Origin of the sequence: Chryseobacterium rhizosphaerae, from assembly GCF_003385455.1 — a bacterium.
GTDB lineage: Bacteria > Bacteroidota > Bacteroidia > Flavobacteriales > Weeksellaceae > Chryseobacterium > Chryseobacterium rhizosphaerae.
Genome location: NZ_QNUF01000009.1, coordinates 1 through 57,671, shown reverse-complemented (window position 1 = coordinate 57,671; position 57,671 = coordinate 1). Strand labels below are relative to the sequence as shown.

At 36.3% G+C, this 57,671-nt stretch carries 49 protein-coding genes; 15 read left to right on the top strand and 34 right to left on the bottom strand.

Annotation, left to right across the window (positions count from 1 at the left end):
- Nucleotides 1–28: 28 nt before the first annotated feature.
- The 3 genes from DRF57_RS09885 to DRF57_RS09875 all read right to left on the bottom strand — a co-directional run bounded on the left by DRF57_RS09885 (nucleotide 29) and on the right by DRF57_RS09875 (nucleotide 3,646).
- Complete coding sequence (locus DRF57_RS09885) at nucleotides 29–760, bottom strand: hypothetical protein (protein ID WP_115918256.1); 732 nt, start codon at nucleotides 758–760, stop codon at nucleotides 29–31.
- Nucleotides 761–856: 96 nt separating this feature from the next.
- Nucleotides 857–2,203 carry an MFS transporter gene (locus tag DRF57_RS09880; RefSeq protein WP_115918254.1) on the bottom strand — a complete coding sequence of 449 codons (1,347 nt, stop codon included), beginning with the start codon at nucleotides 2,201–2,203 and terminating at the stop codon, nucleotides 857–859.
- 6 nt (nucleotides 2,204–2,209) lie between these two features.
- The gene (locus DRF57_RS09875; RefSeq protein ID WP_115918252.1) at nucleotides 2,210–3,646 is read right to left on the bottom strand and encodes a mannitol dehydrogenase family protein; all 1,437 of its coding nucleotides are present in this window, start codon (nucleotides 3,644–3,646) and stop codon (nucleotides 2,210–2,212) included.
- Between the two features lie 163 nt (nucleotides 3,647–3,809).
- On the opposite strand from DRF57_RS09875, the gene DRF57_RS09870 reads away from it, so the two are divergent.
- Entirely contained in the window at nucleotides 3,810–4,814 is a 1,005-nt protein-coding gene (locus DRF57_RS09870; protein WP_115918250.1) for a LacI family DNA-binding transcriptional regulator, read from the top strand.
- 180 nt (nucleotides 4,815–4,994) lie between these two features.
- Here the strand turns inward: DRF57_RS09870 and DRF57_RS09865 are convergent, their stop codons facing one another.
- Nucleotides 4,995–5,750 (bottom strand): SDR family oxidoreductase, encoded by a 756-nt coding sequence (locus DRF57_RS09865; protein WP_047487648.1) that lies wholly within the window; start codon nucleotides 5,748–5,750, stop codon nucleotides 4,995–4,997.
- A 711-nt stretch (nucleotides 5,751–6,461) separates the two neighbouring features.
- On the opposite strand from DRF57_RS09865, the gene DRF57_RS09860 reads away from it, so the two are divergent.
- Entirely contained in the window at nucleotides 6,462–6,890 is a 429-nt protein-coding gene (locus DRF57_RS09860) for a cold shock domain-containing protein (protein ID WP_047487645.1), read from the top strand.
- Nucleotides 6,891–7,091: 201 nt separating this feature from the next.
- Here DRF57_RS09860 and DRF57_RS09855 read toward each other — a convergent pair whose 3' ends face one another.
- From DRF57_RS09855 to queG, 8 genes are all read right to left on the bottom strand, one after another.
- Complete coding sequence (locus DRF57_RS09855) at nucleotides 7,092–8,543, bottom strand: TolC family protein (RefSeq protein ID WP_115918248.1); 1,452 nt, start codon at nucleotides 8,541–8,543, stop codon at nucleotides 7,092–7,094.
- Nucleotides 8,524–11,646: an efflux RND transporter permease subunit gene (locus tag DRF57_RS09850; RefSeq protein ID WP_084086194.1), complete on the bottom strand. Its 3,123-nt coding sequence runs from the start codon at nucleotides 11,644–11,646 to the stop codon at nucleotides 8,524–8,526. Before DRF57_RS09850 ends, DRF57_RS09855 begins: the two co-directional genes overlap by 20 nt.
- A gap of 28 nt (nucleotides 11,647–11,674) precedes the next feature.
- Nucleotides 11,675–12,715, bottom strand: a complete 1,041-nt coding sequence (locus DRF57_RS09845; RefSeq protein WP_228450404.1) for an efflux RND transporter periplasmic adaptor subunit — start codon at nucleotides 12,713–12,715, stop codon at nucleotides 11,675–11,677.
- 105 nt (nucleotides 12,716–12,820) lie between these two features.
- Nucleotides 12,821–13,153, bottom strand: coding sequence for a hypothetical protein (locus DRF57_RS09840; RefSeq protein ID WP_047487635.1), 333 nt, complete (start codon nucleotides 13,151–13,153; stop codon nucleotides 12,821–12,823).
- A gap of 237 nt (nucleotides 13,154–13,390) precedes the next feature.
- Nucleotides 13,391–13,843 carry an SRPBCC family protein gene (locus DRF57_RS09835; RefSeq protein ID WP_047487632.1) on the bottom strand — a complete coding sequence of 151 codons (453 nt, stop codon included), beginning with the start codon at nucleotides 13,841–13,843 and terminating at the stop codon, nucleotides 13,391–13,393.
- A gap of 10 nt (nucleotides 13,844–13,853) precedes the next feature.
- A complete protein-coding gene (locus DRF57_RS09830) occupies nucleotides 13,854–14,501 on the bottom strand; it encodes a murein L,D-transpeptidase catalytic domain-containing protein (RefSeq protein WP_115918244.1) in 648 nt (215 codons plus the stop codon).
- Between the two features lies 1 nt (nucleotide 14,502).
- Nucleotides 14,503–15,186 (bottom strand): TIGR02117 family protein, encoded by a 684-nt coding sequence (locus tag DRF57_RS09825; RefSeq protein ID WP_115918242.1) that lies wholly within the window; start codon nucleotides 15,184–15,186, stop codon nucleotides 14,503–14,505.
- Nucleotides 15,187–15,536: 350 nt separating this feature from the next.
- Nucleotides 15,537–16,481 (bottom strand): tRNA epoxyqueuosine(34) reductase QueG, encoded by a 945-nt coding sequence (queG, locus tag DRF57_RS09820; RefSeq protein ID WP_084086199.1) that lies wholly within the window; start codon nucleotides 16,479–16,481, stop codon nucleotides 15,537–15,539.
- 172 nt (nucleotides 16,482–16,653) lie between these two features.
- Here queG and DRF57_RS09815 point away from each other — a divergent pair, with 172 nt between their 5' ends.
- Both DRF57_RS09815 and DRF57_RS09810 read left to right on the top strand, forming a co-directional pair.
- Nucleotides 16,654–16,953: a rhodanese-like domain-containing protein gene (locus tag DRF57_RS09815; RefSeq protein ID WP_047487614.1), complete on the top strand. Its 300-nt coding sequence runs from the start codon at nucleotides 16,654–16,656 to the stop codon at nucleotides 16,951–16,953.
- Between the two features lie 30 nt (nucleotides 16,954–16,983).
- Complete coding sequence (locus DRF57_RS09810; RefSeq protein WP_115918240.1) at nucleotides 16,984–17,601, top strand: HD domain-containing protein; 618 nt, start codon at nucleotides 16,984–16,986, stop codon at nucleotides 17,599–17,601.
- Nucleotides 17,602–17,612: 11 nt separating this feature from the next.
- Here the strand turns inward: DRF57_RS09810 and DRF57_RS09805 are convergent, their stop codons facing one another.
- Nucleotides 17,613–18,386, bottom strand: a complete 774-nt coding sequence (locus DRF57_RS09805) for an alpha/beta fold hydrolase (RefSeq protein WP_115918238.1) — start codon at nucleotides 18,384–18,386, stop codon at nucleotides 17,613–17,615.
- A gap of 379 nt (nucleotides 18,387–18,765) precedes the next feature.
- On the opposite strand from DRF57_RS09805, the gene DRF57_RS09800 reads away from it, so the two are divergent.
- A complete protein-coding gene (locus DRF57_RS09800; protein ID WP_084086202.1) occupies nucleotides 18,766–19,383 on the top strand; it encodes a hypothetical protein in 618 nt (205 codons plus the stop codon).
- A gap of 85 nt (nucleotides 19,384–19,468) precedes the next feature.
- Here the strand turns inward: DRF57_RS09800 and DRF57_RS09795 are convergent, their stop codons facing one another.
- From DRF57_RS09795 to DRF57_RS09755, 9 genes are all read right to left on the bottom strand, one after another.
- On the bottom strand, nucleotides 19,469–20,458 hold the full coding sequence (locus DRF57_RS09795; RefSeq protein WP_228450405.1) for an NAD(P)H-dependent flavin oxidoreductase: 990 nt from the start codon (nucleotides 20,456–20,458) through the stop codon (nucleotides 19,469–19,471).
- A 73-nt stretch (nucleotides 20,459–20,531) separates the two neighbouring features.
- Nucleotides 20,532–21,029 (bottom strand): hypothetical protein, encoded by a 498-nt coding sequence (locus DRF57_RS09790; protein WP_115918236.1) that lies wholly within the window; start codon nucleotides 21,027–21,029, stop codon nucleotides 20,532–20,534.
- A 141-nt stretch (nucleotides 21,030–21,170) separates the two neighbouring features.
- The gene (locus tag DRF57_RS09785) at nucleotides 21,171–22,538 is read right to left on the bottom strand and encodes a peptidylprolyl isomerase (protein ID WP_047487601.1); all 1,368 of its coding nucleotides are present in this window, start codon (nucleotides 22,536–22,538) and stop codon (nucleotides 21,171–21,173) included.
- A gap of 87 nt (nucleotides 22,539–22,625) precedes the next feature.
- Complete coding sequence (locus DRF57_RS09780; RefSeq protein ID WP_115918234.1) at nucleotides 22,626–23,549, bottom strand: PfkB family carbohydrate kinase; 924 nt, start codon at nucleotides 23,547–23,549, stop codon at nucleotides 22,626–22,628.
- 27 nt (nucleotides 23,550–23,576) lie between these two features.
- Nucleotides 23,577–24,134 carry a gliding motility lipoprotein GldD gene (gene gldD / locus DRF57_RS09775; RefSeq protein WP_047487595.1) on the bottom strand — a complete coding sequence of 186 codons (558 nt, stop codon included), beginning with the start codon at nucleotides 24,132–24,134 and terminating at the stop codon, nucleotides 23,577–23,579.
- 44 nt (nucleotides 24,135–24,178) lie between these two features.
- Nucleotides 24,179–25,213, bottom strand: coding sequence for an A/G-specific adenine glycosylase (mutY, locus tag DRF57_RS09770; RefSeq protein WP_115918232.1), 1,035 nt, complete (start codon nucleotides 25,211–25,213; stop codon nucleotides 24,179–24,181).
- Nucleotides 25,214–25,295: 82 nt separating this feature from the next.
- Nucleotides 25,296–25,757: a hypothetical protein gene (locus DRF57_RS09765; RefSeq protein ID WP_052188573.1), complete on the bottom strand. Its 462-nt coding sequence runs from the start codon at nucleotides 25,755–25,757 to the stop codon at nucleotides 25,296–25,298.
- Between the two features lie 79 nt (nucleotides 25,758–25,836).
- A complete protein-coding gene (locus tag DRF57_RS09760; RefSeq protein WP_047487587.1) occupies nucleotides 25,837–27,198 on the bottom strand; it encodes a DUF5458 family protein in 1,362 nt (453 codons plus the stop codon).
- A gap of 21 nt (nucleotides 27,199–27,219) precedes the next feature.
- Nucleotides 27,220–27,666 (bottom strand): type VI secretion system contractile sheath small subunit, encoded by a 447-nt coding sequence (locus DRF57_RS09755; protein ID WP_047487911.1) that lies wholly within the window; start codon nucleotides 27,664–27,666, stop codon nucleotides 27,220–27,222.
- 340 nt (nucleotides 27,667–28,006) lie between these two features.
- On the opposite strand from DRF57_RS09755, the gene DRF57_RS09750 reads away from it, so the two are divergent.
- Entirely contained in the window at nucleotides 28,007–29,053 is a 1,047-nt protein-coding gene (locus DRF57_RS09750) for a hypothetical protein (protein WP_115918230.1), read from the top strand.
- Between the two features lie 64 nt (nucleotides 29,054–29,117).
- Here the strand turns inward: DRF57_RS09750 and DRF57_RS09745 are convergent, their stop codons facing one another.
- From DRF57_RS09745 to DRF57_RS09725, 5 genes are all read right to left on the bottom strand, one after another.
- Nucleotides 29,118–31,214 carry a M13 family metallopeptidase gene (locus DRF57_RS09745; RefSeq protein WP_084086208.1) on the bottom strand — a complete coding sequence of 699 codons (2,097 nt, stop codon included), beginning with the start codon at nucleotides 31,212–31,214 and terminating at the stop codon, nucleotides 29,118–29,120.
- A 477-nt stretch (nucleotides 31,215–31,691) separates the two neighbouring features.
- Nucleotides 31,692–33,257 (bottom strand): hypothetical protein, encoded by a 1,566-nt coding sequence (locus DRF57_RS09740; RefSeq protein ID WP_115918228.1) that lies wholly within the window; start codon nucleotides 33,255–33,257, stop codon nucleotides 31,692–31,694.
- Between the two features lie 160 nt (nucleotides 33,258–33,417).
- Nucleotides 33,418–35,475 carry a M13 family metallopeptidase gene (locus DRF57_RS09735; RefSeq protein WP_047487574.1) on the bottom strand — a complete coding sequence of 686 codons (2,058 nt, stop codon included), beginning with the start codon at nucleotides 35,473–35,475 and terminating at the stop codon, nucleotides 33,418–33,420.
- 77 nt (nucleotides 35,476–35,552) lie between these two features.
- Nucleotides 35,553–38,951, bottom strand: a complete 3,399-nt coding sequence (locus tag DRF57_RS09730) for a polysaccharide deacetylase family protein (protein ID WP_115918226.1) — start codon at nucleotides 38,949–38,951, stop codon at nucleotides 35,553–35,555.
- Nucleotides 38,952–39,038: 87 nt separating this feature from the next.
- Nucleotides 39,039–40,289: a CinA family nicotinamide mononucleotide deamidase-related protein gene (locus tag DRF57_RS09725; RefSeq protein ID WP_115918224.1), complete on the bottom strand. Its 1,251-nt coding sequence runs from the start codon at nucleotides 40,287–40,289 to the stop codon at nucleotides 39,039–39,041.
- 116 nt (nucleotides 40,290–40,405) lie between these two features.
- On the opposite strand from DRF57_RS09725, the gene DRF57_RS09720 reads away from it, so the two are divergent.
- On the top strand, nucleotides 40,406–40,879 hold the full coding sequence (locus DRF57_RS09720; RefSeq protein ID WP_047487568.1) for a DUF7832 domain-containing protein: 474 nt from the start codon (nucleotides 40,406–40,408) through the stop codon (nucleotides 40,877–40,879).
- Nucleotides 40,880–40,917: 38 nt separating this feature from the next.
- On the opposite strand, the gene DRF57_RS09715 is transcribed toward DRF57_RS09720, so the two are convergent.
- From DRF57_RS09715 to DRF57_RS09705, 3 genes are all read right to left on the bottom strand, one after another.
- Nucleotides 40,918–41,460: a lipocalin family protein gene (locus DRF57_RS09715; RefSeq protein WP_047487565.1), complete on the bottom strand. Its 543-nt coding sequence runs from the start codon at nucleotides 41,458–41,460 to the stop codon at nucleotides 40,918–40,920.
- Between the two features lie 72 nt (nucleotides 41,461–41,532).
- Entirely contained in the window at nucleotides 41,533–42,267 is a 735-nt protein-coding gene (locus DRF57_RS09710) for a LytR/AlgR family response regulator transcription factor (RefSeq protein WP_047487561.1), read from the bottom strand.
- Nucleotides 42,268–42,331: 64 nt separating this feature from the next.
- Entirely contained in the window at nucleotides 42,332–44,116 is a 1,785-nt protein-coding gene (locus DRF57_RS09705; RefSeq protein WP_115918222.1) for a histidine kinase, read from the bottom strand.
- Between the two features lie 267 nt (nucleotides 44,117–44,383).
- Here DRF57_RS09705 and DRF57_RS09700 point away from each other — a divergent pair, with 267 nt between their 5' ends.
- The 3 genes from DRF57_RS09700 to DRF57_RS09690 all read left to right on the top strand — a co-directional run bounded on the left by DRF57_RS09700 (nucleotide 44,384) and on the right by DRF57_RS09690 (nucleotide 48,766).
- Nucleotides 44,384–46,135, top strand: coding sequence for an amidohydrolase family protein (locus tag DRF57_RS09700; RefSeq protein ID WP_115918220.1), 1,752 nt, complete (start codon nucleotides 44,384–44,386; stop codon nucleotides 46,133–46,135).
- Nucleotides 46,136–46,336: 201 nt separating this feature from the next.
- Complete coding sequence (locus DRF57_RS09695) at nucleotides 46,337–47,011, top strand: SIMPL domain-containing protein (RefSeq protein WP_047487552.1); 675 nt, start codon at nucleotides 46,337–46,339, stop codon at nucleotides 47,009–47,011.
- 153 nt (nucleotides 47,012–47,164) lie between these two features.
- A complete protein-coding gene (locus DRF57_RS09690) occupies nucleotides 47,165–48,766 on the top strand; it encodes a DUF4139 domain-containing protein (protein ID WP_115918218.1) in 1,602 nt (533 codons plus the stop codon).
- Nucleotides 48,767–49,068: 302 nt separating this feature from the next.
- On the opposite strand, the gene DRF57_RS09685 is transcribed toward DRF57_RS09690, so the two are convergent.
- Entirely contained in the window at nucleotides 49,069–50,274 is a 1,206-nt protein-coding gene (locus tag DRF57_RS09685) for an NAD(P)/FAD-dependent oxidoreductase (protein WP_115918216.1), read from the bottom strand.
- 117 nt (nucleotides 50,275–50,391) lie between these two features.
- Here DRF57_RS09685 and DRF57_RS09680 point away from each other — a divergent pair, with 117 nt between their 5' ends.
- Nucleotides 50,392–50,772 carry a SpoIIAA family protein gene (locus tag DRF57_RS09680; RefSeq protein ID WP_115918214.1) on the top strand — a complete coding sequence of 127 codons (381 nt, stop codon included), beginning with the start codon at nucleotides 50,392–50,394 and terminating at the stop codon, nucleotides 50,770–50,772.
- A gap of 73 nt (nucleotides 50,773–50,845) precedes the next feature.
- Here DRF57_RS09680 and DRF57_RS09675 read toward each other — a convergent pair whose 3' ends face one another.
- Nucleotides 50,846–52,045: an MFS transporter gene (locus DRF57_RS09675; protein ID WP_052188571.1), complete on the bottom strand. Its 1,200-nt coding sequence runs from the start codon at nucleotides 52,043–52,045 to the stop codon at nucleotides 50,846–50,848.
- Nucleotides 52,046–52,225: 180 nt separating this feature from the next.
- Here DRF57_RS09675 and DRF57_RS09670 point away from each other — a divergent pair, with 180 nt between their 5' ends.
- Complete coding sequence (locus tag DRF57_RS09670) at nucleotides 52,226–53,125, top strand: AraC family transcriptional regulator (RefSeq protein ID WP_115918212.1); 900 nt, start codon at nucleotides 52,226–52,228, stop codon at nucleotides 53,123–53,125.
- A gap of 262 nt (nucleotides 53,126–53,387) precedes the next feature.
- On the opposite strand, the gene lipA is transcribed toward DRF57_RS09670, so the two are convergent.
- Nucleotides 53,388–54,254, bottom strand: coding sequence for a lipoyl synthase (gene lipA, locus DRF57_RS09665; RefSeq protein WP_047487538.1), 867 nt, complete (start codon nucleotides 54,252–54,254; stop codon nucleotides 53,388–53,390).
- A 219-nt stretch (nucleotides 54,255–54,473) separates the two neighbouring features.
- On the opposite strand from lipA, the gene DRF57_RS09660 reads away from it, so the two are divergent.
- Genes DRF57_RS09660 through DRF57_RS09650 form a run of 3 tightly spaced genes read left to right on the top strand, consistent with a single transcriptional unit; the run spans nucleotide 54,474 to nucleotide 56,214 of the window.
- Entirely contained in the window at nucleotides 54,474–54,911 is a 438-nt protein-coding gene (locus DRF57_RS09660) for a DUF6526 family protein (protein WP_084086218.1), read from the top strand.
- Between the two features lie 19 nt (nucleotides 54,912–54,930).
- On the top strand, nucleotides 54,931–55,098 hold the full coding sequence (locus DRF57_RS09655) for a phosphatidate cytidylyltransferase (RefSeq protein ID WP_081988964.1): 168 nt from the start codon (nucleotides 54,931–54,933) through the stop codon (nucleotides 55,096–55,098).
- 9 nt (nucleotides 55,099–55,107) lie between these two features.
- Nucleotides 55,108–56,214, top strand: a complete 1,107-nt coding sequence (locus tag DRF57_RS09650; protein WP_047487533.1) for a DNA topoisomerase IB — start codon at nucleotides 55,108–55,110, stop codon at nucleotides 56,212–56,214.
- Between the two features lie 174 nt (nucleotides 56,215–56,388).
- On the opposite strand, the gene DRF57_RS09645 is transcribed toward DRF57_RS09650, so the two are convergent.
- Entirely contained in the window at nucleotides 56,389–57,276 is an 888-nt protein-coding gene (locus tag DRF57_RS09645) for a helix-turn-helix domain-containing protein (RefSeq protein WP_047487530.1), read from the bottom strand.
- Nucleotides 57,277–57,671: the final 395 nt, after the last annotated feature.

Genomic DNA, 57,671 nt, shown 5'->3' with positions numbered 1-57,671 from the left:
ATAGACTTCTTAAATTCATCTCTGTTTTTCAGAATGAATAGACCTGTACAGAAAACTGCAGAAATGCATTATTGTTTACCGGATTCCACATCCCCCATATTCCAATGGGTATTTTATATCCTTCAATGGTAAAGTTTTTTGAAATAATAAGGCTCACTTCATTGAATCCTTCTTCTTTAGCAAAAAAATTATTCTTTTCGCCGTTGCTGTTGTTTAATGCAAAGCCATATCCCACTCTTCCTCTCACTTCCAGGTTTTCTTTCTTATACACAGGATATTCTCCCGAGACAAATGATGAATATTTGTTCTCTGTATTGTCACTGTTCCTGTCTCTCCCGAAAACAACAGTGTTCCAACTAAGAACTAACGGAAACTTTTCACTTATGAAATAGCAAGATCTCAGATCCCAAAAGCGCCCGGTTTCCCTTGCCGAATAATTAAAAAATTCTTTGTTATTATACGAAGCATCGGGTGAAAAATTATAAATATCCCATAACTCTAAAGTAAGGTGTTTATTTCTGTATCCTATATAATTATTAAATTCTTTATAAGAACCATTCACATTACCACCAGCCCAGAACCCTCCATAAAAGTTCTTATAATCCAAATGGACATCTCCTGTATAAACCAACCCTGCAGAAACTTCAATACCACGCCATAAATGACTGTTTCGAAGCTGTAAAGCAGAATGTATCTCCTGTGCATTCAAAAATACACTTCCTATAATCGTGGGAAAAAGCAATACAATAAATTTTAGCATGACCTAAGTATTTTTTAATATAAACACCAAGCATTCTCTATCCGGTAATTACATACAGGATAATAAAATGATTCTAAGAAAATAGATGATTGTGAACTAGTGAATAAGGTCTTTTTCTCTTATCCTTGATCCAAACAAAGCATAAGTCAGCATCACCAATTCGCAGATTACAGTAAGCACCCACGTCCATCTCCATGAACCTAAAATATCTGCCAGGCCACCCTGGATAAGGGTAAACACAGCCCCGCCAAATACTGCAGAAATAAAAATACCTGATGCTTTTGATGTATACTTATTCAGTCCTTTTATGGAAAGGGTATAGATACAGCTCCACATAGAAGAATGCAGAAGACCGATTGCTACAAGAAACCAAAGGTTTTGTGTCATCATAGATGTTAGGGCAAGAATCGTCGCAAGAATTGTTGTGGTTATTAATTGTGTCCTTGCTGAAATTTTAGTGAGGAAACTTGATATCGCCCTTCCTACAAGAAAGCCTCCCCAGTATAATGTAGACAGTAATGCATGAATTCCTAAATCTACCCCACCCACAATAATATCTGTTTTTCCGAAAAATGTAATGGGATGCCCAGAATCCATCAGCTCAAAGGCATATAGGTTAATATTGGCTCCAATAGCCACCTCAGTTCCAACATAAAAAAAGATCGCCAGAACCCCCAATACAAAATGTCTGAATGACCAGATACTTCTTTCCAGTTTTTCTTCTCCTACTACTCTTGTATGGGCAATATCAGGAAGGTGAAGCTTTTTGGTAATCACAATTACAATTAATATGCATACAATAAGTGCTGATAGAGGAAGTAGCAGCTGTCTGATTTCTATATTTTCAATGGAAATTCCACTGAACATGATCACCGTAACAAAAAATGGTGCAGAAGTGGTCCCGATAGAATTAATGGCTGTCAGAATATTCAGACGCTGTACCGGCTGGGTTCCCTTCAGTTCATATGATGCGGCATAAGGATTTACAACTACCTGAATAATGGCGGCAGAAGTCCCCATTAAATAGGATCCTATAACGAAAATGATAAATCCAAACGGAATAACAGCGTCCTTAATACTGAATTTTAAATCCGGATACTGCCCCCCAAACCAGGATGAGCATAAATACATAAAAAGACCTGAAATCATAAAAAAAAGACCGCGCAGGATCGTATTTTTATATCCAAATGCATTGACCCATTTACTTCCCAATGTTCCATTCAAAAGATAGCCCAGAAAGAAGAAAAAGGAAATTAGAGTGGTAAATGTATTTTTCAGACTACCCGCATGACTTAGAAAAGTGAACTTCAGAGGTGCCTGCAATTGTTCATTCACAGTGGTCAGAAAGCCTACAATGAAATAAATAAAGGTGATGATTGCAAAGGGCAATATGGCATTGTTTGTCTTATTTTCTGAAGAACTTATATTAGTATTTACTTGCATGGCCTTTTATTTTATGATTGATTGTAAAACCCAATCGATTCCTGAGTTTCTGATATCCTGTACAAACCGGATATACAGATCTGTGAATTGTTCAGTAGTCTTCAGATGAACTCCTTTAAAAGCTGATAATTCTAAAAAATCCAGGGGATTTTCATTAGCAATAAGTAACTCGTCATTGATAGTCAGCCAGGGTTCAGACACTTCAAAAGTATTTCCATGGTCATCTGTTTTATATTTCAGGTAATGTCTATAGGAAGCAATAAGAAAAGCAAGCCTTGTAAGATCTTTCCCTTCTTTTATCATTTTACCAAGATTAGGAATAATATAAACCGGAAATTTTGAAACTCCGTCAGAGCACAAACGGCTTACCTGGTCGCTGACACTGTGATTGGCAAATCTTTCAATAAGTGTTTCTTTATAATTTTCTAAATCTGTGTTTTTAGGGACGGGAACAAATGGTGTAATATCAATATCCATAAAATTTCGGATAAATTGTACCAGATCTTTGTTTTCCATTGCCTGGTCTACTTTTCGATATCCCATCAGAAAAGACGGATAAGACAACAGACTGTGTGAAGCATTCAACAGGCTCAGTTTCATATTTTCAAAGGCGGTGACATCATCCGTAAATTCTACTCCTACTCTCTCCCAGGCAGGTCTTCCAGCCATAAAGCAATCTTCTATTACCCATTGTGCAAAATCTTCACAATAAACAGGAGCTTTGTCATTCGTCCCATTCATTTTGTTCAGTCTTTCGATATCTTCGGGAGTTGTGGCAGGAGTAATACGGTCTACCATACTATTGGGGAAAGTCACATTTTCTTTTACCCATGCTGCAAGGTCTTTATCCTGTGCTTCTATAAATGCCGTAAAGGCTCTCTTTGCAGTATCACCATTATGCTGAAGATTATCACACGAAAGTATGGTAATTCCTCCTCCATTTTTCACTTTTCTATTCCGTAACCCTTCTGCAATAAAACCAAAAACGGTAGTAGGGCTGGCAGGATTTTCCAGATCATACTTTATTTTTTCATCATCCAGAATAAATTCTCCAGTTTCCTTATCCAGATTATATCCACCTTCTGTAATGGTTAAAGTGATTATTTTAATCGAGTCGTCGGCAATTTTTCTGACTACTGCATCCGGATCTTCAACTCCCCAAATCAATTCACATAATGAGTATATTTTATGCACTTCGTTTTTCCCGTTTCTTCCGCAAACCGTCAGCGAGTATTTGAGATCCTGAGCCCTTAAATTATTTACGATCTTCTCATCTGAAGGCAGTAAACAAACTCCACAAATCCCCCAACTCTGCTGATCCTTTTCATGCAACAGCATATGGGTATAAAATTGTTGATGAGCCCTGTGAAAGTTTCCTACACCAATGTGTAAAATCCCTGCACGAATTTCAAGTAAATCATCATTACAATACATCTTATTCATAAGCAATAAATTATTAACGGATTAATCAATCCGCTAAAACTATATTAACAAATAGTTAATTCATTAGTTTTTTTTAAAAATTTAAATTGGGAACGTTCCCAAAATTTAGGGAACGTTCCCAATTGCATATTTTTTTGTTATTTTTGGCGAAAAGTAAGGTCTAATGAAGCGTATTACTATTAAAGATCTGTCTAAATTTTTGTCATTATCTACCTCTACCATCTCCAGAGCACTCCTTCATGACAAAAATGTTAATGATGAAACAAGAAAACGGGTATTGGACGCAGCACATAAAATGGGCTATAAACCAAACCTTACTGCGCTAAGTCTTCAGTCCGGACAATCCAAGACTATCGGATTTGTTGTACCTGAAATGATCACTCCTTTTTCGGCAAAAGTTCTTAAAGGAATTCAGAATATATTGTATCCACTTGGATACCGGATTATCATCACCCAATCAGATGAAGATCCTCTTATAGAAAGAAAAAATCTACAACTACTGGAAGAGTTTAATGTGGATGCCATTATTATCAACCTCTGTCATGAAACCTATAACAACGGCATATATCAACATATTATGGGACAGGGAATCCCTTTAATATTCTTTGACAGACTCCCCCATCAATCCTTAGATGTTTCGAAAGTAATTGTTAATGATTCTATCAAAGCATCATTAATGGTAGAACATTTAATTAAAACAGGGAGAAAAAGAATTGTTTATATCATGGGTCCTACAACCATCCGGAATGTTACGGAAAGAATGAATGGATACAAACGTATTCTTATGAAATACAACATCTTTGATGAAAACCTTATTATACAGGCTAATGGGATGACCGTTCAGCATGGAAGAGATATAATCAAACAACTATTGGATAAGAATATAGAATTTGACAGTATTTTTGCATTTAGTGATACCTTAGCAATGGGGGTCATGAATTATCTTCTCGAGCAAAAGATAAGAATACCTGAAGATGTGGCTGTCGCAAGCTTTTCCGGAACCGAATTATCGTCAATGGTATATCCTCAATTAACCAGTGTACAACAGCCCCTGGAGAAAATGGGTGAAAAAGCTGCAGAACTGGCACTGGAAAAAATCAAAGATAGTTCAGCCGCAAGCCGATCAGTTACAATGGATGCAGAATTGGTCTACAGAGCTTCTACTTAACAAAATTATGAGCAGATTCAAAATACCCCATTTGTACTTCTGGGACTGTCCATTATTATCAAAAGTATTTTGGGAAAAGGAAAAGTAAACCTCTTAATTGTATGGGTTTCTTTTTAGAATCAATAACAAAACCACTGAAAATAATTCAGTGGTTTTGTTATTGATTACAGGTTTCTTGGATTATCTGGTTGTATATCCTCCGTTAGCAAAAATAGTCTGCCCGGTGATCCACCAACCTTCTGTTACCAAAAACTCTACCAATGGAGCGATGTCTTTGATATCGGTAAGTCCTCCTAAAGCAGCAGCTGATTTATGATAAGCCACTGCATCATCCGTTTCCTGCCCATAGAAGAAAGGTGTATCCATAGGACCTGGAGCCACAGCAGTTACAGAGATTCCTCTTCCACCGAATTCTTTAGAAGCCGCTCTTGTAAAATGTTCTACCGGTGCCTTTGCTCCTGCATATGTGGAATACAATCCTGTATAAGCGGCAAGTAATGAAGTGACGATAGTACAAATCTTACCGTTATCATTCAGTTTTTTCCCGGCTTCCTGCAGGAAGAAATAAGCAGATTTTGAATTGACGTTGAACATTCTATCATATTCTTCTTCTGTAGTTTCTGCAAATGGTTTTTTCAGTACCATCCCCACTGTATTGATTGCAATATCAATTCCTCCAAACTTTGAAATGGTTTCGTCAAAAAACTTAGTTACATTTTCTACTTTCGTCAGATCAGCCTGAAACAAAAATGCTTCTGCTCCTAAAGACTGAACTTCAGCAAGTGTTTTTTCGCTCTCAGCTTTAGAACTTTCACTATTGTAGTGTATTGCTAATTTTGCTCCTTTGGCGGCAAAACCTTTACTTAATAATCCACCAAGGTTTTTCCCTCCTCCGGCAATTAAAACAACTTTTCCTTTTACATCTTGTGCTGACATTATTCTTATTATTTAAATGTTAATGAAACAAAGGTGAAAAATAAAAGTCATCTCAGTATGGTGAATTTTTCGGTATTTATGTTTCATCCTGTCAATTGGGCATAACACCTGATGCGGAATAAAAAAATATTTAATTATTTCAAAAAAAAGAATTTCATGAATACTTTATTATTTCTCAGACAGATACAAATAATTCTTTCTATTTTCAACCTTATTAATCGCTGCAGATCTCCTTCAACAGTGAGTTTTAGGCATAGCATTTGATATTCACCCATCCATATTATCACCACTTCATTTCTATAATATAGTTTCATAATCCTCAGCTTGCTGGGGATTTGTTACTATTCTGTTCCGGAAAAAGATTGAAACCTGTCTTTTATACCATGCATACAGCTGTTTCCATGGAATCTATTTCTGATAATCAATTATTTAAAACCGTATTATTCATTTTATTGTTGTATATTTGCATATTAATAGCTAAATTACTACTTGTTTTCTGCCACGGCCGAATATCATTTTATTCAGCCTTTGCTTTTAAAGCAACCATATTTTTAACTTTAATTCTTCTACTAAGAACAACTTATCGGAATTTTAAAGCTCTGTATGATAGGGAGAATCCAAGACAGGAAGCATCAGTAGGCTCTATAAATATAAAGCTAAATACACTGAATCAATAACAATATATTAGAAACTAAATACTAAAAATAATTTATGGCAGATTCTTTTTCTAAAAAGGAAAATTTCAAGAAAAAAATTCAAAAGCAAAAAGAAAAAGCGTTGAGACGCGAAGAGCGTAAAACGAACAACAACAAAGGAAAGGATATGGAGGATGTATTCATGTATGTAGATGAATTCGGAAGATTAACTTCTACTCCACCTGAAGAAAGACAGGAGGTAAACCTTGAAGAAATTCAGCTAGGGGCAGCTCCGATTATTGAAGAAGATATCCGTAAAACAGGAATCATCACATTCCACAGTGAAAAAGGATATGGCTTCATTACTGAAGACAATTCAAAAGAAAATATTTTCTTCCACAACAACAACTGTACAGAGCTTGTAAAAAAAGGAAACAAAGTATCTTTTGAAAAAGAAAAATCGCCAAAAGGTTTTTCTGCAGTCAATATCCAAGTGATCAAATAATTACAACGATCTTATAAAAATAAAAGCCACCTCAAAAAGGTGGCTTTCTTCATCGTAAAAAATAAAAATGGGCCAGTTTTTCAAACCGGCAAAATTGTTTTTGTTTTAAAACCATTAAGAAACAGGGCTGCTAAAAAATAAAATCTTCAAAAGATACTATAAGGAGAACAGCATTGCCTCTTAATGGTTACTATTATAAAATCAGTCCAGTTTACCTCCTAATGCTTTAAACAGTAAAACATTATTTCTGGTATTCTGATGCTGAAACTGCAGCAGGTCAAGCTCTGCGGTCAATTTACTTTTCTGGGAATTGATCAGTTCAAAATAGTTGGCATATCCTGTTAAATACAGGTCATTGGAGACTTCCACCCCTCTGTCCAGAAATCCAACTTCTTCTGACTTCAGTTTCAAAACCCTTTCGTAGATTTTTGTTTGCTTTAAAATAGACTGAAGTTCGTTAAATGCAGTAGTAATACTCTTCTGATAGTTAAGAAAGGCTATTTCCTGCTCTGTATTGGCTATTTTAAATTCATATTTCAGCTGTCCTTTATTAAAAACAGGAACCATTAAGCCTCCCAGCAATTGTCCGGCTAATGAACTTGGTTTAAATAAAGTCTCTACAGAAAAAGAGTTCAGTCCGAAACCTGCTCCGAGATCAATTTTAGGATAAAAAGCGGCTCTTGCTGCCTTGGCATCTGCCTGAGAAGCTTCCAATACATAATAATTGGCAGCTACATCCGGTCTGGAATGAACTACACCTTCCACATTAATGGTTTTATTTAAAATATCCATATTGGTAGGCATCAGCATTTTTCCTCGCTTCACATCTCCTCCATAGCTCCCTGTCAATGTGGTAATGGCCTGTTCCACAGTTACAATCTCTACTCTTATATGTTCTATTTCTGCCAGCCAGTTGTTATTCTGAGCTTTAAATTGCTGTACCGCAAGTTCTGTAGCCTTTCCCACTTCCCTTTGTGCCATAACAATTTCAAAGGCCCTCTGCTGGAGCTTATAGTTCTTTTGATAGATAGCCAGACGATTGTCTAAGGTCACCAGCTGATAATACAGGTTGGCAATATCTGTAAAAAGCTCTACCTGCAGCAGCCTAAGCCCTTCTGTAGAAGCCAGGTATTTCTTTTGGGCAGCAATTTTTCTGTTTTTAAGCTTTCCCCAGGCATCAATTTCCCAGCTGCTTCTTGCTCCCAGCCAATAATTAGGAGTGAAGTTTCTATTAATTTTCTGCTCTTCGGTAATATTGGGAGAAAGGTTGGTATCGTAATTTCCTACTCCCTCCATTGTGTATTTTCCATAGCGGTTCCCCGAAGCTTCAGCACCTACATCAAGAGAAGGTAAAAGATCCATCTTGGACCGCTGCAGAAAACTGTTTGCAATTTCTACCCTTTGCTGGGCAATCTGAAAATCAGGATTAGCCTGTACTACTTGATCAAAAAGTTCCAACAAAAGGGGATCTGAAAAATAAGCTTTCAGATTAATCTGCTGGAATTCATCTACATTTTCTTTTTTTCCTGTCTTTATTACTTCTTCAGGCAGTGTCTTTGCCTTTTTCAACGTGGCAACTTTTGGAACCGCACATGAAACCATGCTCAATAAAGTAATTCCGTAAAATATATTTCTATGGTTTAATCTTCTCATCTTTCTTCTTATTTTCAAGTTTTGCAAAGAATATATACAGCCCCGGAATAACAACTAATCCGAAAATAGTTCCGATCAGCATTCCTCCTGCCGCAGCCGTACCAATGGAACGGTTTCCTATTGCCCCTGCTCCGGAAGCAATACAAAGCGGAATAAGTCCTGCTACAAAAGCAAAGGAAGTCATCAGAATAGGCCTCAAACGCTGTCTTGCTCCTTCAATAGCAGCCGGTATAATATCAAAGCCCTGTTTATTTCTTGCCACCGCAAATTCTACGATAAGAATTGCATTTTTAGCTAAAAGCCCGATCAGCATGACCAAGGCCACCTGGGCATAAATATTATTATCCAGCCCAGCCAGTACCAATGCGAAATAAGATCCAAAAATCCCTGTAGGCAAGCTTAACAGCACCGGCATCGGAAGAAGGAAGCTTTCATATTGTGCAGCTAAGAGAAGATATACAAACAACAGACAGATCAGGAAGATATACACGGTTTGGTTTCCGGACAAAATTTCTTCTCTTGTCATCCCCGACCATTCTATATCAAATCCTCTCGGAAGGCTTTCTTTAGCGACCCGTTCTACAGCTGCAATTGCATCTCCTGAGCTGTAGCCATCTGCAGGTTCTCCGTTAATCATTGCAGACATATACATATTATACCTTGTCAACACTTCGGGACCATATACTTTTTCCATGGTAATAAATGTTGAAAAAGGAACCATTTCACCTTTATCATTCTTCAGATAGAGATTCAGAATACTTTCAGGAGTATCCCTATGTTCCGGGCTTGCCTGCACCATCACTTTATACATCTGGCTGAAGCGGATAAAATTGGTGGCATAATAAGATCCAAGCATCGTCTGTAAAGTGGACATAGCATTATCTACGGAAATTCCTTTTTTAGCTGCCATATCATAATCGATATTGATCATATATTGCGGGAAAGTAGCATCAAAGCTGGTAAAGCTATTTTGTAGTTCCGGGGCAGTATTCAGTTTTTTGACAAAATCTTTCGTGATTTTATCTGTATTCTCAATAGTTCCGCCGGTTCTGTCCAGTAAACGCAATTCAAAACCGCTTGTATTTCCAAATCCGGGAACTGTAGGTGGTGCAAAGATTTCAATCTGTGCATCTGCAATAGACTTTGTTTTTTCAGAAAGCTCCGTGATCAGATCATTCACTGAAATATCTCTTTCTTTCCAGTCTTTAAGGTTAATCATCGCCATTCCGTAGGATGAACCGGCAATTTCCGTTACAATACTGTATCCGGCAAGCGTTGTTACGTTTTCTACACCTTTTATTTTCTTTGCAATAATCGTTACTTCATCCAACACTTTTTCCGTTCTTTCTACTGTTGCACCCTGGGGGGTGGTAACACTCACATACACCATTCCCTGATCTTCCATAGGGATAAAACCGGTCGGAAGAAACTTACTGGTTACAAAGGTAAGCCCGATGAACAGGAACAATAATCCAAAGGTTACTGTAGTTCTTGTTGCAAATTTTGATAAAATGCCTACATAACCGTTTGTCAACCGGTCAAAACCTGTATTAAAGCTTTGGAAAAGCCTGTCAATCACGTTTTTTTTCTTATTATGGTCATGTGGTTTCAAAATAATAGCACAAAGTGCCGGAGTAAGCGTTAGTGCATTCACCCCAGAAATAACAATACTGATGGCCAGAGTTAATGAAAACTGGCGGTAGAATACACCAACCGGACCGTCAAGAAATGCAACAGGAATAAATACGGCAGACATTACAATTGTAATCGCAACTACTGCTCCCGCAATTTCTTTTGTAGCACTTACCGTAGCATCCATGGCATTCATTCCCTCCTCCATTTTAACATGGACGGCTTCTACGACGACGATTGCATTATCCACCACAATACCAATCGCAAGAACCAAAGCAAATAACGTCAGCAGGTTTACCGAGAAATCCAGCATATTCATGAACGCAAAAGTTCCTACAAGTGCTACAGGAACGGCTAATACCGGAATCAGTGTTGAACGCCAGTCCTGAAGGAAAATAAATACAACAATTCCTACCAGAATAAAGGCTTCAATAAGGGTTGTCAGTACCGCACTAATGGAGGCATCCAGGAATCTGGAAACATCATATGCCATATTATATTCCATTCCCGGAGGGAAAGAGGAAACTTTCAGTTCTTCCATTTTGGCCTTTACACTCTCAATGACTTCAGAGGCATTGGAACCAGGACGCTGCTTCATCATAATAGAAGCCGAAGGTCTTCCGTCTGTCTTGGAAACCATTCCGTAATTCATGGCCCCAAATTCTACTTTAGCAATATCTTTAAGCTTCAAAATAGTTCCGTCTACATCAGATCTGATAGGAACTTCTTCGTATTGCTTGGGTTCAAAAAATTTACCTTTATACTTAATTACATACTGAAGCTGACTGGACGTTTTTCCTGACGTTTCCCCTACTTTTCCGGGAGCCGCAGAAATATTCTGTTTTTGTAATGAATTTATCACTTCATCTGCTGAAATACTGTACGCTGCCATCTTTTGCGGGTCCAGCCATACTCTCATCGAATATTCTTTCTGTCCCATAATCTCTGCACGTCCTACTCCATCAATACGTTTCAATTCCTGAAGAACATTGATATCTGTAAAGTTGTAGATAAACTGCTCGTCCTGGCTTGGATCTGTACTTGTAATGTTGAGGTACATCAGCATACTGTTCACTTCTTTTTCAGTGGTTACACCAGCTCTGATCACCTCTTCAGGAAGTTCATCGAGGATTGTTGTCACCCTGTTCTGAACATTCACTGCAGCCACATCGGGATCTGTTCCCACTTCAAAGAATACCTGGATCAGGGTAAGACCATCATTGGATGTTACTGTAGACATATACGTCATTCCCGGAACTCCGTTGATGGCACGTTCCAGCGGAAGAGCAACAGCATTGGCTGATACCTCGGCGTTAGCCCCGGTATATTTCGCGGTTACAGTAACAGAAGGGGGTACAATATCCGGAAACTGGGTAATGGGCATTTTCATCAGGGCCATAATTCCCAGGAGGACAAATAATATGGAAATAACCAACGAAAGAACCTTTCGTCTTATAAACATTTCTACCATTGTTAGTTGATTTAAAGATTACGAAAGGTTAATACTTCTTTTTAATTTTGATTATATCACCGTCTTTTAAAGACTGTGTACCCTCATAAATAATTAAATCACCCTTTTTAAGACCATTTTCTACCAAATAAGAATCTCTCAGGGTAGTTCCAATCTTAATATTGGTCATCTTTACTTTATTGTGTTTATCCACCACAAAAACATACATCTTATCCTGAATGGAGAATGTTGATTTTTGAGGAATCAAAACGGCATTTCCCTGATGTTCGGAAATAATCAGCTTTCCGGAAGTACCATGTTTGATCAAGCGGTCAGGATTGGGAAATAATACTTTATACCGTATGGAACCTGTCGTTCTGTCTATTTCTCCTTCGGCAGTTTTTAGTGCTCCGTTAAACTGGTAATTAACGCCATTGGGCAGTGTCAGTTCAATTTTCTGATGGCTTCCTATCTTATCATTAGCTAAAAGCTCAAAATATAAATTTTCAGGGATTGAAAAATAAGCATACACCTCATTAAGCTGGGATAAAGTGGTTAATAAAGTCCCATTTTCCACGAGACTTCCATCTTTAAGGGGAATAACATCAATGACTCCGTCAAAAGGAGCTGTGATTTTTGTAAAGCTTATTTTTTGCAGAACAGTCCTTTTTTCAGCATCAGCAAAGGCATGCTTAGCTTTAGCGGATGATAATTTTGCCTTTACCATCTCCAGCTCGTTGCTGGCCACAAATTTCTTAGCATACAGACTCTGGATCTGTTTCAGTTCCACTTCCACAATACGAACATCGGCTTCGGTTTGTTTTAAGGCCGCATTTGCCTTTAAAAGCTCCATCTGAAGTTCGGCATCATTGATTTTGAATAAAGCCTGTCCCTGGTGCACAAACTGTCCTTCATTGACATATATATGCTGTATGATCCCTCCAATCCTGGAACGCATTTCTACATTCTTCTTAGCTTGGATATCGGTGACAAACTGATTGCTCACCAGGGTATCTTTTTCTTTGATTTCAAGAACAGGAACTTCCTTCTCGTTTTGGTTGTTTTTTTTCTTGTCTTTACTGCATGACACAGCGAATAATATTGCAAAAGTGCAAATTATTACGTTTTTAAAATACATTGTAACATGTTTTAGTTATAAAATTTCGATAAATAAACTGAATTTCAATAACTTACATTAATACAATTGGAGGAGATGGAGAAAAGACTTAACCCCACAGATAATAGAGACTGCAATATTGGGAAGTGTAATTTTCGGGCTCAGTTTTAAGATGGCTGAAAAGTCACCTGCCGTGCAGTCATTTTTAGGTGCTGAATGTTTTATGATTTTCGAGGCAGCAGCTAATGCGTGGGTATTCATATCAGCATCCTCAAAAACATCTAATAGATAGATATTACTGACATGGGGTACATGAGGAATATTTTGCAAGGAATTTTCTACCCAATTCGAATTGAAAAGGGTAAAAACCAGCATAATATAAAAAATGATAAATGACTTCAGACCTGCCATGTCAAAGAGAACGCTTTGTTTTTTAGTAAAAACGATAGTGGCGCAAAAGTACGAATTTTAGATGGAGTTCAGGCCGTTTCAAATGTTAAAAAAACTTAAACAATCAAGAAAAATGAATGTTTTCAACCATGATGTCGAGATTCCTTCGGAATGGCAAAGGGTACTTATAGCTCCGTTTTTCTGCCTGCCATTCCACAGGCCACTTTCCAATATCCAATCAAAGATCTTGCGGATATTTTAAAACAGTCTGCTAAGTACCCGGAAACGGTAATCAAAAATATACTCCAGTTTCTTTCTGACAAAAAGACGGTGGGCTATTTCTCCAAGAAATCCTGCAGGAAGTTCATAATCTATCGTATCCCTCATTAAAACACCTTCATCATTCGGAATAAACTCATGATGGTGATTCCATAATCTATACGGTCCTTTTTTCTGAAAATCAGTAAAGTTTTTCTGAAAATCCACATGGGTAATTTCTGTCTGCCATTTCATCTTAATCCCAAATAACGGGGAAACATAGTAATCTATGAGCATTCCTTTATAAATTTCATCATCTTCCAGTTCTGTCAGGACAGTAAATCCCATATCTTTTGGAGTGATTTCGGAAAGGTTATTGGCGGAGGAAAAGAATTTCCATGCCGTTTCTAGATCGCAGTTTAATTGCTGTTCTCGGAAAAGTCTATATTTCATCTTACTTCTTTTAATTATAAATCCACATCAGAACAGGTTTCTTAGTGTTCTGAATCATTGGATCAATTTTTCTCATAGCATTATTTGAAATGGTGGGACAGCCCCATCCTTCCGGTGATCCTTTAGGAAAAACTTCTTCATCGCTCATCAGATTCCAGGAATGAAAAACGATAAACCTTTTCAATGCATTAGTATTAGTATCCTCGAGGCCATGCATCAGGTATTTTATGTTGACACCCCATTCGCTGTCTCCTCTTCCTTCCAACCTGTATTTCCCCAGAGATGAAAGATGGCTTCCATCTTCATTGCTGAATTCCGGGCGGTCTCTTGAATCATCTTTACTCCATGCATTTATACCACAACCATGCCCTACGAGATATTTCCCTGAAATAGTTTTGTTTTTAAAATCCCAGACAAAGAAACGTTTAATTCCTGAATGAAGGCTCATGTCTATAAGGATACAAAAATCGGTACTGAGATTTCTTGAGGTACAGAACGCTAAAGCTTCTTCAGCTTTTATTTTTATTTTAGAAAGATCTGCTTCTGGTCTTTTCTCACTCGTTACCACAGCATTTCCTGTCTTATAACTGTTTATTTCCTTCTCCTTGACACAGGAAGAAAGCACAGGTAATAAAAAGAAAAGAAAAAACCTTCTCATTTTATTTGTAGTGTTGGAAAATTCCAAAATCAGAAGGAGTCCACAGGGCCGCTTTTTGTCCGGCAGCTTTTAAAGCGTCATTAGTCCAGGTATTGCAGGTATACAGGAAACTGTATGTACCTCTGGCATCATAGAAAGCATCATTATCTCCATACACAGCATTGGTAGGAATCACCATAAAATTGCCATTCTGATCTCTGTCGAATTTATCTTCTACAAATTTCACCAGCCTTGTATATTGGCTTCTGCTGATCATAATCATTTTACAGTCGTCCCCTTCTTTCATTGTGGTATAATAAGTACAATGCATTGCTGAATCGCTTAACCAGAATGCGGCTTTCACAGCAGTAGAAAACTTCAGGTCAGCCCATGTGGGGGTATCCAGGTAAAAACCTTTATCTCCCCATCCTATACCGATATAATTATAGTCTGTTTTCTTTGATTTCAGATTGGCAAAAGGAATCTTCAGGCTCCAATCCTGCAGGTCATTTTTTACGGGCATTACAATATCTGTGTGCACTCCGTTGGTATAAATATAAATGGGAATATCTTTCTTTTCACCATCATCTTTTGCTGAGACAGAGATAAAGGGGATCAATAAGCCAAGAAGGACATATATGATCACGATTCCTACAATTATTCCCAACACTTTTAAGATATATAATACTATAATTTTCACGGTCATGTTTTAATAAAATTTAATCTGTAATTTTTAGTAAAAGTATTTGTTTTAATCGAAAAAATGACTATATTTAGTTACGAAATATTCACAAATATGCGTAAAAATACCAAGTCTCAGAAAAGATTTAAAGTAAGAGTAAAAACAGCTCCAAAAAGAATACAAAAAAAACGTTGATTTTCGGTGAGATTTAATCTCCTGAGAGTCAATTTTTCTTTTTAGGAAAGGTTTTTAAGAAACTTATTCTACCAAATCTTAACCTCCTTAAAGCGTAAATTTTAAGGAATGGTCGATTATCAGCTTTAGTTTGGAACTCCAAAAAATTCCAAAGAAGGAGTTGTCACCAAAAGTTCCGGCTAAAATAGATCTGAAGACCTCTCCAAAAACTCAATATTTCTCTTTAAACCGGCAAATTTGGTTCTTTTCACCGGTGATTTTTTAAAGATCTCAGAGAAAATTTCCTGAGTTAATTCTTTCCATTCCCCTTTTTTAAAATTTTTCAGGGCTTCATTAGGGGTAAATCTACTTTGTTTATTGGGTGCTGAGAACCGGTTCCAGGGACATACATCCTGGCAGATATCACAACCGAACATCCAGTTTTCCATTTTATCCTGAAAGTAATCCGGAATTTCATTTTTCAGCTCTATGGTAGCATAGGAAATACAGCGGCTTCCGTCAATGATCTTTTCGGAAACAATAGCATCTGTAGGACATGCATCAATACATTTCCGGCAGGTTCCGCAATGATCGGTTGTTTCATGATCGGAGATAAGCTCCAGGTCGCAGATAATTTCTGCAAGAAAATAGAAAGAACCATTTTGTCTGGTGATCAGATTAGCATTTTTCCCTACCCATCCTATTCCTGATTTTCTGGCCCAGCTTCTTTCCATAACCGGTGCTGAATCTACAAAGACCCTGAATCCGAATTCACCGATCTCTTCCTGCAATTCTGCCACCAGTTCACGAAGAATTTCTTTGATGACTTCGTGATAATCCTCTGCATATGCATATTTTGAAATCTTATAATTCTCCAGCACCGAAATTTTTTCTTCGGGAAAATAATTATAAGAAAGTGAAATTACAGATTTAGAGCCTTCTACCAAAAGCCTTGGATCTAATCTCTTATCGAAATGATTTTCCATATACTTCATTTCCCCATTGAAGTTATTCTTAAGCCATTTTTCGAGATGTGCGGCATCTTCCTCTAAAAAATCAGCTTTAGAAATGCCACAATTCTGAAACCCAAAACTTTTGGCTTTGGTTTTTATCAGTTGGGAATATTTTTCGGCTCCGGCATTCATACTTATCACATTGCAAAATTAAGATTATTTTATCAATCTTTCAGTTTTCAGAATGCTTCAGCCAGAAACCCTGGTCTAGCTCTGTTCTGAAAAAATTATGTTTTAATTAAGATTTTTTTCAAAAAAAAATTACGTATTTTCGTTTATAATTTAATGTTTAAAATAAACAACTATGTCTTTAATAGAAGTAATACAATCCGGAAATTATGAGTTGATCGACGTTCGCGAGCCTATGGAGCTTGAAATGGACGGAAATATAGATGGGGCTAAAAATATTCCTCTAGGTGAAGTAGAAGATAGACAGGATGAGGTTTTATCTATCGAAAAACCAGTGATCATATTCTGCAGAAGTGGAAACAGAAGTGGAAAAGCATTAGAATATCTTAACACTCAAGGATTAAAGGATGGCTATAACGGCGGAGGCTGGGCTGAGCTTAAGGCTGTTCTTGAAGCAAATCAGGGAACTTTTTAAAGTTCCTTTTTTTTATACCTTTTACGGATCATGATTCTGCAAGACCGTTTTCTACAACTTTGTATTTTATTTACTGATGATCAGGCTTTAATCCAAAGTCTATGGAAGGAAATTGAAAAAAAGCACTCTGAGAAAGGCAGATATTATCACAATCTGTCTCACCTTGAAAATATGTTTCAGGAACTTGAAACGGTAAAACCCCATATCTCTGACTTTGCCACAGTTTCTTTTTCTGTTTTCTATCACGATATTATTTATGATGCAACCTCCAGGTCTAATGAGGAAAAAAGTGCTGGTACAGCTGAAAAAAGGCTTAAGGAAATCGGTGTACCCCATGATACAATTCTGAAGATTTCAAAACAGATCCTGGCCACTAAATCCCATCAAAGATCTGAAGATGAAGATACCCATTACCTATTGGATGCCGATCTTTCTATCCTTGGAAAAGATCTTGCCACTTACCTGGCCTATACCAAAATGATCCGAAAAGAATATTCTATCTATCCGGATTTTCTCTATAAACCCGGGCGAAAAAAAGTTCTTCAACATTTTCTGGAACTTGAAGACATCTTTAAAACTGAGTATTTTAAAGGCCAATACGAAATACAGTCCAAAAAAAATATCACCGCAGAAATTCAGCTACTGTAATTTTTTAATCTTTAAAAAAGCTTACGGATATATTCGGCAGATTTTTCAAGAACCAGCTCAGGAACTTCCTTATGTGGAGTATGTCCAATACCCGGAATAATGTATTTCTCACTACTTCCGCTTACCTGGGAAATAGTTTTCTCTACCTGGTCCAGTGTACCATATTCATCGGATTCTCCCTGGATAAATAATAATGGGCAAATTATATCTTTTAAGAGATATTCAATATTCCAGTTTCTGTAATCATCGCGTGTCCAGGTTTCTGTCCATGCTTTAAAAAGCATTTCTACTTTATCACCATGGTATTTCTTCAAACGTTCCGGAAGATTTGTCGTTTTATAGGCTTCCCATGCATCATAAACCCCTTTTAAGGTAATATCTTCAACAAAAATATGTCCTGCTTCACAAATTACCGCTTCTACTCTTTTGTGATATTTTGCGGCAGCAATTAAAGCAATTGTTCCACCGTCACTATGCCCGAACAGGATCGCTTTGTCAATATTGAGCTGCGCCAACAAATCATTAAGCAGGTCTGCTTCCTGTTCCATATAATTAACTGCTCTTTCATGAGTAATCATAGGATATGATTTGCCATAGCCAAGACGGTCATACACAAGGACATTAGATTGGGTAGCTTCAGACAATTTAGCAGGAAAATCTCTCCAGAGCACTACTGATCCCAGAGAATCGTGAAGAAAGACAATCGTGGGTCTATTTTCAAAGGAGTTATTGTATTCTATATAAAGATTTTTATCACCAACATTTACTATCGTATTCTGTATCATATTCTTTCGCCAATTCTTTTTACAACATCAAATCTCTTTTAACGTGTAAAATACTATTATTTCTTGCAAAATTACCAAATAACAGAATAATATGATAGAAAAGCTCCGGATATTCGAAATAACCCAATTTAGAAGTCTGATTTTAATTTTTAAATGCGCTTTTATTCAAATACTTACCTATTTATTAAAAATTTAATATAAAACATAAAAATAATAACAAATCAAAAAAGACACTATTTAGTGTGTTAAATATTTTATAAAGCCGGGAATATATTTAAAGCAGATACATCAATAAGCTAAAAAAGATACATATATCACAAAAACGAGATTATTATACTTATTTTATATTTGCTGCTGTAAAAAATTAATAACAACAAACATGAAAAACGCAGTAAAGATTTCATCTTTAGCTTTGTTGGCATTGGTAACCTTTTCCTGTTCTACAGAGAATGACATCGCCACAGAAACACAGCAAACAGCCATGGCAAAATCATCGGTAACCAAGTCTACAGAAAGACTGTCAACGACCAAAACCACAGTTCTAGCTGAAAGCAGCAGATCTTATGGAATGGCAGCAGGAGGTTCTTTGGTTCTTAATTATGGAAATGTAAATCTTCATCTTGATCTTCAGCACGACTGTAACCTAGTATTGTATGCAAGTCCTATTCATTGGGTAGGTCTTCATCCAAACCCAGCGAGATGGGCTTCTAATACGGTACAGTCCGGAAGTAACAATCCTTATTTGTCTGCTCAGGGAGATGGAAATCTGGTATTGTATAAAAATACCCCTTATATTGCTTCAAACTCTTTATGGGCTACCAACACTAATGCAGGAAACGTATCTAATCCACAATTTAAAATACAAATTATTAAGAAGAAGGATCAGATATTTGGAGGGATCAGATATTATGCAACTTTTATTCTGGAAGGTAACAACTCTGAAAGACATGAAATGGCAGTTGTAGAGATCACTGATATTTATGAGATAAACAATTAACACCTCTCTATAAAAAGAGATTGCCTCCTATGAAGGCAATCTCTTTTATTATTTTAAAATAAATACTGAAATATAGTACAGCTAACTATAATACAGGCATTTTGATATTTTCAAATTCCTCCAACAGATGATTAAAAACGGTTTCTACCGGCAATATATCGTCGATTAATGCGGAAACCTGTCCTATTTCTAATTCTCCATCTTCCATATCTCCTTCAAACATTCCTTTTTTTGCTCTGGCTCTTCCTAATGAAGCAATTAAAGCTTCTTTATCTCTTCCACTTTGGTAAATAGTTTCCAACTCACCAAAGAACTTATTTTTAACCATTCTTACAGGGGCTAATTCTTTTAAAGTAAGATGTGTATCTCCTTCCTGCAGTTCGGTAATTTTCTTTTTCCAGTTTTCATGTGCACTGGCCTCAGTAGTAGCAGCAAAGCGCGATCCGATCTGTACTCCATCTGCTCCTAAAATCATGGCAGCTTTCATTTGTGATCCCAAAGCAATACCTCCGGCAGCGATTAATGGCTTAGAGATATGTTTCCTCACATTAGGGATCAGACAGAACGTTGTCGTTTCATCTCTTCCGTTATGCCCTCCAGCTTCAAAACCTTCCGCAACAATAGCATCTACTCCTGCATCTTCACATTTTACTGCAAATTTGGTAGAGGAAACTACGTGAGCTACTTTTAATCCTTCTTTCTGAAGTGTTTCTGTATACGTTTTCGGATTTCCTGCTGATGTAAAGACAATTTTCACACCTTCTTCAAGGATAATCTGGATGATCTCTTCAATATTAGGATATAACATCGGAACATTCACCCCAAAAGGCTTGTCTGTGGCTTCTTTGCATTTCCTGATATTTTCTCTCAGGATATCGGGATACATACTTCCTGCACCTATTAACCCCAATCCTCCACAATTGGAAACGGCAGAAGCCAGCCTCCATCCGGAATGCCAGATCATACCAGCCTGAATAATTGGATATTTTATATTAAAAAGCTCTGTAATTCTATTTTGGCTAGCCTGCATGTCATGAAGTTTTTTTGCAGAGTTGAAATCTATAAAATTGCTCATGTGTAAAAATACTAAAAACAACGTTTACCAGGTATCTCAATTGACTAAAAAAGTTATAGAAAACGAAATATTATCATTTCTTATGTGAATCCAAAATATGATCTATAATGGAACTTATCTTTAAAAAATTCTGAACCAGTTCATATACATCTTTTTGTATCCTATCATTTTTTAATTGTATCCAGCCCTGCATTAAGGTAAGTGGTCCATACTGTACACTTACATTAGGCCAGTCTTTATGATACTTCAAAAATTCAGTTCTAAAATCCTGCGCAAAATTTCTACCGGAAATCCTATAGTTTTTTAATTCTCTTACCTTTAGGGCATGGATATTATAATATATTCTATCCTCTTGGATCGCCTTATCATTTACCCATACCGAAAAGAAAATCCTCCCCACTGCATCTAATGGTGACTGATGATCTCCAGACCACTCCGGTTTATATACTTTGAGAGCTACGGATTCCAGAACAATATCTACCGATAGTTTCAATCCCTTACGATCAAGCTTTATTTCTGGAGTTTCCCCTGCTGCCAAATGGAATTGTCGAAGATAAAAGGCAAAGTCCATACGTTTAGTTTATGTAAAGATATTCAATGTTACAATACAAGTATATAAAGAAAGGTAAATAAGATTTTCCATTCAAACCTGTTTCAAGGGATAAAGTTTACTGATAAAAAAAACCTCCAGAGATTCTGAAGGTTTTTGTTTTTATTTTTTAACTGTTGCTTTTTTCCAATTGGATTTAAAATTACAGCTATCATAACGTCCGTTGATGGAGATGAAAATATTTGGTAATTTAGAACTAACAAATTTTTCAATCATTTCATTCTTCTTCTTATTCAGTGCCATTTGTTTTATTCTGCTAAAGTCTGTTTCCAGTGTAATCTGGTGTGCAGGTATAGCATCTTCCAATTTAATGATCTTAACCGTTTTTCTTTTGTTTTCTTCGTCTTCAAAAGCAGTAGTAATATCACCTTTGTTTAATCCGGCTAACTCATAGCTGATTGTTCCCGGGATACTTTCTCTTTCAATTTTATCAGAACCGTCTCCTCCCGGAATAACTCCAGCATTAAATTTGGTTCTTTTATCATCAGAAAACTTAAACGCAGCATCTTTAAATGTCATCTTACCATCTATAATAAGACCTCTGATACTATCTAATTTTGCTTTTGCCGTTTTTAGTTCTTCATCTGTAGGAGTAGCCTTTAATAGAATATGTCTTGCGTCATACACTTTTCCGGATTTTTTTAACAACTGAATAATGTGGTATCCGAATTCAGATTCGATAGGATCTGAAATTTCATTTTCCTGAAGGTTTAATGCTGTAGCTTCAAACTGCTTCACCATCTGACCTTTATTGATATTCTTGTATAATCCTCCGTTGGAAGCAGATCCTTCATCTTCAGAATAAATTCTAGCCTGACTTTCGAAAGTTTCTCCACCTAAGATATCCTGCTTAACTTTTTTCAGTCTGTTGATCAGATCTTGTTTATGAGCTTCCGTCAATGCCGGATAAATCATAATCTGAGCTAAGGTTACTTCATCTTTTATCTGTGGCAACTGCATTTTGTACAGGTTATAAAAGTCGGTAACCTCATTAGGTGTTACGTCGGCTTTTTCAGTAATTCTCTGATATTTTGCCTGCCCGTAGTATTGGTCTATATCAATTTTTTCGATAGCATTCTTCATCTCATAAGCATTTCTGAACTTATAAGCTGCAAGCATTGTTTTTTCATCTGGAAATTGAGAAAGCAACTGACGGTATTTTCCATTGGCTTGCTCCTTGATCGCTGCAGAACGGTTTTCAATCAACGTATCTTTTTTTGCCTCGTATACAAGAAGCTTATTGCTGATAAGGTTTTCCAGGAACTCACATTTATCTGTATTAGAAGCTCCCTGCTGCTTTCCATAATTCATTTGCTCAGTTACATCAGATTCCAAAACAATCTCATCACCGATAACAGCAGCAATACCATCCACTAAATCTCCTTGTTTTAGCTGGGCATTCATCATATTTGAAGAGAATATCATTATGAAAATCCCAAGGAGAAAAGTGATTTTTAGTCTATTTGTCATTTTACTATTTTAAACAAGTTGCAAATTTAGAATTCTTAACGAATTTCACTCAATTTTTTATTATAAATATTTCTTAAAAAGACTTATTTACTGCAGTTCAACATCAAATGTTGTTAATTCTTTAAATTGTCTCAATCTCTCGAACATATCTGCTTCTCCAACTTCCTGAATTCTTTCTGTTCCGAATTTTTCTACGGTAAATGAAGCCATTGCAGAACCTACAATTAAAGCAGATTTCATGGTTTCGAAATCCAGTTTTCCTTTTTTAGCAAGATAAGCGGCAAAACCTCCTGCAAAAGTGTCTCCTGCCCCTGTTGGATCGAAAACATCTTCTAACGGAAGTGCAGGAATAGCAAATACTTTATTATCATGGAAAAGTAAAGCTCCGTGCTCTCCTTTTTTGATGATTACATATTCAGGACCCATGATATGAATTTTCTTCGCTGCTTTTACCAGAGAATATTCTCCTGAAAGCTGTCTTGCTTCTTCATCATTGATTGTGATTACATCTGTCTTAGCAATCATATCCATCAGAATATCCCAAGCGCTGTCCATCCAGAAATTCATGGTATCAAGGATAACAAGTTTGGGACGCTTATTCATTTTTTCAAGTACGGACAACTGAACTCCAGGGTGTAGGTTTCCAAGTAATAAAATTTCTGAATCCTGCATAGAATCCGGAATTTTCGGATCAAAATTTTCCAACACATTCACCTCTGTAGCTAAAGTGTCTCTGGTATTTAAATCATTATGATATTTTCCTGACCAGAAGAAAGTTTTTCCTTCTTTTACAATTTCAATTCCTTCAATGTTTACGTCTCTGTCTGTAAACATATCCAGATGTTCTTGTGGAAAATCTCCTCCTACTACAGAAACGATACCCGATTTAACGCCTAAAATAGATGAAGTGATCCCAATATAAGTGGCTGCTCCACCTAAAATTTTATCCGTTTTACCAAATGGTGTTTCGATTGCATCAAATGCAACACTTCCTACAACTAAAAGTTTCATATATTTTTCAATGTATATTAAAAGTAATTATTTTTTCCATTCAAAAGAGTCCAGCAGGTGCTTCATATCGTTTTTGATATAGTTCACTGCAGGAGCCAGAGAATCCGGTTTCGGTCTCGTATCAAAGTATAAATAAGCAGTCACAAAATGTTTTGTACTGTCTGTGATGTAAAATTGAAGATTGGAAGCACTCTGCCCTTTAAGCTCATAAAAGTTTCCGTAGACCTTTTTTTCAGGATACTCAAAAGATTTTGTATCTATAGAACTGGCTTTAATGGTATGTTCATAAACCATTTTTTCGGCTTCCTTGATATGTTCAGCAAAATCATTTTGTATCGGATAATAAGTAACAAAGATTTTGGCTTTCATTTTTGGATAATTAAGATAGTACCAACACGGTTTTTTAGCTGCCGTAATGGAAGCAAAATCAGAATATTCAAAAGTATAGGCACAATTGTTTTCAAACTTTTGGTATTTCGGAGTTGGATATTCCAGACGCAATTCTCCGTAAGGTTTCGGAGTAGTGTCTTTTCCACATGAAAGTAAAAGCAGTGATACAAAAATAAAAATGACTTTTTTAATCATTTTGCAAAAGTACAAATTAGATTTCAGATTTCGGAAGACAAATTTCAGTCTTTCAGAGAGTTTTGAATGTAATTTTCCAAAGGCTTAGGAAAGGATTTTTCATGAGAACCCTGAATATCCGTAATGAGGTATTGATTTTCAGCTATAAAAGTATTCCACTCCTTCTCTGAAGATACTGCCACATTGAATATTTCAATACTTAAATTCTTGTGAGTCAGTTTATGGGTAATGGTTTTTGATTGGGTAATAAATGGTTCCATCTCTTCAGGAATAGCTGAAGGAAACTCAAATAATTTTTTCCAGATAAAATCATCTTTTCTCTGACGGATCAGAAATTGTCCGTTTCTATGAACGAAATAATAGGTTAAAGCAAGATCTTCTGTCTTTACCTTCTTCGTTTTCACCGGATAATTAGTAACTTTCTGTAAAGAAAATGCAAGACAGTCTTCATTAATTGGGCATTCTCCGCAAAGGGGATTTTTCGGCTTACAGATCTCGGAACCCAGATCCATCATCGCCTGATTAAAATCGCCTACATTGTCAGGCATCACCAAAGCAGCTAATTCTGAAAAATAGGTAAAAGCTCTGGAATTTGAAATATCAAAATCATCAGCAAAAAGACGGCTTAGCACCCTATAAAAGTTTCCGTCAACCGCAGGCATTTTTCCTCCGAAACAGATGCTTGAAACCGCAGCCGCAGTATATTTACCAATCCCTTTTAAGGTTAAAATATCTTGATACTGAGCTGGAAATACCCCCTGATACTCCTCCATAATCTGCCTGGCAGCTTTATGAATATTAATTGCCCTTGAGTAATAGCCTAATCCCTTCCAATATAATAAAACCTCGTTTTCGTCAGCTTCTGCCAATGTTTTTACATCGGGAAATCTTTTGATAAAATTATTATAGTGATTTAACCCCTGACTAATTCTTGTCTGTTGAAATACAATCTCACAGATCCAGATTTTATAAGGGTCTTTCGTCTGTCTGAAAGGCAGATCTCTTGCATTATTTTTATACCACTCCAAAAGCCTGTTTCCTACATGAAGAAAGTCTGAGCCTGTTCTAATATTTTCCAAAAACCTTAATCTATTTATACCACGGAAGAAGCGAGAGCTCTTCTGATGAACATTATTTCGAAGCTGCAAAGATAGGTTTATTTTATTTTTTCTTCACAGAATATACCGGAGCTGCTTTCAGCCACTGATATTTAAGGTTCCTGTCTTTTGCAATAAACCGGTACCCCTGAAGACTTTTCAGGTAAACATACATGGAATCATTATTTTTCAGCTTGAGTCTCTGTGGTGAAAGAAACTGAAATGGATATTCCATAACAGAATCTCTTATTGTTTTCAGTACTTTTCCGGATCTTACTTTATAGATAAAAAAGGGTTTTCCACGGCCTTTTGAACTATCTATCAGCTTTACTTCTGAGCTTGCAATCACCATTTCACTACCATCGAAACATTCATCTTCATTCATAATATAAGCTGTCCCTTCCTGGCGTTCATTGGCAAACATATCGTTTTCATAATTCCCCGGGCTTTGGTATTTTTTTTCACAGCTTACCAAAACTGCCAGTAATAAGACAGGCAGAAGTACCAAGTTCAGTTTTTTATTCATCTTACTATTTATAGGTGTTGGTAGAAAAAAACCGATGAAAAAAATTGCATCGGTTTTTTATTATTTAAAATAAGTTTTTTTATTCCTGAGTATATTCTGCATCCCATTCGTTACCATCATCTCCTTTATGTCCGTCCAGTTTAATAACGAAACTTTTTGTAGGGAAATAAGGGGTCATACGGATATCAAGCCATACTCTGTCTTTGTTCACTCTGTCCTGTTCGAAACGAACAATCTTGAATTTTTCAATTAACTTATCCGGTCCTTTGATATTGTCTAAGAATGTTACGATCTGTCTTCTCAAATCATCTTCGTTCTTAGCGTTCCAGTTTTCAAAAGCTCTTCTGTTCAGGAAGTCAAGTAGTACTTTAGTTACGTAATCGAATACACGAACTACGGAATATGTCTGAAGTCCGATGTTATCTCCTGTAAACAATGTTTTTGCAGAGAATGCCATGATTTTTCCATATTCATTTACCATCGGTACAAGACCCATTTTTTCTAACTGAGAAATTTCACTTTTCTTCAATTCGAATTTTACAGCGTCTACTTCGTTGATATTACCGTGTTTTTTACCGGCTGCTACCTGAGACATTAAAGTCTTGTGGATTTTTCCTGCCAATGAAGTGGAAGGTGGAAGTTCTACGTTTTCCTCTTCACCTACTTCTTCAGCTTTTCCACGTCCTACCAACCAGTTACAAGTCATAATCACATTACTTCTGTGAAGTTCACCTCCTGTAAGGTTTGCCGAGTGGAATAAATCTACCACGTCATCCGGCTTATCAAGATTAGCAAAGTCTGTAACCATCATTACTTTATTCTCGTTACAGATTTTCGCCCATTTTTCAATTACCTTATTTGATCCTAAATATCCTGGTATTGCAAGAATTGAATAGTTATCTCTAAGGTCTAAACGGTCATAATAATTTTTGAATTCTTCAGAAATGGCATCGATAAATAAAGGATTATCTAAATCCGAAACCTGATCGATACTTGCATTGACAATGCTTACGTTGTCTACTTTGTCCAATTCTGTATTTTTATAGAATTGCGCTACCGTTCTGTAGTTGGTTTCCAACAGACGAACAGCATCAAGTGTATTTTTTAAGTTCGTCTTTAAATTCTGATCGGCCTGCTGTGCTTTACTTTTGCACGTTTCAGCCATTTTATCTGCAGATTCGTTTCCTTCCAACAGACTCACCCAAAGGTTGATTTTCTGAAGAAGCTCTTTTCTTTCATCTGCTTTATTGCTATCGGTAAGGAAGATTTCCTTTCTTGCCTTTCTTGTAGGGTTCATATTGGCGACTCCGTCTACAACGGATTCAACAAAGCCAAAACCTCCCATTTTATTGAGCTCTGCAAGTGGGTTACCTTTCGGTTGCCCTGCGTGTTGCTGCTGCCCTTGCTGCTGGCTTTCTTGCGCCTGTAATTTGCTATCCATGATTTAATGTAAAGTCTTTAATTATTTTTCAAGTTCTTGTGCTACGTCTTTCAATACTTCGATGAACGCAGCTCTTGTCTGATCATTCTCCAGCATATTTCGTAGTATTTTATTTGTTTTAAGCTGACGTACGATTTTGTTGTACTGCTCCTGCTCCATGCTCAGCTGCTGCAGATAATCTGATTTCTGAGTAAGGCTTTTAGGAGTAAAGTCGCCAAGATTTTGAAAGCGGAATTCTTCTTCTACCACACTTCCATCTTCTGTTTCATGCTGTACAGCTACAGAAGGCTGAAAATGTCTGAAAACATCTTCTACGGTTTTTAATCCTGTTACAATTTCAGGGGTATAAGATTCTTCTGTTGTAAGCTGGCTTACTATCAGTGATTTATTTTCCTGTATTTCCTGAATAGCTTCATTAGCGTCTACTTTTACCTCGTTTCCGCCAACACCATAATTAAACATTGCCATATTATTATTATTTTGAGATTTACTATTTTGGTTTGGATCTGTTTCTGAGTAATTTACAGACGTATCAAATAAATTACCAATCCAATGTTTAAATTTAAAAAAAAACTGTAACATACAAAATTTTGTCAAGATTTTTCTTGATTTATTTAAATTTAGCTATTATTACTTATCATACAATCACCATCTTACGATATCACTAAGCTATGAAAAATAAACAAAAGTAAACCATAGAAAGATAAAATAAAATTTAGGCCTACTTTGATCAAACATATGTTAAAATAAAAAATCCTCCAACGTAAGGAAAAAATATTCTTTATATTTAAATAAAGTAAACACAATAATGAAAGATGTAAAGATTGCTTTTCGAAAACCAATATATCCTGTTTCAGAAGCACTAGAACAGTATTTGGAAAAACACAACAGAACCACCAAGATCCAGTTTCTATATGAAGACCTGCTAAGATTCAGCGACAGTGTGAATATTCTGGATAAGGAAGGTAAAGATACTTTGTGGCTCGGGGTATTGTATTCTGAATATGAGTTTAAAGAAATAGAGGCTAATTTAAATAAGATTTATACCCTTCTTCATTCCGACGGAGATGAAGCGACTTTACCATATCTGAAAGTAGATACGATCGACTTCTGTACATTCGGAAATTCTAAACCTTTCCGAATTCGGGTGAGAAATATTCTGAATGACAACTATACCAATTTTTATATTAAGCAGGCTGATGCCTCACGCATATACGGACTGGAAATTGAAGACCTTCTTTCTCCCAACCGGGTTAACTTTCTAATTTACAAAAACACCTTAATAGAAGAACATATCTTAGGAATTCCCGGGGATGTTTTTATTAAGAAATACCTACCGAATTGTACAGAATCGGAAAAAGCGCAAATTTCCAAGGAATTTGTAAAATTCAATGAACGCTGCCTTATTGGGCTACTTGGTGACATGCGCTCTTATAATTATGTTATCATTCCTATACACGATTTTGATCAGGTTATTTACAGAATTCGTCCCATCGATTTTGATCAGCAAAGCTACGAGGGGAATTTGAAAGTGTATCTCCCTCAGTATTTCAAAGAAAACAACCTGATGGTTAGTATGGTATTAGAAAAATTGAAAACTAATTCCATAGAGCAATATCGTAAAGAGGTACGTTCACAAATTGTAAAAAGAGTGACCAGTAGCAAAAGCAGATTCGATGAACTCCTTTCTATTATGAAAAAAGAAAACATTGCCCCTGAGGCCAATGTTACAGAGCTAAAAACAGCTTTGCAAAAACTTACTTACGATGTAAATTTCAAGTACTGTCAAACGATGGGAGATATTATAGAAACCGGAATAAAGTTCGTTATCCGAAATTATAAGAAAGCGTATTAAAAAGAGAATCCATCTCACATTGAATTGAGACGGATTCTTTCTTTTCTAACAATTTTTGGTATTACTACCAGATTTTTATTCTGTCCTGAGGAGCTTTATACATTTTATCACCAGGTTTAATATCAAATGCTTTGATAAATGCATCCTGATTAACTAATGGTCCAAATGCTCTGTACACTCCCGGAGAGTGAGGATCTGTTTTTACCTGATTAATCATATACTGATCTGTAGCTTTTGTTCTCCAAACTGTTGCCCAGCTTAAGAAAAATCTCTGATCCTGAGTAAATCCACTGATCTTACCTGGATTTCCTTTATCTTTTAAATACATTTGAAGGGCATCATAAGCCACAGATACACCACCTAAGTCACCGATATTTTCTCCGCTTGTAAATTTACCGTTTACAAAACTTCCTTTTACAGGTTCATAAGCATTGTATTGAGCTGCAAGCTGTCCTACTTTTGCATCAAAGTTCTTGCGGTCAGCATCTGTCCACCAGTTATTAAGGTTTCCGTCACCATCGAAACGGGAACCACTGTCATCAAATCCGTGAGAGATTTCATGCCCGATAACCGCTCCAATACCACCAAAATTCACCGCTGCATCTGCTTTAGGATTATAAAAAGGAGGCTGAAGGATTGCTGCCGGGAATACAATTTCGTTATTTGATCCGCTGTAGTAAGCATTGACAGTCTGTGGAGACATTCCCCATTCTGTTTTATCAACAGGTTTTCCCACTTTATCTAAACTTCTCTGATACTGCCATGCCGCTACATTCTGAAGGTTAGAATATAATGTTGCTCCCTGATTGGTAGATTCCACTTTCAATTGGGTATAATCTTTCCATTTATCCGGATAAGCAATCTTTACTGTAAATTTAGACAGTTTCTCCTGAGCTTTTACTTTTGTTTCCGGAGACATCCAGTCTATATTGGCAATGTGCGTTTTAAATGATTTTAAAAGGTAGTCAATATAAGTTTCCATCTGCTGTTTTGCTTCCGGAGTAAAATATTTCTCAACATATAATTTACCGAAAGCTTCACCAAGAACCCCATTAACCATGGTAAGACCTCTCTTGTTCATTGGACGCTGCTCTTTCTGTCCCTGCAGATATTTTGCATAGAAATCAAATCTGATTTGCTCTAAACTTTCATCCAAATTACTTGCATTACCGTTAATCAGGTGATACTTCAGATAGTCTTTTAACAACGGAAGGTTTTTTTGCGTCACAAACTGATCCATATTCTGGTAATATTTCAGTTCTCCGATGATTACTCTGTCTGTATTCACCCCTGCATCTTTCAAATATTTTGCAAGGTCTATATTTTTAACAAGCCCTGAAAGCTCAGATACATTTTTAGGATTGTATCTCAGGTTAGCATCTCTGTTCTGCTCAAGAGTCAATAAATAATTGGCAAGCTGTTTCTCAAAATCTACCACATTCTGCCCTGCCTGAGCTGAATTCTTATATCCTAAAACCCCGAATAGTTTTCCGACATAAGCCTGATATTCTGCTAAAGTTTTAGTATTTGCATCGTTTACTTTCTGATAATAATCTCTTCCCAGACCAAGATCCGGACCTCCCAGATATACAGCATTCATTTTAGAATTCTTCATATCTGCGCTTACTCGCCAGCCGTAGAATGAATTATCTCCTAATCTTGTTGCTTCCAAAAGGTACTTCTGAAGATCATTAAGGTTTTTAATGGCATCAATTTTTGTCAAATCACTTTTTATAGGTGATAAACCATCTGCATTTCTTTTGCTGGTATCCATAAAAGAAGCGTATAGATTCTGAATTTTCTGACCTTCAGTTCCTTCAGCATATTTTTCAGACAAAATTTTGTTTAAGATGTCCAGAGAAGCATCATCCACATTTTCCCTCAATGCATTGAAAGACCCCCAATTTGCTTTATCAGACGGAATCTGAGTGTTCTTCACCCAATTTCCGTTTACATAGCTAAAAAAGTCATCCTGTGGACGCACATTTGTATCCATATATGATACATTAATTCCCTCATCTTTTACTTCTCCTTTTACTGTCTCGGCAACGACTGCCGTAGCTTCAGTTTTTGTATCTGTCCCTGCAGTCTTTGCTGTACCACAAGAATTAAGAAATACAAGACCTGAAAGGGCAAGTATTCCAATATTTAGCTTTTTCATTAAAGATATTTTTGATTTTACACAAACTTATCAAATATACAAACTTTAATGATAATAGTTGAGGGATAATTGGAAAATGATAGAGTATGTTTAGTTCAGGGAATTGGGAATATGGGGGTTGAATTTCGGGTGTAATGTGGGTTTTAAATTCAGATGGGTGTATGTTAGGCTTTGGCTAAAGCCTGATGATAGGTATTTATGAAGAAAGCGGACTAAAATCCGCTTCTATTGATGGATGATATTTGCTTTATAAGTAAACCGATGATAAACCACCCCGTCAAAAATTCTTTGAATTTTCGACACCCCTCCAGAGGAGGGGAATGATGGAGGTCTTTTATTTACAAATTATGGGTAAAGCATCGACACTTCTAATTTCTTATTAAATCTCTACTACCTACTACCTATAAAAAAACCGTTCATTGCTGAACGGTTTGTATGATTACCAGATTTTAATTCCGGATTTTAAAAAGTAAAAAATTAAATTAGACGTACCTCTCCTGTAATTTTTATAATATCTGAACCTTCAGACACCGGTCTTTTAATATCAATAGTACCATCATTATTGTTAATATGAGATTCCAAAACTCCTGTGGCTGACACTCCGGAAGCATTGAATTCATAAAAGATATTTCCTACAAAAAAACCTTTATAATATCTGGTTCCTGACTGAACATTTACTTCAAGATTCACGTAAATAATCTGCGTCCATGTATTCTTTATCTTCGTTTTAAGATGTAAAAAGCCAGGCAGTGAAGAGTCCAACTCAAATCCAGACGGACCATCATACCCTCGTGTATACTGTCCTGAATAATTTCCTGGAATCAGACCTTTTCCATTTCGGATATTGGCTAAGTAAGAAGGGAACTTTGTTTTAGCATTGATATTAAAATTAGCTCCAAAATTGTCTATTAAAAGATCATTAATAGAATTTCCATGAATCGTATCAAAACTCATTTCCATTCCGTAACCATAATCATTTTCAATATTTTCAAATAACTGCTGATAGTCTGTCATTCCAATAAACGTATTATTAGGTAACAGATGAACATTATTCAATGGCAATCCTTTATATTTTATAAGTCTGTGCTGGGGTTGTACAAATCTGATATAATTATTATCTATTGTAAAGTTATTAATATAATCATTAAATTCAAAAGCTCTGTCGAAGCCTTCAAGGTATGAATTGACAATTGAGCAGTTATATACAGAAGAGTTAAATTGAATTCCTGTTGTGACTCCTTCAATGGATACAGCATCAAAATGACAGGCCGTTAAAGGACCATCAAATTTATATCCCACTAAAGAATTGGCAGCTATCAATGAACGGAAAATATTCAGATTCATTTCACCTGAAAAAATAAAACGCTCACCTAGTCTTGTATCATGCTGATGGGTGGTTCTTAAATCATCAAAAACTGTATAATAATTATTAATTGACTTCAGTAGAGTTGAAAAATTGGCTGAAGAAATATTAAATAATCTGCACCCCTGATGCCAGTCTTTAATAACCAAAGCAGGATGGGCGATATCATAAAAATTGGTCTGAAGGGAAAAATTTCCGAATTTAATCCCTTGAGACATATTTTCATCCTTACCGGTTTCTATTGAACTGATTAATTGACCATTCTTATAATACCCAGACTTAAATACAGTAACGTTAGCTTTTATTAATAATATAGATTCATTAAAATCGTACGTTTTAGATGAAAAGGTAAAATCAGGATGCTGCGGAATTAAAATAGTGTCAGAAATAACATATGTTCCTCTTCCCGCTGTGACCGATAAATTAAACCGATCTGCAATAATAAAAGTCTGCTGAATCGCAGCTGTACTATCAATGACACCCTGTGGTGATGCACCAAACCATCTGATATCTACACGGCTGTCTTCCAGTACTCTTCTGTAGTAAACATTTCCAACTTTTTTAAAAAGAATATCATCACAATAGCTATCAATAATTGGATTATTGTCATATGTTTTATCTGTCTCTATAAAAGTTACCCATTCTCCGATATACGGATCATTAATTTCAATTGTATTCATCTTATTATTCTTATTATTTGGTAGTGAAATAATACATCTTGCAAGATTTATTTCTGAAATCAAAGATATCCATGAATAGCGACAGAACTCGTCGTGTTATAATTCTAAAAACAAAAAATCACCTAAAATTTAGGTGATTTTTTTATGTTAATGATAGGTATTACCAGATTTTAATTCTGTCTTCAGGAGCTTTGTATAGCTTATCTCCTTTTTTCACGTCGAATGCTTTGTAGAATGAATCAACATTGATCAGCGGGCCGAAGCTTCTGAAGTACCCCGGAGAGTGTGGATCTGTCTTCACCTGATTGATCATGTATTTCTCACTTGATAATGTTCTCCAAACAGTTGCCCAGCTTAAGAAGAATCTCTGATCCTGAGAGAATCCACTGATTTTTCCTGGGTTTCCTTTATCTTTTAAGTACATTTGAAGAGCGTCATATGCAATATTTACACCTCCTAAGTCAGCGATATTTTCACCATTTGTGAAAGTACCGTTTACAAAAGTTCCTTTTACAGGCTCATATTTATCATATTGAGAAGCAAGAGCTTTTGTAGCTTTCTCGAAGTTGGCTTTATCTTCCGGAGTCCACCAGTCTACTAAGTTACCGTCTGCATCAAACTGGGCACCTGAATCATCAAATCCGTGGCTCATTTCGTGACCGATAACAGCACCAATTCCACCGAAGTTTACAGCAGCATCAGCTTTAGGATTGAAGAATGGCGGCTGAAGGATTGCAGCAGGGAATACGATTTCGTTGTTTACCGGGTTATAGTAAGCATTTACCGTTTGTGGAGTCATTCCCCATTCTGATTTATCAACCGGCTTACCAATTTTAGCTAAATCTTTATTGTACTGCCATTCAGCAATATTCTGAAGGTTTTTGTATAATGTTCCGTCTTTAGATTCTGGAGTAATTTCTAATTTTGAATAATCTTTCCATTTGTCCGGATAAGCAACTTTCACTGTAAATTTGTTCAGTTTCGTCATTGCTTTTGCCTTTGTTGTAGCAGACATCCACGCTAAATTGTTGATGTGAACCGCAAAGCTTTTCTTTAAATAGTCGATCAATTCTACCATTTGAGCCTTAGCTTCTGCAGGGAAGTATTTTTCAACATATAATTTTCCGAAAGCTTCTCCCAAAGAACCATTGATCAACTCAAATCCTCTTTTGTTTAAAGCTCTCTGCTCCTGCTGACCTCTAAGATATTTACCATAAAAAGCAAATCTCATATTTCCAAGGTTCTCACTTAAGTAAGAAGCACTTCCGTTGATCAGGTGGAATTTTAAATAATCTTTGATGACAGGAAGATTCTTAGCATTCACCAGTTGATCAAAGTTTTTATAATACCCTAATTCTCCGATGATTACCTTATCAGAATTCACCCCTACTTTTTTAAGGTAAGCAGGAAGGTCAACTCCTTTTACCAAAGCAGAAAGCTCAGCCATTGTCTGAGGGTTATACTGAAGGGTATTATCACGGCTCTGCTCATTTGTCAGATAAGTTTTAGCGATGCTTTTCTCGTAATCAACGATACCTTTTGCTGCTTCATCCGCATTTTTGTATCCTAATTCTTTAAGCATTGAAGCTACATATTTCTGATATTCAGCAATAGCTTCTGTATTTTTTTCGTTTACTTTCTGATAATAATCTCTTCCTAAACCAAGAGATGCTTCCCCTAAGTAAACAGCGTTCATTTTAGAGTCTTTCAGATCTGCATATACGCCCCATCCATAGAAATTATTTTCGCCTTCTTTAGTTACAGAAGCAAGATAATTCTGAAGATCAGCAACATTTTTGATGGCATCAATTTTAGTCAGATTTCCCTGAATAGGTTTGATTCCGTCTGCATTTCTCTTCTGCATGTTCATATATGTAGCATACAGATCCTGGATTTTTTTACCTTCGCTTCCATCAGCAAATTTATCCTTCAAAAGCGAGTTCAGGATCGTCATGGAGTTGTTATCCGTGTCTTCAGCTAATTTGTTGAAACTTCCCCAAGTTGGCTTATCAGAAGGAATTTTGGCAGTTTTCATCCATGTTCCACTCACGTAGTTATAAAAATCATCCTGCGGACGTACAGAAGTATCCATAAGGCTAATATCCAAGCCTGTATCTGTGCTGTTTACAACTGTTTTAGTTACTTTAGCCTGGGCATTCACTGTATTTTGTGAACATATTCCTGCTAATAAAAACAAAGAAAGCGTTAGTTTTTTCATTATGATAACAATTTATACAATATGTATGATTTATTTACTATTTGTTACTTTTTTATAAAAACAAATTTAAACAAATATTAAGAAGTTGCTATCTCTTTTACATTTCCTGTTCTTTTCAGGAATCCCCAGGTCTGTATTTCGCCTTTCAGAGCTTTTCTTAAACTTTTAAACAGTACGATATACATCAGCCATCGGTATCCAAATCTCTGCGGAATAACATACAGCAGATTGGTTAATCTTTCACGCTGCATAATAAAGGCGATCAAAGCTAAAGAAGCATCCACCAAAAGGAATATCAGGTAATAGCTAAATATTTTACTGCCATTTCCGGATAAAATTCCAAAAAACATGATGACGTCGGCCAATGGTGAGAAAAACGGTATAATGTATTGGAATAAGAGGATATTAGGCATCGCCCAAAGTCCCAATCCTTTATATTGGGGATTAAGAAAGGTCTGTTTCTGCTTCCAGAACATCTGCATAATTCCGTAAGTCCAGCGGAAACGCTGTTTCAGAAACTGTTTTACGGTTTCCGGAGCTTCAGTAACGGCTATCGCTCTGTTTTCATTCGCTACCGTGTAACCTGCTTTCAAAATCTTCACCGTAATATCACAATCTTCTGCCAGGGTATCCGAAGAATACCCTCCCGCTTCTATGATCACGGATCTTTTAAACGCCCCAATAGCACCGGGAATCACCGTAATTGCATTGATGTGGGCATAAGCAAGTCTGTCAAAATTCTGGCTTGTGGTATATTCTATGGCCTGCCATTTTGTAAGCCAGTTTACGGTATTTCCTACTTTAACATTTCCTGCCACAGCAGCAATCTTTTCTTCAGAACTCGCGTTTAGAAATCTTGCAATCAGATATTTAATAGCATCCTTCTGCAGTTGAGTATCTGCATCAATACATACTACATATTCAGCATCTGTTTGCGAAATCCCAAAATTTAAGGCTGTCGCTTTTCCACCATTTGTTTTTGTGAAAATTTTCAGCTTTGGATTATCCGGAAATGCTTTTTTTGCCTTCTCATAGGTTGAATCCTTACTTCCGTCATCCACCATAATAATATTAAAATTCGGATAGGTCTGTTTCAGCAAATTCTGTAAAGAAGAGACAATATTGACTTCCTCATTATACGCCGGAACAATAATGGACACTTTAGGATAGGATTCCAGAACCGGAAATTCACTCAGATTTTTCTCTTTTCTTTTTTCTTTAAATGCCCAATAAGCCATCAGTAATAATCTGATCAATCCTAATACAATAAAGATTGTAAATAGGGCAACCAGAAAATGACTTATTCCATAAATTACAGTAGCCAATACCAGATTAAGTTGCATGATGTAATAAGATCGTGTTTTAGGGATTTCCGGCATCAGCTCACCTCTGCTTTTATGCAGCAGGTTGGTAAGATTCGTAAAATGGTATCCTTGTTTCTGAAGTGTTGGAATTAAAACTTTCAATGCTTTTACAGTTTCTTCTCTGGTGTCTCCTCCGGCATCATGAAGCAGGATAATATTTCCTCTTTCCTGTTTTACTCCTGCTAATACACGCTTTACAATTTCATCAGCTTTTATGCCCGGCTGCCAGTCTTCAGGGTCTATATTCTCTCCGATATCCAGATAATTCTGCTGTCTTGCCAGCGCTACCGGAATAATTTCTTCTGAAGTAGTAGGCTCTGAATCGGCATTATAAGGTGCTCTGAACAGAATTGTACTGTGCCCTGTGACACATTCTATAAGCAGTCTTGTTAGTTTTAACTCTAATAAAGCTCTTTCCGGGCTTACTTTAGCAACATTCTCATGGGTAAAGGTGTGGTTTCCTATTTCATGTCCTTCCCGATAAATTCTTTTGACAAGCGGGAGGTTTTTTTCAGCATTTAATCCTACTAAAAAGAAAGCTGCCGGAACATGATATTTCGATAATATATCCAACACCTGAGGGGTATATGTTTCATCGGGACCGTCATCAAATGTCAGCACCAGTTCTTTTTGAGGGGCACTTCCATATTTCTTTACTTCATAAGAGCTCGGATACGTAATATAATTTTCATCTGTTATAATTTTCTCTTTGGGATCAATTTCCAATGCTATTTTTCCGTCATGAGGGGTATTCAGTACATCTAAAACTTCACCATCTCCTATATAATCTACCATTGTCTGGCCTTTTACATTCTCCAGCGTCTTTAGATTCAGTTTGGAAAGACCGGCAAATGTCAGATCCTTATCATAGAAGTTCCAGACTCTGCTGTCTTCACTTCCCAATCTCCAAAGTGCCGTTCCTGCCAATGGATATTCGGATGAAAAGCGCATGGTATTGAAAATAGAAGCAGCATCATTGAAAAATACGGTATGGGTAAGATTTTTAGAATCTGTATAAGAGTAATTCAGATTAAAGGTATTGTCATTATAATCAATGACCGCTTTACTGGCACTGGCTTTTGTAATCGCCTGCATATAGGTAACCGAAGCATTGTCATCTGAATTGGAACTCCAGTCATAGCCATAAGCTCCTAACCCCAGAATAATCTTGTTGGGAGCCGTCTTTTTTACAATTTTCCCGGTTTGTTCCTCTATCCATTTTTGAGATGAAATGGGTCCGGCATCGCCGCTTGCGGAATATTCATCATAGGCCATCAGTACAAAGTAATCTACATATGGATCTAATCTCTGGATATTATAATCATCATTATCCGTCATGATATCCATGGTCACCAACAATTGATTCTTTTTAAATGTTTCCGAAAGCTCTTTCATAAAAGCGATCAGGTTCTCATCGGAATCAAGATTCATATCCTCAAAGTCAATATTAATTCCTTTGAAATGATATTTTATACATTGCTGGGTGATTTTTTGGATAAGATGTGTTCTTTTCTGTGGATCGTTAAGGACTTTTCCTAATCCTTCAGAACGGAATTCCCTGTCGGAATTATTACTCAGGATCGGCATTGCGGCAACACCCGTTCTTTTAAGAATTTTATATCCTTCAGGGTCGATATTGGTTTTCAGATCTCCTGTTTTGGGATCAAGAAAAAACCATTCCGGAAAAACAAGATTAATATGTCTGATATTTCTTTTTAAAGACATCAGCGATTGTGGATCCCAGGCCACATAAAATGCGGAACGGATTCCTCCCGGAAACTGCGCCCAGTTTCTGTTTTGATTCTTCAGTCTTTCGGCTCTTGCCTCTTCAATCTTAGAAAGACTGGTATGCATTGTCTTTTCAGAAATAAAGCTTCTGAATCCCTTATATTCTTTAGAAATTTTATTCTCCTGAAGATAGGGTTTGCTAGCAGTAATAACAGCTTTATAGTCTTCTTTAAAGGGAATTTTTGGATTTTTGTCCAGGGTCATCATCAGACCTAAAGCAAGCAGCAACAGTGCCGCAATAAAAATAAATATACGGCTACTCCACTGTACACTTTTCCAGCGTTTCTTACTATTGGTTTGAAAAATCTGTTTTGAGTTTTCCACGTTTATGAAATTTATGGAATGACCTCAAAAAGCGTGAAAAAGTATACCAGAATTAATTAAAAAAAAATTAAAAAAGAAGGTGATCTATTAAGAATTTACTAAAAGACTTACTACATCCTGAATAATCTTTTGAGAAACGAAATCCATAAAATCCACTCTCTCCAGATGGGGCATATATAATTTAGAGGTTACTTCCTGATCATTGATCCTGATTGTATAGAAAACGGTTCCTACTTCTTTACCATCCTCACCTTTTCCGGGCCCTGCAACACCGGTTGTAGAAAGAGAAATATGGCTGTCAAATAATTTTTGAACACCTTCTGCCATTTCCTGTGCTACCTCTTCACTGACCACAGTATATTGGTCTATCGTTTCCTGAGAAACATTTAAAATCTTCACTTTTTTCTCTGTGGCATATGCTACGACCCCACCAAGAAAATATCTTGAACTTCCGGAAACAGAGGTAATCATTTTAGCAAGTCCGCCTCCTGTGCAGCTCTCTGCAGTAGAAATCGTCAGCTTTCTATCAGTAAGCATTTCCGCCAGGATATTTTCAATTTTATCTTCAGAGGTTGCAATAACATGATCTTTTATGAACGGCAAAAGTTTTTGGATTTCTTCTTCGGTCTGTTGTTTTAAAAGATCTTCGTTATCACCGGATGCTGTAAGCCTAAGTTTAACACGTGTTCCTACCGGAAGATAAGACAGGGCTATATTCTCGGGAAGAGCCAGTTCCCAGTTTTCAATGGTGTCAGCCAGGATACTTTCAGGGATTCCGACCACGGAAACAATGCGGCTATGGATATAATTAAGGTTAAATTTTTCCTGTAAATAAGGAACAATCTGGTCTTTGATCAGGGGTTTCACTTCATAAGGAACACCCGGAAGGCTGTAGCATAGTTTTCCGTTCTGTTCCATCATCATGCAGGGGGCTGTCCCGTAATGATTTTGGAATACGACAGATTTTGTGGGAACAAAGGCCTGTTCTTTATTCCTTTCCAGGATATCCTGTCTTCCTCTTCTTTCCATATATACCTTCAGATGGTTAAAAGTAACCTCATCCAGGGCAATTTCATCATCAAAAAATTCAGCCAGTGCTTTTTTGGTTTTATCATCTCTGGTGGGTCCCAGCCCTCCGGTTGTAATGATTAAATCTCCCAGCTCAAAAGCGATGGCAAGTGTATTTTTAATGGTTTCAATTTCGTCCGAAATCGTGAATATCTGAGAAACTTTAATGCCTATATTTTTAAGTTCGGAGGCAATAAAATTAGAATTGGTATCTATTGTATTTCCAGAAAGGATTTCATCACCAATAGTAATCAGAACAGCTTTTTCCATAGATCAGTTTGTTGAAAAAAATTCTCCTGCAAATGACGGAAAAATCTATGGCTGCGGCAACATAAAATGATTTTTTCTATTTTTGATGTCGATTATTTAAAACTATAATTCAAATTATGTCTAAATACGATGACGCCTCATGGCATTATGGCGGTGATTTTCCTGAAGGGCTTCCTGAAAAAAATGGAGCTACCCATACGGGAATGTTCCTGAACTGGTGTATTAATAATGATCTTATTTCTGATGATTTAAAAGAAGATGGTAAGGAAGAAATTGAAAAACTAAAACAGCGGGAAATTACAGGTGCCGAATTTATTATGGATTCCTGTGATGGCAAATTTTCTGAGTATGACCTGAATGATTTAGGAAACAGATTTGCAAAAGATTATTATGCAGATGATACCGATTTCGGAAACAGGTTTAGCTCATTTGCTGATGACTATGTTAATATTTTTGATGCGAAGGCTGAAGAGAGTGATTATGAATATGAAACGTTCTATCACATTGAAGATACTTATGAAAACTACGACCTGATGAGGCAGGTTATTGATCATCGTTTTGAAGAATGGAAAGACTATTCTAAAAAATAAAGAGAAAAGAGGTCATCACTTGATAGCCTCTTTTTATTTTATTGATTATGTTTTACCCAGATAAGTTCTTCGGTATTATATCCGAGTTTCTTTGCTTTTTCTATAAATCGCTGGCGCATACTTTCAGGAATATTGGGAGTTCGGGATAAAATCCAGAGGTATTTTAAGCTGCTTCCTGCTACCAGGGCATACTGATATTCTTCATCAATATCAATCACATTATAACCTGCCCAAAACGGCTTGAAAAATGCCACTTTCAGCCTGGCTTCTGTTTTATCTTTTACAAATCTGGCTTCACCAATGGCTTCTTTCCATTCTTTTTTCACATAATTATAGCCCTTATTATTGACCCTTACTGTTCCATCCGGGTTTTCTGAATATTCTGCGGTGACATTATCCATATTCCTCTCAAAACGGTAATCAAAACGGGCTATTTCATACCATCTTCCGAGATATTTTTTAACATCAAAATTCTTTACAACTTTAGCTCCTTTGGGAACTCCTACTGAATAGGAATTGAACATGATCAATCCGAGTGCTCCCAGCGAAACGGGAAGTATAATTTTGTGAAGAGTTTTCATAACAGAAATTTTGTGTGGTTCTTATAAAAACTTCAAAAATAATGCCTTTACGTTGTTAAAGAGTGGTAAATTCTATGAAAAAACTTTCAGAAAACCATCTTTAAAACTACCGGAAACCTCAATCTCTGTATCATCAGAAAGCATTACTGTTCCACTTTTATGATAAGATTTCACAAAAGCAGTATTGATAATATGGGAACGGTGTACTCTTACAAAAGGATTTTCCAACAAGTCATCAAAGTGTTTTAAAAAACGGCAAACCATTTTTTTGGAACCATCGGTAAGATACACCTGAGTAAAATTGCCATCTGCCTGAAGCCGGACAATATCCTCAGTTTTCACCACATCAAACCCCTGTAAAGTTGGAAGTATGAGCTGTTGCTTCTCGGGTTTCAGTTTTAAATTTTCAAGCAGAACCTTATTCCTGTTGAGCTCATCTTTTTTCTCAAGGCTCTCAACAACTTTGTTTACCGCCAGAATGAGTTCCTGAATATCAATAGGTTTTAAAATGTAATAACTTGCTGACTTATTTAAAGCCTGTAATGAATATTGTGAGAATGCCGTAATAAAAATGGTTTCATAGGAAAATTCTTTAGTTGCCTCCAGAACATCAAAAGCATTTCCAAAAGGCATTTCTACGTCTAAAAATACCAATTCGGGCTGTTTCTCAGCAATCAGAGGAACAGCTTGTTTTATATTTTCTGCTTCGCCAAGAATTTCCACCTGCGGACAATATTTTGTGATATAATTTCTCAGTACTTCTCTGGCTATAAGTTCATCGTCTACGATTACGGCTTTTATTTTCATAGGATAGGTTTTTGGGTAATAGGTGGCAGGTGATAGTTTGAATATCACAACCGCTCAACTGTTTTTAAAACAGATTAATTTTTATAATCACCAGCACTCCACTATTGTTTTCTTTGTCTTTGACAGCACAGGTTATATTTTTTTTATACAGATCATTCAGCAACTGTATTCTCTCCAGTGTATTTTTCATTCCTCTGCCCTCTCTTGTCTTTTGATGCTGAGTTTTCTGTTTTTTACTTTCTTCAATTCCTATTCCATTATCTTCGATGGTTACCTTTAAATACTGCTCTTCTTTTTCAAAACTCAGTTTTAAAAATCCTTTTTCAGTTCTGTAACGCAATCCATGCCAGATCGCATTTTCAAGGAATGGCTGCACCAGCATTCCAGGTACCTGCTGACTATGTACATTGAGGTTTTCATCTACATCCACTTCATAATCAAATTTGTCTGCAAACCGTGTTTTTTCAAGCGCAAGATAGTTCTCAAGAAGATCTAGCTCCTGTTGAAAAGGGATAAAATCTTCTGTAGAGTTTTCCATTACCCCCCGCATCAGCTTAGAGAATTTTGTCAGATACTGATTAGCTTCCAGTTCATTATTGGTGGCTATAAAATGGTTTACGCTATTCAGACTGTTAAAAATAAAATGAGGATTCATCTCTCTTCTGAGCGACTGAAGGGCAATTTTTTTATTTTTTATCTGAACTTTTTTCAAGGTTCTGAAAATAAAAATGACGAGCCCGGTCAACAGGATTAAAGCTCCAATCAGTCCATAATTGAATACATTTTTCTTGCGGATCAGCTCATCTTTCAGTTCTCTTTCTTTTTCAAGCTGAGAAATACGCTGTTCTGTATCTTCCAGAATTTTATTGTCTACCAGACTTCTGTCTTTGGAAACCAGATCAGGCAGTTTTCCTAAAAAATCCCTGTACAATGACACTGAAGCATCTGTATTTCCTGATATATTGTAAAGGCTGTCCAGCTTTTTCACACTTCTCTGTGCTTCCAGTGTATGTCCTTTATCTAAAGCAATTCCATAGGCATTTTTTAATAAGGTTACAGCTTCCTCTTTATCGTTCTTCTTTATATAAATATCTGCCAGCTCCTGAATCTGATTAACTTTCTCCTGAGAATCATCTTTTACAAAGTCTTCTTTCATCACCTTCTTTTTGGCTTCTATCGCTTTATCGAATTTTTTATTTTCAACATACAGATTCGCCAATCTCTGATTAATTTCCAATGCCTGCTGTGGGGCTTCTTTTTTTGAAATTTTGTAGGCAGCATTCAGGTTATCTTCTGCTTTAGATACCTCGTTCTGTTGTATATTGACATCTGCCAACTGGCTGTAGCCTTCTGCTAAACCGGTCTGTTCTTTTTCTTTTCTAATGATATTAATATTACTCTGGATGGCTTCAGTTTTCTGCTCAGGTGTAGGAGAAGAAAGCCTGGCTACATCATTGGAATTGACGGCCCTGCTTTTTTCAGAATACCCCACTTGGGCTGCCATACTGTAATTGCTGATGGCAGGTGATATTTTATTCTGCTTTTCCTGAGATTGGGCCAATCTTCGGGTTACTTTTTCAATATTGGGTTTATCATTGACCTTTTCATAGATCTTTTTAGCTTTTGTATAATATTCCTCGCTTTTCGGAAAGTTCCCGTCATTGAAAAACGTTTCCCCAATATTATAGTAAGAATCGGCCTGAGCAGGTTCGTTTTTGGTATCAATAGCTTTTTTCAGCTTCTTGGTTTCTACCTGAACTTCTTCCACAGCCTTAGTACTGCTTTGAGAATAGGTGATATTTCCCAAAATCATGAGTAAAAGGGTCGTAAAAAGTTTAAGTATTTTCATAAAACAAAGATATACATATATACAGTCTGCTCAAAAACTATTCACCAAGTGAAGCTGCCCGTTCACCAAGTTGAGCTTTCTATGGCCACATGACCAGATTAAGTTATTAATAATGCTGATCCCAAGGAATACAGTATATTATGAATCTCAGTGTAAAATATGCTTAACCATCAAGCGATACAGCGTTCATTAAAAAACACAAAACATTATCATTCAATTCAATAAGGCTTTATTATATTTGCACCATCACCTCACCATATAAAGATCATGAAAAAATTTCAAATAGCATTAGCCATTATCCTCTGTTTCAATGGTATTCGGGCCCAGGTCTATATTCAAAATGTTACCATCGCAGATGTCATTCATAAGAAAATGATTCCCGCTCAGACTATTATTATAAATAACGGAAAGATTACCAAAATAAAGCCTAGCAAACAAATCAAGATACCTCAGAATTCTCATGTGATCAACGGTGAAGGGAAGTATCTGATCCCGGGAATGACGGACTCCCATATTCATTTTTTTCAAAGTGGAGGATTATATACAAGACCTGATGCACTCGATTTGAGAAAGCATGTTCCGTATGAGAAAGAGATCAGCTGGGGACATCATAATATGGAAAATCTTCTTCAGTATTATCTTAAAGCCGGAATAACTTCTGTGATTGATCCCGGGGCCACCTATCATTTTCTTCTTCTCAGGGATTCTTTAAAAAGGAATGAAAGATTACCTTCTGTCTATATGTCCGGACCTCTTATTACCACCTATGAGCCTGAAGTTTTTAAAAACCTCAACAAGGATGAACCTTTCAAGCTGGCGCTAACGGCAGAAGACGCCAGAAAATGGGTACAGGAACAGCTTCCTTATAAACCGGACTTTATCAAGATATGGTATATTGTTTTGGGAGATGCCAAAAAAAAGAAAGAGGAAGCTCAAAAACTTGAACCTGTAATAAAGGCTACTATTGAAGAAGCCCACAAAAACAATCTTAAAGTAGCAGTACATGCTACGGAACGTTTTACAGCAGAAACAGCGGTGATGAACGGTGCTAATTATCTTGTACACAATATAGAAGACGAAGTGGTTTCAGATGATTTTGTAAAACTTTTGCAGTCTAAAAAAGTGATCTTATGCCCTACCCTGACCGTAATGGACAATTATTATGACACCTATGCACAGAAGAAACATTACAATACCTATGAGCTTGAGCATTCCAATCCGAAAAGTATTGGTTCTATGTATGATTTAAAGCATCTGGAAGACACCTCAGATTCTGCAATGATAAAGAAATATAAACTAAGATTCAATTCTCCTCAGATAAAAGCCTATACTTCAAAAACTGATTCTATCAGGAGAATTAATCTCAAAAAACTGACCGATGGCGGAGTAACGATCGCTGCCGGTACAGATGCCGGAAATATTGGAACTCAGCATGGCACTTCTTTTATCACAGAACTTAAAGCTATGAAAGAAAGTGGTATGAACGGCTGGCAACTTCTCCAGTCTGCAACTATCAACCCAGCTAAAATTCTGAACAAAGAAGCGCAATATGGCAGCATAGAAGAAGGAAAGGTTGCAGATCTTGTTCTGTTGAATGCCAACCCTATTGAAAATCTGGAAAACCTTACCCAGATTGATACCGTTATCAAAAACGGGCAGCCTCTTAATCCCAATACAATACTGGAAACAACAAATGAAACGCTGGTTCAGCAACAGGTAAATGGTTATAATGCCAGAAATATAGATGCCTTTCTGGAGCCTTATGCAGAAGATGTGGAGCTGTATTCATTTCCTTCTAAATTATTAAGTAAAGGAAAAGAAGCCATGAAAAAGAGTTATGAGAAGTTTTTTGCCGATCATCCTGACCTTCATTGTGAAGTCAGACAGAGAATCACCAACCTAAATACCATTATTGATAGAGAAAGTATTTCCGGGGTGAAACCGGATAAAAAGATAGAAGCTACCGCTATTTATGAGATCAAAAATAATAAAATAGCAAAGGTTTATTTTCTGTATTAATCTCATTTTCTCTCTTTTTATACGCTGATATAATAACTTAACAGTCTAGTAATTTAAAGCAATCTTATGAAGAGATTGCTTTTTTGTAACCCTTCACCAAGTGAAAGTTCCTTTTCACCAAGTCTCCCGTTTTTCAGTTTCAGATCTCCCTAATTTTACTTCAGAATTTAAAATTATTTACAATTAAAAAAACAGGAAATTATGAAATTGAAACATTTTTTATTAATCGGAATTTTAACTTTGGGGAGCTTTGTAAATGCTCAGGAAGTAAAGAAAAATGCAATTGAAGTAACCGGTGTTGCCGAAATGGAAATAGAACCCGATGAAATCATTTTCAGTATCGGAATAAAGGCAGACAACAAAAATGAACTGGCAGACAATGAAAAGAAATTATTTGAAACCTTAAAGAATGCCGGGGTAAAGAATGAAGACATCAAATTTAAATCGATGTACCAGAATATATACTCTAAAACGGCCAAGTTTACTAAAAACTACCAGTTTAAAGCCAATACAAAATCAAACATCAGTAAGATTTTTGAGGACCTTAATCAGAAATGGGTAAGCAACCTGAATATTGCAGAGGTAAAGAATACCAAGATTGCAGACTTCAGAAAAACAGTAAAAATCAATGCTTTAAAAGCAGCCAAAGAAAAGGCAGATTACCTGTTGGAAAGCATGGGTAAAAAAACTGGAAATGCTATTGAGATCATAGAAATAGAAGATTATACCAGTGATACTATAATGCCTGTTGCTTACAAAGGCAGAATGAACAGTGTACAATTGGAAATGGCAGACGCTGCAGTAGATTATTCTTTTGACAATATCGAAAATATCAAACTGAAATACAGTATCAAAACAAGATACGAAATCCTTTAGAAATAACAGATTTAAGAAGACAGCCTCAAAAGGGCTGTTCTTCTTTTTTATGCACTTTCAGATTGACCAAGTGAAACCTGCACTTCACCAAGTCTCCCAAATTTCAACCTTAAATAGGGATAATTTTACACTAGAAATTCAAAATAATAAACGATGAAACATTACTTTTTACTATTAATGACATTTTCAGTTGTTTTTTTAAAAGCACAGGAAATCAAGAAAGAAATTGATGTAAAGCAGGCTACCGTATTTCTGCAAGGTGCCAAAGTCTTTGGAAATACTAATGTGAGTCTTCAAAAGGGAATAAATAAGGTAAGAATTATCAATCTTCCCAATAATCTGGATGAGAACACCTATAAAATCAATCTTGAAAAAAATACGACACTGCTTTCTATCACCCCTCAAAATAATTTTTTGAAAGATGATGAGCTATCCGAAGGGGAAAAGAAACTGGAAGATGACCGAAAAAAACTTCAGCGACAGATTAACCTTTTGAATATTCAGGTGAAGAACCTTACGGGAGAGCAGCACATCATCAATGATAATTTAAAGGTATCGGCCAATGATAAATCTACTCCTCAGGAACAGCTTATTAAGCTCACTGAATTTTACAGAAAGCGAATGCTGGAAATTGACAACCAGGTCTTTTTACTGAATGAGCAGAAAGAGGTTCTTGATGAAAGTATTGCCAAACTTAATAAACAGTCTGCTGAGGAACAAACACACAAAAATACCAACAAAAAAGAGCTCCTGCTTGAAATTCTTGCTGATCATGAAACCAGCCTGAATTTAGGGGTAAGCTATATTGTTTCTGATGCCGGCTGGATTCCTTCTTATGATTTGCGTGCAGAATCTGTAAAGAAGCCGCTTGAAATGATTTATAAAGGAAAAATCTATCAGAAAACAGGTCAGGACTGGAAAAACATCAAACTGTTTGTTTCCACATATAGGCCTTCCTATAACCAAAACAGGCCTATTTTATCTCCATTGTATGTTGCTGAATATACGCCTTACAATCCTCAAATAGAAGTAGCCGGTTATCAAATTAAAAAAGAAGCAGCAGCAGTAAATGCCTATCAGATGAGAGAAGATAAAGCAATAACCCCAAGCCAGGTCCCTATAGCTTCTGTCTCTGACAGCCAAATGAATGTGATTTATGAACTTAATTACAATCAGACCATTGTAAGTCAGGAAAAAGAACAGTATGTTATCCTTGATAAAAAGCAGATTGATGCCACTTACAAATACCATACAGTTCCGAAAGTTAACAACCAGGTATTCCTGATGGCTTTTGTAAAAAACTGGCAACATCTCAACCTTATTACAGGAGAAGCGAATATCTATTTTGAAGATAATTATATTGGAAAAACAAGCATCACCAGCAATTATGTAAAAGAAGAGTTCCCTATTTCCCTGGGAGTAGATGAAAGAATCACAGTAAAAAGGACTAAACTGGAAGATAAGACATCACAAAAAGCAATGAATTCCAATAAATGGGAAACAGAATCTTATCAGATCAGTATCCGAAACAATACCAAAGAAAGTATTGAACTGGAAATTCTGGATCAGCTACCGATCAGTGAGAATTCTAAAATTTCTGTTAAGGCAATAGATACCGGAGGCGGAAATCTTGATGAAAAAACAGGAAGTATTCTATGGAACAAAAACATCAGCTCGGGAGGTTCAGAAAAAATCAACTTCTCTTATGAAGTAAAGTATCCGAAAGATATGCAAATCCAGTATTACAGCAGGTAATTTTAAAACCGATGACTAAATTGTAGTCATCGGTTTTTTATTATGAAACAGCTTACTTTATTACAACCACAAATCGAAGATTCAACATAGTCAAGAGTTATAAAAGCTTCTTGAGCACTTAAGTTATTTTAAGTGACAAGCTTTGCGTATAAGAAGTACACTTAAGTTCTGAAAATCTGCGATTTTTATGGAGATCATGATGAATATTACGATGGGAGACGTGATATTCCCCTCCTCCGGAGGGGTGGCAAAAATTCTTTGAATTTTTGACGGGGTGGTCTTACAACAATTGACCTCCCTTATTACCGTCCAAATTTAAAATAGCGCGATAAGGCATGTTTTTTATTTTTCATAAACAGAGAAGCCATTTCCATTCCTGTTACAGAAAAGGTGATTCCATTTCCACCAAATCCCAGAATAAAATAGGAGTTCCTGAACTTTTTATGTTCCCCAATATAGGGAAGTCCGTCTTTGGTTTCCCCAAAAGTTCCGGCCCAAACGAAATCCGTATAAAAATGATAATCCGGTTTTATTTTCTTTAGGGTTTTCAGTATTTCTTTTTCTTTTTTATTCAATATTGCATCTCTTTTTCCGGCATCATAAAAATCTTCATCCCCACCTCCTATTAAGAGTCTCCCGTCATCAGTAGTCCTCATATACAGATAAGGATCATCAGTATTCCAGACTAATGTATTCCTGATATTTTTAAATTTATCTGTGTCAACTTCTGAAACCACGGCATATGTACTTTTCAGGTTTACAAAATTTTCCTTTATCATACTTTTGCTTTCATAACCAATACAGTAGATGATTTTCTTTGCTTTGATCTGACATCCACTATCGACAGTAACCAGGTTAAACCCTTTATGATAGTCTACTTTTACCATTTCAGTTTTATCAAATATTTTCAGTCCTTTTTTTACATTGTGGCTGAATAATTCATGGGCAAAGTGAAAAGCATCGATGCTGGCTCCTTGTTTTGATACAATTCCTCCAAAGGTATTTTCAAATCCGAATTCTTCCAATACCTGGGCTCCGCTTACCCATTTCACTTCAAAACCGGCCTTTTTTCTGGTTTTATACTCTTTTTGCAGCCATTCGACATCTTTCTTTCTGGAAGCAAAATACAGTGATTTTTTCCGTTTGAATCCTGCATCTGATTTTATTAATGAGGAAAGCATCTCAAGAGTATCAATAGCATCAGAGCAAGCTTTGTAACTTAAAACTGCCCCCTTTTCTCCTATCTTGTCTATTAATTCAAAAAGAGGTACATCTATTTCATACTGCAGCATTGAAGTAGTAGCTGAAGTACTGCCGTTACACAGCTCCCGTTTATCAATAAGGAGGGTATCGTATCCGTCTCTTATCATCTGATGGGCTATAAGGCTTCCCGTAATTCCACCACCAATAATAAGAACATCACATTTTTCATCTGATTTCAGAGAGGGATATGATGTCATTAATCCATTCTTTAAAAGCCAAAAAGGCTCATTTGATTTGAGATCCATATTAATATTTTACATTAAAAATAACAATATTTGTGCGAATTTTAACAACTTATTGGCAACTTATGGTTTAATTATTGTTCTTTCACTTAAAATCAAACCACCATAAAATATTTTACTATGATAACAATTATTCCAGAAGCTCCGGAGAATGTTGCGGCATTCAATGCAACGGGAGAAGTGACGAGAGAGGATTTTGAAAGACTGGTAATTCCGCGTGTCAAAGAGAAAGTAGATCAATTTGGCGAGCTTAATTATTTACTGTACCTGGATACTGATCTGGATAAATTTACCATAGGGGCATGGCTTGAAGATGCTCTTTTAGGATTAAAAAATCTCACCAAATGGAACCGTACAGCTATTGTCACAGACAACGAAGGCGTACAGAACTTTACAAACATTTTCAGTGTCGTTATGCCGGGAGAATTTAAATCTTTTCCAAAAGAAAACTTATACAATGCGCTCTACTGGTGTAAAAACGGAGATGAGGTAGAGGTATAAACCTATTTGTAAACAAAAAGCTGTTTCCAGATGGAAACAGCTTTTTTTGTATAAAGAATAAAATCTTTTCTTTTTATTTGTCACATGAAACGCATTCTGTAACGGCTTCTTCTTCAGCAGGTGTCCTACCGTACAAATACATATATCTTACGCTTACGACAACACCTATAAAGGTCATTCCCACCCCTACCAGGGCAGGATAATTGAAAGGCAAGCCATATTCTAATGGAATTCCTCCAAAGAAAGCGCCCATAGCATTGGCAATATTAAAACCGGCCTGCATAAAAGCTGCAGCCATCATTTCACTATTGGGTGCCGCTTTCATCATCATAATATTGATGGGTGAAGCAATAGACATTGACAACGCTCCACACATGAAAGTCAGTACAAGAGCTATATTCTGATGCTCGGAAAGGAAAAAGACTCCTGTTAAAGAGATCATCATCAGGAAAATCAATAATGCACAGGTTTTCTCCGGACCAAGCTTATCTGAAACTACACCGCCCACAAGGTTACCTACTACCATTCCGGCTCCGGCAAGAACCATTACATAAGCCATCTGACTGCTTTGGATCCCCGAGACAACCGTCATTAAAGGAGTAATGTAGCTAAGCCATGTGAAAAGCCCTCCAAATCCAATCGCTGTAATGGTAAGGACCAACCACGACTGTTTATTCTTAAGGAATTTTAATTCCTCCAGGAAATGTGTATTCTGATTGGATTCCATTGCGGGAAGCCACAGTTTTAAAAATAATATGGCAAAAAGCCCGATCACAGCTACAATAGCAAAATACAGCCTCCAATGGAATGTATGTCCAATATACGTCACCAGAGGAACCATGACGAGATTCGCTACGGTAAGTCCCGTAAACATCATCGATATATAAAATGCTTCTTTGCCCTTCCCAGCCATTTTAGCTGCCACTACCGTTCCCACTCCGAAGAATGCTCCATGCGGAAGTCCGGACATGAATCTTATAATCAGCATGGTAGTATAGTTTGGAGCTATAGCAGAAAGTCCGTTGAATAAAGTAAACAGAATCATAAAGGCCATCAATACCTTTTTCGGGGGGAATTTCACCGAATATCCGATAAGAATAGGGGCACCAATAACCACACCCATTGCATAGGCAGAAATTAAATGTCCCGCCTGAGGAATCGTAATTTCCAATGTCTTTGCAATATCCGGCAGTAATCCCATCACGGTAAACTCCGTCGTTCCTATTCCTAATCCACCAATCGCTAACGGGATTATCCTTTTATCAATCTTCATTATATGTTCTTTTTTCTGAAATTATTTTTTAGAAATTAAAAATGGTATTCCATCTTTACTTATGAAAGTGCAAAAATCGAAAGAAATATTGAATTTTACCTCTCTTGAAATGATAAAAATTTGCTCCATATTAACCTTTTTGTTTAATTTTAAATCGAGAAACAATCAAATCAGAACAAAATGAAAATCCAGAAAGAAATTATAGCGTTTGATAAAGGGAAATCTTTCAAGCTTTTTTCACCTTCTTTGAAAAATTGTTTTTTCTGGCATTATCACCCTGAAATAGAGCTTGTTTATGTAGAAGCAAACAATGGAATCCGACATGTGGGAAAGGATATTTCCGCCTTTACAGAAAGTGATTTACTGTTGATAGGGTCCAATGTACCTCATCTTAATTTTGATTACGGTATTCAGACAGAATGCAAGCAGCTGGTACTGCAAATGCGCGAAAATTTTCTTCAGGATATTATTCTGCCTGTTCCTGAATTTGAGAGTATCAGAAATCTGTTGGAGAGATCTTATCTTGGATTATCCTTTTCAGGGGAAACGAAGAAAATAATCGTAGAAAAACTTCAGGCCATGAAAGAAAAAAATTCTTTTTCATCGCTTATCGGGTTGATAGAAATTCTACAAATCCTTGCAGATTCTACAGATGTAAAAGAACTCAATAAAGAAGATACCAGAATCAAATGGTTTTTGAATGACAAGATCAGAATGGGAACCATTTACGATTACATCCATGAAAACCATGACAGGAAACCTAATGTGAATGAAATTGCAAAAATAGTAAGCCTGAGCACCCCTGCTTTCTGTCGCTATTTTAAAAAGCAAACAAATATGACCTTCACGCATTTTGTGAATAATTACAGAATCAACCAGGCCAAAATATTTCTGCTGAAAGATTATTCTGTAACGGAAGTTTGTTTTCAGGTAGGGTTTGAGAGCCTTTCCTATTTTAATAAATTATTTAAACAGCATACCGGAGAAACACCGTCTGAGTTTAAGAAAAAACAATTTAAACCTATTGAAATTAATGGAAGGATCGGAATTATTACAAAAGAATCTTCATGTAATAAATAATCCCGCGGATTTTTAGGTTTTGGCTAAAGCCGAATTGGCAGGGTAATCTTTTTAAAAACGGGATAAAGCCCGTTCCTATTGAATTTTAATAACAACATGTTCATTCTTCATTCTTCATTCTTTATTCTTTATTCTTTATTCTTTATTCTAAAAAGAATAAAGAACCCATATTATTCACCCCGGGTAGCCTAAAACCTACTCCCTATTATCTGCCACCTTCTCTATAAAAAAAACCGCTCATTTCTGAGCGGCTGTATATTGTCTAGTGAATATGTTTTTCTGCGTGATAAGAACTTCTTACAAGAGGTGAACTTTCAACGTGTCTGAACCCTAAGCTTCTTGCAAAATCTCCAAACTCATCAAACTCTTCCGGAGTAATGAATTTTTTTACAGGAAGGTGTTTCTTAGTAGGCTGCAGGTATTGTCCAAGAGTAATGACATCTACATTTGCATTTCTGATGTCTTCAATCGTTTGAAAAACCTCGTCTCTGGTTTCTCCCAACCCAAGCATTACACCGGTTTTGGTTCTTCTCTGTCCTGCTTCCTTCAGATATCTTAAAACCTCAAGACTTCTTTCATATTTTGCCTGAATTCTCACTTCTCGGGTTAAACGTTTTACGGTTTCCATATTATGAGAAATTACTTCAGGAGCTACATCCACTAATCTGTCAAGATGCTTGGTAAGTCCCTGGAAGTCCGGAATTAATGTTTCCATTGTGGTTCCCGGAGAAATTCTTCTTACGGCATTTACAGTTTCACCCCAAAGGATTGATCCCATATCTTTCAGATCGTCACGGTCTACAGAGGTAAGAACAGCGTGTTTGATTTTCATTAATTTGATGGAACGGGCAACTTTTTCAGGTTCATCCCAGTTTACATCAAGTGGTTTTCCTGTTTTTACTCCACAAAATCCGCAGCTTCTGGTACAGATATTTCCCAAAATCATGAAAGTAGCGGTACCTTCTCCCCAGCATTCTCCCATATTGGGACAGCTTCCGCTTTGGCAAATTGTGTTGAGTTTATATTTATCAACCAAAGTTCTAAGTTCCCGGTAGTTCTTTCCGGTAGGAAGTTTTACGCGGATCCATTTTGGTTTTTGAACGGTAGTGTCTTGAACTAAATTTTCCATTTCTAAAATTGAAGTTCAAAGTTAAGGATTTTTTAATGGAAACCATCTACCGGAAAAATTGATGAAACTGATAATTCAACAATAAAGTTCTAATTTTCAACAGGAATGACACATTAAAACATTTATTATAATTTGTTTATAATATTATTTTCATACCACAAAACGTCATTTATTACTAATAATATAATTTTTTGGAAAGATTATTGCTGTATTCCCTATATGAAAGAACAGAACTACAGGAATCACAGGAAATTTTATCCACCTCATCATTTTATTTATCTTCCAATATTAATTGTATTGGAGATTTTTGGAATTTATAAAATAACAGATGATCCGGGAAATCAGCTGACCTGGATTTTATTTTCCATTGTAATTTTCCTGCTTTTCTATCTTGCATTTATGACAAGACAGCATTATGCCTTGGGACTTCAGAACAGAATGGTTATTCTGGAGTTTAAGCAGCGGTATTTTGAAATTTTCAATAAAAGATCCGATGAAATTGTTGACCAATTAAAGTTTGATCAAATCGCGGCATTAAGATTCACTTATGATGATGAATTTAAAGAACTTTTAGAAAAAGCTCTCCAGGAAAATATTTCTGGTGATGAAATTAAAAGATCTATAAAAAGATGGAGAGCTGATCTTCTCAGAATCTAACACCCCAAAATATATACTTATGAAAAAATGGAGCATTTACAGTATAGCGATATTAAGCTTGTTAACACTCACAAGTTGTGAAGCAGTAGAAACAATTTTTAAGGCAGGAATGTGGTGGGGAATTATCTTAGTCTGTGCAATAGTAGTGATTCTTTTACTGATTTTTTCGAAGGGTAAAAACTCTTAACCATGTTTTATGGAGAAGAATACAGATTTAGAAATCATTTCTCACCTTAGGCCTTCAAAGATTGTTAAAATCATGAAGGATCCGGAAGCATCTGCAAAGGCGGTACATCTTATATATACCACCGATGCAGAAACTGCCGGAATTACACGTAAAAAGACAGGAAAGAAGTACTCTTATTATATAGACGGAGAAAAAATCAAAGATAAAGAGGAGATTACCAGAATTAATAAGCTGGTTATTCCGCCTGCCTGGGAAAACGTTTGGATCTGTGCGCTGGACAATGGTCATCTTCAGGCCACCGGTTTTGATGTAAAAAAAAGAAAACAATACCGCTACCACCCTCTTTGGAGTGCTTTAAGAAATCACACAAAATTCTATAGAATGCTTCAGTTTGGCTATGCATTGCCGGATATCCGTCTTCAGCTGGAACAAGATCTGGCTTTAAGGAATTTTGAAAAGCGGAAGGTCCTGGCATTAATTGTCAGCCTAATGCAGCGGACCAATATCCGTATTGGCAATAATGTATATGAAAAACTATATGGGTCTTTCGGACTTACCACATTGAAGGATAAACATGTGGAAATAAAAGGGCAAAAAATCAGTTTTTCATTTAAAGGAAAAAAAGGTATTCAGCATCATATTGACCTTAGGAGCAAAAAACTGGCAAGACTCGTCCAGAAATGCAAAGATATTCCGGGAAAGGAACTTTTTCAATATTTTGATGATGAAGGTACCCGTCACTCTATAGACTCCGGAATGGTCAACGAATATATCAAAGAAATAAGTGGTGAAGATTTTACGGCAAAGGACTTCAGAACATGGTCCGGAACGGTAAGTGCATTAATTGCTTTTAAGGAAATAGGATATGCTGAAAATGATTCTCAATATAAGAAGATGGTAAAAGAAGCGCTGGATATCGTTGCCAAACATTTGGGAAATACCGTCGCGGTCTGCAGAAAGTATTACGTACATCCTTTGGTCATCAATCTTTACGAAAACAATACTATAAAAAAATATCTTGATGAGTTAGATGTCATTGAAGAGAATGATGGAAAAGCAGGTCTTACTCAAGAAGAAAAACTTGTTCTTAAAATCCTGGAAAATGAAAAGATGTAAAGGAAATATGTCAATGGTGAATGGTAAGTTTGCTTTGCAGTACATTAGCTCCTAATTTATCTTCATTACAGTTTCCGGATAGGTTCGACATAAGGAAACATAAATATTGTCAATTCATCGACTTGCATAGCAAAATGGACCATTGACATTATGGTATGTAAATAATCTTACTCATCAAACCGGAACTCTGTTATTCAAAAACTGTATTCTGTACTCTTTTGGAGTGATGCCTGCAATCTTTTTAAAAAGCTGTGTGAAATGTGATGCTGTATGAAAATTAAGCTCATAGGCTATTTCTGCAATATCTTTACTGGAATGAAGCAATGCTTTGCTGTAATTGATATCAATTTCATTGATCCATTGTTTCGGAGATTTCTGGGTTACCCCTTTTACGCATTTATTGAGATAACTTTCTGTCACAGACAGCTTATCAGCATAGAAAGCCACTCTTTTTTCCCCAACATGATATTTAAACAGCAGGTCCCTGAACTGAAGAGACAACTCCATAGGGCGTGTTGCTGATTTATGATGGGTATCAGAATCTGTACTCAACATTTTGATCAGGATAAGGTGGAGCATGGTCACCACCACATCATTTACGTTGAGATTATTCAACCACAATTCCTGCTCCATAATCGGGAGAAGCTGGGTTATGGTTCCATAGGTCAGGCTGTCCAGATTCAGAAAAGGAGTCATGAAAAAAATGCTGCTTTTATGTTTGGGTAATTCCTGTTCGGAGAGAATATTATTTTCATAAGCCAGAAAAAAACCTTCAATATCGTCGGACAATTCTACGGTAGCCGTAATTGTTCCCTGCTTGATAAAGATAACTCCGCCTTTTTCGGCATGATACTCTTTATTTTCAAGATACTGCTTAATATGGCCGTTGGTAATGAAAATAATGAAATTAAAGGTGGTACGGTATGGAATCACCGGCATCAAAATCCCTTTAAGATAATTCTCTATCCTATAAAGTTGTATATCAGCATTATTCGCCAATATCTTATCCGTTATCTGGGGTAAAAAGAGCTTTTTATATTGAAAATTGGATAATACTTCCATAATGAATTGTTATTACAAATTTAGTGCTGAAATTGAATATTTGGATATTTTTGTACAATGTCGGATGTATAAAGTATAATGTAGGGTAATGGCTAAAATACAACCCTCATTGCATTATTGAATACTTGGTTATTTTTGTATAATGTCGGATGTATAAAGTATAATGTAGGGTAATGGCTAAAATACAACCCTCATTGCATTATTGAATACTTGTTATTTTTGTATAATGTCGGATGTATAAAGTATAATGTAGGGTAATGGCTGAAATACAACCCTCATTGCATTATTGAATACTTGTTATTTTTGTATAATGTCGGATGTATAAAGTATAATGTAGGGTAATGGCTAAAATACAACCCTCATTGCATTATTGAATACTTGTTATTTTTGTATAA

Coding starts and splice junctions, on each gene's coding strand:
- DRF57_RS09685 (WP_115918216.1), bottom strand. CDS start 50,274: ATGGATCTCAAATCAAATGAGCCTTTTTGGCTTTTAAAGAATGGATTA.
- queG (WP_084086199.1), bottom strand. CDS start 16,481: ATGAATGCCGGAGCCGAAAAATATTCCCAACTGATAAAAACCAAAGCC.
- DRF57_RS09740 (WP_115918228.1), bottom strand. CDS start 33,257: ATGAATACAATTGAAATTAATGATCCGTATATCGGAGAATGGGTAACT.
- DRF57_RS09700 (WP_115918220.1), top strand. CDS start 44,384: ATGAAAAAATTTCAAATAGCATTAGCCATTATCCTCTGTTTCAATGGT.
- DRF57_RS09745 (WP_084086208.1), bottom strand. CDS start 31,214: ATGAAAAAGCTAAATATTGGAATACTTGCCCTTTCAGGTCTTGTATTT.
- DRF57_RS09825 (WP_115918242.1), bottom strand. CDS start 15,186: ATGACCGTGAAAATTATAGTATTATATATCTTAAAAGTGTTGGGAATA.
- DRF57_RS09785 (WP_047487601.1), bottom strand. CDS start 22,538: ATGACAAATAGACTAAAAATCACTTTTCTCCTTGGGATTTTCATAATG.
- DRF57_RS09840 (WP_047487635.1), bottom strand. CDS start 13,153: ATGGCAGGTCTGAAGTCATTTATCATTTTTTATATTATGCTGGTTTTT.
- DRF57_RS09645 (WP_047487530.1), bottom strand. CDS start 57,276: ATGGAAGTATTATCCAATTTTCAATATAAAAAGCTCTTTTTACCCCAG.
- lipA (WP_047487538.1), bottom strand. CDS start 54,254: ATGGAAAATTTAGTTCAAGACACTACCGTTCAAAAACCAAAATGGATC.
- DRF57_RS09850 (WP_084086194.1), bottom strand. CDS start 11,646: ATGGTAGAAATGTTTATAAGACGAAAGGTTCTTTCGTTGGTTATTTCC.
- DRF57_RS09860 (WP_047487645.1), top strand. CDS start 6,462: ATGGCAGATTCTTTTTCTAAAAAGGAAAATTTCAAGAAAAAAATTCAA.
- DRF57_RS09765 (WP_052188573.1), bottom strand. CDS start 25,757: ATGAATAAAAAACTGAACTTGGTACTTCTGCCTGTCTTATTACTGGCA.
- DRF57_RS09670 (WP_115918212.1), top strand. CDS start 52,226: ATGAAAATCCAGAAAGAAATTATAGCGTTTGATAAAGGGAAATCTTTC.
- DRF57_RS09830 (WP_115918244.1), bottom strand. CDS start 14,501: ATGAGAAGGTTTTTTCTTTTCTTTTTATTACCTGTGCTTTCTTCCTGT.
- DRF57_RS09660 (WP_084086218.1), top strand. CDS start 54,474: ATGAAAGAACAGAACTACAGGAATCACAGGAAATTTTATCCACCTCAT.
- DRF57_RS09875 (WP_115918252.1), bottom strand. CDS start 3,646: ATGAATAAGATGTATTGTAATGATGATTTACTTGAAATTCGTGCAGGG.
- DRF57_RS09870 (WP_115918250.1), top strand. CDS start 3,810: ATGAAGCGTATTACTATTAAAGATCTGTCTAAATTTTTGTCATTATCT.
- DRF57_RS09690 (WP_115918218.1), top strand. CDS start 47,165: ATGAAACATTACTTTTTACTATTAATGACATTTTCAGTTGTTTTTTTA.
- DRF57_RS09855 (WP_115918248.1), bottom strand. CDS start 8,543: ATGAGAAGATTAAACCATAGAAATATATTTTACGGAATTACTTTATTG.
- DRF57_RS09695 (WP_047487552.1), top strand. CDS start 46,337: ATGAAATTGAAACATTTTTTATTAATCGGAATTTTAACTTTGGGGAGC.
- DRF57_RS09885 (WP_115918256.1), bottom strand. CDS start 760: ATGCTAAAATTTATTGTATTGCTTTTTCCCACGATTATAGGAAGTGTA.
- DRF57_RS09865 (WP_047487648.1), bottom strand. CDS start 5,750: ATGTCAGCACAAGATGTAAAAGGAAAAGTTGTTTTAATTGCCGGAGGA.
- DRF57_RS09795 (WP_228450405.1), bottom strand. CDS start 20,458: ATGAGCAATTTTATAGATTTCAACTCTGCAAAAAAACTTCATGACATG.
- DRF57_RS09780 (WP_115918234.1), bottom strand. CDS start 23,549: ATGAAACTTTTAGTTGTAGGAAGTGTTGCATTTGATGCAATCGAAACA.
- DRF57_RS09800 (WP_084086202.1), top strand. CDS start 18,766: ATGAAAAACGCAGTAAAGATTTCATCTTTAGCTTTGTTGGCATTGGTA.
- DRF57_RS09720 (WP_047487568.1), top strand. CDS start 40,406: ATGTCTAAATACGATGACGCCTCATGGCATTATGGCGGTGATTTTCCT.
- DRF57_RS09760 (WP_047487587.1), bottom strand. CDS start 27,198: ATGGATAGCAAATTACAGGCGCAAGAAAGCCAGCAGCAAGGGCAGCAG.
- DRF57_RS09810 (WP_115918240.1), top strand. CDS start 16,984: ATGATTCTGCAAGACCGTTTTCTACAACTTTGTATTTTATTTACTGAT.
- DRF57_RS09705 (WP_115918222.1), bottom strand. CDS start 44,116: ATGAAAATACTTAAACTTTTTACGACCCTTTTACTCATGATTTTGGGA.
- DRF57_RS09715 (WP_047487565.1), bottom strand. CDS start 41,460: ATGAAAACTCTTCACAAAATTATACTTCCCGTTTCGCTGGGAGCACTC.
- DRF57_RS09710 (WP_047487561.1), bottom strand. CDS start 42,267: ATGAAAATAAAAGCCGTAATCGTAGACGATGAACTTATAGCCAGAGAA.
- DRF57_RS09835 (WP_047487632.1), bottom strand. CDS start 13,843: ATGAAATATAGACTTTTCCGAGAACAGCAATTAAACTGCGATCTAGAA.
- DRF57_RS09755 (WP_047487911.1), bottom strand. CDS start 27,666: ATGGCAATGTTTAATTATGGTGTTGGCGGAAACGAGGTAAAAGTAGAC.
- DRF57_RS09655 (WP_081988964.1), top strand. CDS start 54,931: ATGAAAAAATGGAGCATTTACAGTATAGCGATATTAAGCTTGTTAACA.
- DRF57_RS09815 (WP_047487614.1), top strand. CDS start 16,654: ATGTCTTTAATAGAAGTAATACAATCCGGAAATTATGAGTTGATCGAC.
- DRF57_RS09680 (WP_115918214.1), top strand. CDS start 50,392: ATGATAACAATTATTCCAGAAGCTCCGGAGAATGTTGCGGCATTCAAT.
- DRF57_RS09805 (WP_115918238.1), bottom strand. CDS start 18,386: ATGATACAGAATACGATAGTAAATGTTGGTGATAAAAATCTTTATATA.
- DRF57_RS09735 (WP_047487574.1), bottom strand. CDS start 35,475: ATGAAAAAACTAACGCTTTCTTTGTTTTTATTAGCAGGAATATGTTCA.
- DRF57_RS09790 (WP_115918236.1), bottom strand. CDS start 21,029: ATGGACTTTGCCTTTTATCTTCGACAATTCCATTTGGCAGCAGGGGAA.
- gldD (WP_047487595.1), bottom strand. CDS start 24,134: ATGATTAAAAAAGTCATTTTTATTTTTGTATCACTGCTTTTACTTTCA.
- DRF57_RS09725 (WP_115918224.1), bottom strand. CDS start 40,289: ATGGAAAAAGCTGTTCTGATTACTATTGGTGATGAAATCCTTTCTGGA.
- DRF57_RS09750 (WP_115918230.1), top strand. CDS start 28,007: ATGAAAGATGTAAAGATTGCTTTTCGAAAACCAATATATCCTGTTTCA.
- DRF57_RS09675 (WP_052188571.1), bottom strand. CDS start 52,045: ATGAAGATTGATAAAAGGATAATCCCGTTAGCGATTGGTGGATTAGGA.
- DRF57_RS09880 (WP_115918254.1), bottom strand. CDS start 2,203: ATGCAAGTAAATACTAATATAAGTTCTTCAGAAAATAAGACAAACAAT.
- DRF57_RS09650 (WP_047487533.1), top strand. CDS start 55,108: ATGGAGAAGAATACAGATTTAGAAATCATTTCTCACCTTAGGCCTTCA.